Here is a 57671-nt window from a genome sequence, read left to right on the forward strand (position 1 = left end):
TCATTTTTTCTTTTTTAATTAAACTTATATATAACTAATAGGCAATGCCCGGATTGTTTTCTTATTCACTGACAACGGTTATGGGCCAATTCGTGCTGAATGGACTAAAAGTTCCGAAAAATGCTGTCGGATAGTATTGTCCAGGAGGTACACTGTTGGGTACGCGAATCACGGCTTCGGTACGCGTATAGCTTTCGATTGGTAGTAATACCTTTTTGCCATTTACGATAATGCTAAATTCCCGAAAATCGTGGAAGACATTGGAAGTCGTTTTTATGGTGAAATTATCCCCACCCCTTACAGTAATGGTATGATGATCTATAACGGGTTGCTGGTACGTCAACCGTACGGGATACTGGCTTTCCGCTGATAAGGCCTGCACCTTAACCTTAACCTTATATAAACCCGTATCTAATGTTTGCGGTATTTGTAAGTTACCGAATGTATAAAGCTTTTCGTTGCCAATTATTGAGACCGTTACGTTGGCAGGACCGATGCCGGTATTGGCAGAAAGTGCGGTTTCTTGTCCTGCTTCGTTCACTAGGTACGCTGAAATCTTGGCTGGATCATTGGTGTTAAAATTGCCACGAAGTACAATGTTAGAAGCTCCTACGCCCCATGCTGTAATAGTCGTTTCACTCGAAAGTTCTTGAATAACTAAGGGAGCAATTTGTTGTAACACAATGATAAGTTTATACGTAGCCGTGCTCTGATCAGCCCCTTTTACGGTATAAGTGATAGAACTGTCCAATACAGCAACAGGCTTTACTTCCTCTTGCAAGCGGGCACCATCGGCTACGGTTATTTCGGGATCGATAACATCTAATTGATAATAAAATGGTAAGTAAACAGTAATCGTTTTATCGCTCTCATCAATTGCTCCTAAAATAGTACCATCTGCTACAGGTACTTTATAGGCTACAATTTTACTGTTGGAAAGTGGAGGAAGATCCGCTGTTTTTGTACAGGCACTGAGGCTTAGAAAAACGATAATAATGAAAAATAGGTTTGCTGACTTTCGTTTCATTTCAAATATATAGATTAGGATTTAATTTCAAAGGTGGTGCTGCCTTTGGGGACAAGAACATACTCAAAGGTGAAAAACATATGGGGAGTGTTTCTAAACCATTTATCAGACGTGAAAGCATCCTGATAACAGCTGATCATTCTGATTTTGGCATAATTACCCTTTGCTGTGCGAATTACGATGGTTCTGGCTTTTACGACTGTTCCATTCGTTAACGTTAAAGGATTACTAAGTGCGTAGGCCACGTGTTGTTTGTCGTAACTTCCATCTCCTACTATTGTTCCACTGAAATCATATAAATACCAGCCTATCCCCTCGCCAAAGTCCCCGGCAATATCGGTGCCCACGATTCCGCTTCCGGTTTTAAATAGATTGTCTGCCGGAATGGTTGTTACTTCGTCAAAGGCTTGTTCAAGTACCAGAATCCCTCCTTGACCGGCACCACCATATCCATTACTAGTGCTGTTTTGACCATTATTAGCACCTAAGAAGCTGTTATACAGGTGGGTGAATGAAACATCCCAACGCTGTGTTTTTGCATAGGTCAGCTGCACTTCTTTCTTATCCTCCAAAGAGAAAAGTACGGCTGTTTTTGCCGAGGTGGGGTTCTCATCGTCTGTTTCCATCGCTAGGTTTTCCACTCGTTGCAAAGTATAAAATGGGACTGTTTCACCAGGCTCCTCTTCTTTCGGTTCTTCCACGGGGCTTGTATTGTCCTTCGAGCAAGATGTGTTTACTAAAGCGATCGTAAATAGAAGACAAAAAATCATGTAGACTATCTGTGATTTACGGTTTAAAGAATATGGTACTTGTATCATACTTTTCTATGTTTTGAAAGTGACTAATTAGTTGTAAGATTTTTACTCCCATCCTCTTGAACAAAATAGCGGAAGGTATAATAAGGTGCCGGCCAGTTCAGATCAGTTACTGATGGCGGATTACCTTTGTATACATTAATAAGCTCAAGCTTGGCGTATTTACCACTGGCAAGACGAATGACATATACCCTGTTCTTAATGGGTACTACCAAATGCGTGTTAAGGCTATAATTGAACCAACCATTCGAATTTTCTCCTGATGCCCAACCGATTTTACCGACCTTACTTTGATTAAATACCTCATCGGATGGGGCTTCGGTTACGGAAGCATAAGGTCGGTCGTACTTTACAACAGCGGTCTGTGTTGCCGGACCTTCAAATCCCGGATTAAATTCGTCACCGGCATTATTGACATAAATCTCGCTATTGTAAGGCCCTGTGAAGGCCAGATCCCATTCGGCTGTTTTAAAATAGCGGGCCGAGTCGGCCGCATCACGTATCCAAATTTGTCTCCTATCCCTTAGACGATAAAGAAAAGTATAAAACGGTCGTTTTTCTTTACCATCCACACCATTCGACATGGATGCATCTGTATCTCCTGCCAGGTCATATATGATTGTACTTTTCCCATCTTCGTAACCTGGAGTTACTGCTTCATCTGTTTTACTGCAGCCACTTATTAACGATAGGCCGATAGCAACACTTAAAAATAATCTTCTATCGGCATCGAATAGCCAGTTTAGGTATCGGAACCACCGGCATCTTGATTTTATTGTTTTCATGTTGTTATTAGTTATTAGTATTCGTTTTAGCCTTTAGTTATTGGCTGTTTGTTATTGGTTAATGATTATCCATATTCATCATTCCTCGTTCATAGTTTATCATCCCTCTTTAAAAAATCGATAAGTTACTCCCGCTAACACGACACGGCCTAATTGTCCGGGCATCAGATAATCGGTGTAATTAGCGATGTTTTCGGCTGTGACTTGCAGAGTCAGGTGTTTTTTAAATATCTTTTTCTCAATTGATGCATTGAAGAGCAAAAAACCATTAACAAAAATGTCAAATCGATCGATGTAGTAATTTCCGTTAGCATCTTCAAAAGGATATTTACCTCGATAGTTCAACCTAAAAGTAAGTCCAAGGTCCCAAGGCTGATAGTTATAAAAGACACGGAGATTGGCCATATGTCGTGAGCGATTTTCCAATCCCCAGTAGTCCGAAGTCTCCGAGCGAAAAGTTTCTCCGGTTGTAGGATTGCGAAGAGTGTAATATGGCCAATTTCCCGTTAAAATGCTATCCTTCACGCTTAGGTCTTTGGAAACCAGGTATTGGTAACCTATTGAAAGATCCAAATCCGGTAAAGGTCTATAAGAAAATGAAGCCTCGAAGCCTTTATTGTTAACCTTTGGAAGATTTAAATAGGAATAGATCATTTGTCCATCGCCTGCCGTGGCTACCTGAAAACTGTTGATTTGGTTCTTTATGTGATGGTAAAAACCACTCAGCTCTACCTGCCACGTACTTGAAGGAGCAATTGTCGCAGTCAGGTTGAAAGTATTGCTTTGTTCAGCCTGTAGGCCATCTTGTTGTAATTTATTGAACGTATAATTTCGCAGTTCACTCAGCTGCCCAGCCTCTTGCATGGCCGTTAATTGTGTTCTGGCAATGTCTGCTCCCAATACCGTGTAGCCAACGAGCGGATTAGTGAAAATTTGAAAACGTTGACGAAAATCGGGTGTTTTAAAGCCGGTACCAAAGGCCGCTTTGAGTGTTACAAAGTGAGCAGGAGTATAAGTAATCCCCAGATTAGGATTGAAGCGACCACCATAGTATGCATGATAGTCATAACGACCACCCCCTAAGATTTGTAGATGATTCGTTAACCGCCATTCCGCCTGACCATATACAAACCCATTTTTCATAGAAGGAACATCACCAAGTAATTGATCTTCCATCGTTTCCAGTGTACCGCCAAAGCCACTGGTTAATGATAAATCGGTAATTCTATTATAAGCGAATTGCTGTTCTAAGCGGAAGATGGATTGTGAAAAATTGCTCTGCTCACCCAGTGCGCCGGTATCCCATATGATTTTCGAATGCCAGGTATAATGCGTGAAATAAAAACGGCTGAGGGATTGCAAGCCATTTTGGTAAGAAGTATTTAAATAGGTTGAGGCGTTGATATCGCCCTCATTCATATCATCTTTATAGGTATCACTTCCATATCCACGTGTCATCACCGATTCCCGCAATCCATAACGCCCGCTTGCACCAATGCTCGTGTTCTTACTTAAACGATAACGCACTCGGCCTTGTAAGGTATAATTGTCTGACGGCGGCACGGTAGTACCCCTAGTTTGATACCGACTGTTTACATTGAATCCATCGCTGTGATAGAAATTGGCGGATAAGCTGGCTTCCCCTCGATTGGATGCAAAAGGTGTTTCGCCTTCTAAGGTGGCATCTAGCATATTAAGCGATCCATAACGTAAGGATGCCGCTCCTTGCGTTTGTAGGGCGCCATGGCGAGTCACAATATTGATGGCACCTCCCATTGCCTCACTTCCGAAAAGACAGGATGCGGCTCCTTTGATGATTTCAACACGTTCAATGTTCATTACGCTGATCCGCGACAAATCAAAACTTCCTCCATTACGGCCAACCATAGGCTGTCCATCTATTAAAATCATGACATATTCTGAAGAAAAACCTTGTAACTGAACGCCTACCGAACGGTTTCCCCTGGCAATGTTATTGACGATGGCAATGCCCGTTTGTTCCTTTAATATTTCATCCAATCGTCGACTTCCCATCAATTCAATTTGTCTACGTGTTATAACGGTTACCGGCATGGCCGAATTAATCGTCGAGATAAGGTTATCCTCTTGAATATGCTTATCGGTAACGGCTACTTCATTTAAAGCATGTTCGTCTTTTATTAGTATTATTCTTATATGTGTAGTCTCATTCTCTTTGATGTCTATAGATTGCGTATAGCTTTTATAGCCTATACGGGTAATTGCTAAGGTGTAGGTTCCAGTATATAAATCATTGATTTTAAAGGAACCATCACTCTCTATCGCTATTAAATGATTATCGGGGTTTAAAGTTAAAGTAGCAGCAATAGTTTGTCCCTCTTCGTTAGAAACCGAACCAATTAGCCCCCCTTTGACTTGGCCATATACAACTGAAGGAAACAAGCAAAACATAAACATGTAGAATCTGAGCATTTTTGCCTCAATATTATTTTTAATCATTCTAAATAATGATACAAATGTTGAGATAATCCATTAAAAAGGTTGTATGAGAAACGCCTTATTTTGTATGAATTCCGCCATAAACGGAAGAATGCATTGAATATGAAGCTTTCGTATTTTGTAATTGTTCTAAATAACATTTGTTTTGCGTTGTAATTTTTGCGTGTATTCAATAACATATATGAAAAGAGAATTATTTCTTACTTTTTTAATGGGTTGCATTATTTCTTCCTGTTATGCAATTCCAAACAGGATTATAACACTTAGTGGTGCGCTGACGGAGACTGTAGATGCCTTAGGGCTTGGCGCCAAGCTTGTCGCGACGGATGTGACGAGTATTTATCCAGCTTATGTCAAACAGTTGCCACGGGTCAGTCGGAATCGATCGGTTTCTACGGAGGGTTTATTGTCTTTTGCGCCCGACTTAATACTAGCGCCAAAAGGTCATGTTAGCAAAGAAATACAGCATCAACTGAAAGCCACCGGCATACGTTTAGTTATTTTTGATCAACAGTACAGTTCTCGGGGAGCTATCGAATTTATCCAATCCGTCGCAGACGCACTTGGTATACCTGAAAAGGGAAAGATACTTGCCCAAAAAACTGAAAGGCGACTTCAAGCTGCAATAGCGGCAGTCAAAGCGTCTAAACAAGTGAAAAAGAAAGTGTTATTTATATATGCACGAGGTACGGGTACAATGAGCGTGGCAGGTAAAGGCAGTAGTATTGATGCAATTATCAGATTAGCAGGTGCAGAAAATGCCATTCAAGAATTTTCAGATTTTAAACCTTATACCACAGAAGCTATGGTAAGGGCTAATCCCGATATCATACTGATGTTTGACTTCGGTTTGAGTAGCCTCGGCGGAAAGGCTTCCGTTTTAAAGATGCCAGGCATCAAATTAACCAAGGCCGGTAAGAACGAGCGCATTATTGATATGGATGGTCAACTTCTTACAAACTTTACGGTTCGTTTACCTGATGCGATTTTAGCACTACATAAGGAATTGGTAAAGTGAACATGAGAAAGTCAGTTATATATGCTTTACTGATCAGCGGTCTAGTGTTGATTGTTTTTTTTCGTTAACACTTGGAGCTTTTCAGATTTCCATGCGTGAAGTGATGACAATTTTGGCTAAGCTGTTAGGTTTTTTCAAAGGACAAGTGGATGCGACCAGTGAAGGCGTTATTTATATTGTCCGACTTCCGCGTTTACTATTGGGACTACTTGTAGGAGCTGCACTTGGTATATCCGGTGCTGCCATTCAGGGGATATTCCGTAATCCACTTGCAGAACCTGGCTTGATAGGCATCTCCGCGGGTGCTTCTCTTATGGCGGTTATTGTCATCACATTGGAATTAAGTTTACTTGCGGGATTAAGTAGTCTGTTTGGATATTATTTATTATCATTCGGAGCCTTTATCGGAGCTGGTGTCGTCGCTTTCATGGTATATAATATAGCACGGACCAACGGTCGTGCCAATGTAGCCACCATGTTACTTGCCGGCATCGCGATTAATGCCTTTGCTACGGCGTTGACTGGGCTAATGACCTATTTGGCGAACGAACAACAATTACGTACCATTACATTTTGGATGCTGGGTAGTTTGGGTGGAGCCACTTGGCAGACAGTGGGGAGTGCTGCTCCTTTCATTCTAATTCCTTTAATTATCTTACCGTTTTTAGGAAAATCATTGAATGCCTTTTCTTTGGGCGAGACACAGGCTAGCATTTTGGGATTAAACCCTAACCGGGTGAAGATGCAAGTGGTGGTGTTGGCCACGATGGCTGTTGGCGCTTCGGTAGCTGTATCCGGAATTATCAGTTTTGTTGGCTTACTCGTGCCGCATATTATTCGTTTAGTGGGGGGAGTTGATCATAAGTTTGTATTACCTGCATCTGCAATATTTGGCGCACTTACTTTGGCCGTAGCGGATGTACTGGCGCGCATTTTAGCGGCTCCGATTGAATTGCCGATTGGCGTAATTACCGCCCTTTTGGGTTCACCTGTTTTCTTGTTTATACTTATTAAAGAGAAGAAAAAACTCTTTAGCTAACATAAATTCATTATGCTTACAGCCACTGCCTTGAACTATAAGGTTGGAAAACATTATTTGCTGCGTGACATCAGCTTTCAGATCCGACCAGGAGAATTACTGGCCGTTCTTGGTGCGAATGGCGCCGGAAAATCGACCTTAATAAATATCCTGAGTGGAGAAAAAAAGCCAACATCAGGTAAGGTCTTACTTTTTGATAAGGAATTGTCATCCTATTTACCGCAAGAACTGGCCAAGAAAAGGACAATTCTCCAGCAACACAATAGTGTACATTTAAACTTCTCAGTTAATGAAGTTCTTCTTATGGGAAGGTATCCACATTTTAGGTTTCGCCCGGATATAAAAGATCTCATTGCTGTGGAGGAAGCGATGGAGGTATGTGGTATCAGCCATCTTGTAGATCGGTCTTATCTATCGCTTTCGGGTGGCGAGCAGCAACGCGTCCAATATGCCCGAGTGCTGTGTCAAATTTGGGATCAACCCGAAAGCCTTTTATTGATGGATGAGCCTGTTGCTGCTTTAGACCCTCAATACCAGCAACAGACAATGGCAATTGCCAGAGCATTTAGCCAACGGGGTTATATGGTTATTGCTGTATTGCATGAAATCAATTTGGCAGCACAATACGCTGATCGTATCCTCATGCTAAAGGGTGGCAGAAAATGGCTGGATGGTACGCCGGTTGAGGTTTTGACACCTAGCCATATTTACACTATTTTTAGCACAGAAGTTGATGTGATGGTTAATAAAAGAACCTTGCAGCCAATAGTTATTCCAAAACAAATAAATCTTGATATTAACCGTTTCAACTCGCTATTTTATCCAGTTGCGATTGATCATACGGAGGTTACTACCTAATATCACTCGGTGCGATCCCAAAATATTTTTTAAAGGCGGCACTGAAATTCTGTTGATGGTTATATCCGGTTGCATTGGCTACTTCGGCTATACTTTTGCCTTCATCCAGTAAAAATGACCGGGCTTTTTCCATCCGAACCCTCGTTAAGTAATCATATATGGTAATTGAAAAATAATCTTTAAATGACTGGCGCAGTTTGGATTCACTCATGCCAATCTCTTCAGCTAAGGTCTTTTGCGTTGGAGCTTGTGCGTAGCGTTCGTCTAGAATAGCCCTCGCTTTAAGCAATTTAACAACGTCGTCACTAGCTAATGGTTCTCTTTCTTCTATAAAGCTGTCATTTAGCTGCTCTAGTTGATATACAAGCAGCTCAGATATTTTGGACTCCGTATGGATGCGGCGTAATTCACCGGTACGTTTATTGTCTTTCAGTTCGGATATAACTTTGAGCATTTCATGCGTAACAAACATGTCGTCGTGAGCAAAAGATGTGTATTGCCCCTTATTGATCTTTTGTACAAAATCTTCATGTAAAACGGATTCAGGTGCAATCAGCCTGAAATAAAAATCTTTTGATAAAACAACCAGGAAGTAATCGTATTCAGTACCCGATTGTAGCTCGTAATCTTCTACGAAGGAAGGTATGTAGCGTACATTATGCCGCCCCCTGCCATGAAAAGATGTCTTGATTTTTCTGTTATCCTGATGCCGATAGAATACAAATTGGCTTGTAACGGTTTCGCCTTGAACTTCTGTATGTATGCGAACCGGCCCTTTGAAACTCATTTCGGAATAAAGAATGAATAGACCGCCGGTAGAAAGCTGATAGTTGGCCATATGAATAGGATGGCGTTCTATGACGGTCTTTTTTTCGTTCAGGGGGCTATTTGGAAGACAGGTGTCGGGTATGTCTTCTATAAATAACCAATCCTGTAAGCCTTCAATTCTACTTTTTACAATCATGATTTGGCTATTATTTTCACAAATATAAGCTATTACTTTAATTTATACTTATTCTAAATAATATATTTCATGATTGGTCTTGCCACTAATAAATGCTCTTTGTCGGTTACGACGAGGCTATAGGTCTTGTTTATAAACTGTTTAAAAGGCTATTATTGGTTTTCATTAACTTTTTTCCACCAATGTTGCAGTCTTTTATCCTCAAGATCTTCTTTTTCAGATAAATCGATGCTTTTATTTACCATGTATAGGTTGTTTTCCTGTAGCGTATCGGGTTCCGGAAAAGGAGAACTATAATTTTTGCTTATTTTTATTTTTCCGGTTAGTGACTCAACAGATTGTCCCTGATCATGATCATAAGCAGCTATTCTAAAGGTTGACGGCGCCATTACCTCCAATTTCATTAAGCTTGTATAGATATAAACGGGATACTTTTCTCGATCGATCTGAAAGAACATATCCCCATTTGCTCTCCAGCATTGTACGTTGTCTATAAGGGTATCCTTTAATGTACTCTCTTTATCAATAATATAGAGTATATCGGTGCCGTTTAATTTTTTAATTTGAGCGGGTAATGAGATATCGCCATTTAAACTCGAAATTTTCTCCTGATTGTCATTGGTTGACTGAGTGCATCCATGGGTCAAAATGACTAACAAAAGCAAAAAAATAGAGAAACTCGCATACTTAATTTGGTTGAATAGTATGCAAAATAGGCAATCAAAATTTGATTGTCAATTTATTTATATTCTTCCTTACAAAAAACTTAAAAGTGTAAAACTATTTGACATCAGGAACTGTCCACAAATAAATAGTTGAGTTACCCACTACCATTTGTTTATCGGGCTTCCAGTCACCCATATCGAAAGCATGTGAAACAACGCGTGTTCCAGGTTTTAACTGGAGTAATTTTGGACGCAACTTTATATTAACAGAAGGCAATAGATAAAGCGAAACCACCGAAGCCTTACTGAAATCGGCTTTGAACAGATCTTGTTGTAAAAAGGCAACCTTATTCTCCACAGCTGCTTTTTGTGCATTTTCGCGTGCTTCTTGAATACGTTCCGGATCTATATCAATTCCCACAGCTTTGGCGCCGAATTTCTTTGCGGCTGTTACTACTATACGACCGTCCCCACAACCCAAATCATATAACATATCGTTTGGCCCTACATTGGCCAAGGTCAACATCGCTTCCACCACCTCCTGTTTAGTAGGTACGTAGGGAACATCCTTGTCGATCATTTGCTGGGCTTGCATGGTAATTGGAACCATGAATGCCAGCATCAACATACCGTAAAGAACTGTAATTGCCTTCATCTTATTGAATTTTAGTTAACAACTTGATTTTCTTAACGTTTTGAAAAAACAATAGTTTTTATTTTTTCAAAATTGTTACCTTCGAAAAAGACTGAAAACGATAAATCCAATAAATAATACGAATACGCCGAACATAGCCCCCACACCGGTATAGGCTAAGCTGCTATAAAGGAGCAGGGAGCTACTTATACAGAAGATGGCGGGGAGCACCGGATAAAGTGGAACTTTGAATGGGCGTGTTATTTGAGGGTCTTTTTTTCTTAGAATAAATACTGCCACGCCGACTAACAAAAAGAAGAACCAAAAGACGGGTGCCGTGTAGTCAACTATCGTTTCAAAACCTTTCCGAGTCATTAATCCTAACAACACTAAAATAGTAGCGATTATTCCTTGTATTATTAAGGCTTTAACAGGGGTAGACGTTCGATGATTCCACTGGCTCAAACTCTTAAAAAAGGGAAAATCCTGACCGAGTGCATAATTTGAACGAGCTCCTGTAATGATGGTAGCGTTTGCAGAAGTCAATGCGGAGATGGCAACAAGCAGGCCTATAAATTTTGCTGCATTTTCTCCCCATGTAAACCGCATTAAATCGGCTGCGACCGCATCGGAAGAAGCCATTCGTTCGTGTCCTAAGACATAAATAAAGGTGTAATTGACAAGAAGGTAGACAATTGTAATGATCAAAATACTCCAAACCAACGCTTTAGCCATGCCTTTAGCCCCCGTTTTCAATTCAGCCGAAATATAGGCGGCTTCATTCCATCCACCAAAGGTTAATAGTACGAACACCATTGCCATCCCTAAAGAAGAAGAGGTAGATATATCGGATTTAATCGGCAGAGACGACGCTTCTATTGTAGGGGTAACGAACAAACCGACAATGATAATCAATACAATGCCGCCTACTTCCAACAGCGTAAAAAGCTTTTGTGCGATAGCACCAAAAGTGAGCCCCAGTATATTTAGAATGGTTAGTGTTATAACGATCGCAAGGGCATACATTCCTTCAGAATAGGGGCCGATTGTGTAAAATTGCGTTGCATAGTCACCGAAAATAAAAGCAAGTAACGCAATGGATCCTGTTTGAATGACTACCATTCTTGTCCATGCAAATAAAAAGGCAAGAGGTTTTCCGTATGCACGGTATAAAAAATGATAATCGCCCCCTGTATGCGGATAGGTAGCACACAATTCTGCATAGCTCAATGCTCCTATAAGGGAAACCGCTCCTCCTACTAACCAGGTAAGAAGAAATAAGGTGTCATTGCTTGTATTGAGTGCCACCAACGAAGGTGTTTTAAATACGCCGGCTCCGATCACAATTCCCACGATGAGCGCGACCGCGTCTACCGTGCCGAGCGTTTTCCGGGGCTTGTCATTTAAGCTGGCATTTTCTATTGATTTCCAGGGCACGTATTAGACAAATTAAAGAGTATAAACCATATAAGCCTCTGCTTTAATACAAACTTTGCTTGCCAATTGTTTTTAGAAGTAAAGAAAGCCTCTATTGACCTTTTATTTCCGTACCGGATTTTTGTATTAGCGAATTCAGTTTATGGGTACTCCAAAAAGTGTAGTAAACGGCTATCAGACAAGCAAAAACTGCATTAAAACAAGCCAGTAGCGCACCGTCAAAGGTATACTTTGGAGGGACGATATAGTGGATAAACAGTAATCCAATAAAGGTAATTGCTAATGACGTTAAACCATTGTAAAGTCCTAATCGTAAAAACAAAGAGGTGTTTAAGCTATCTAATTTTCCTTCCAGGCCCAAGGGAGTAGCTACTATAAATTCAGTCGCCTTTTTCAGAAAATCAACGGTAATCGCCAACGGAATAAATAAAGCCATGGGTAATATAAATCGAGCGAAGCAGAACTCTCCTTTAAAAAGTGCAACAGAAGCAGGATTCTCAAAACTATAATAAGGAATGAAACCGTTGAATACTAAATTAGGTAACATATACCAAATAAGCTTTTTGCGAATGAATATTCGGATTGCTTTATATTCACTTATTTTTTTTGCTGGATGCGTCGTCATGAATTAACCGTATTAATTGGTGTAGGGATCGTCTCTTCTTCTATTAGACTGCTGAGTTTTTGTATTGCCCGTTCTAAAAATTGATTCGCATCCTTTTGGGGTAACACTGCGTCATTTGAAGTAAATGTTATATCTAAAACGTTGTTATATGTGCTCATTACCATCGTGTTCGGGTTTTTCCATGGGAATGCTACAGTCGGACTGTAGATTTGTTCAACCGTGAACTTGTCAAAATGTGAGGGGATCGCTAGATTGCCCATGTTAGAGAAGGTAAAATCATGTGAGCCTTCGTTTACTCGTAAATGATTTAATAGTTTGAGAACGATGGATTGAAAATGTGCATTTATGTAGGCAACTTCATTAGCATTGATTTTGGTTAAACCGACTTGTAACTGTTGCTTTAGATCTTTAGCATGCTCCCAAACGGATGTATTTTTGCTACTTTTAAGGTCAACAATTGGCGCAAAAGCAAAAAGCTGGTCCTCTTTTAAACTAGTTATATATTTTCTGATGTCTACAGGGCATATTAATTTCCCTTTTGGTTTGGGAAAAGCGTGCGCTCCAACATCAAAAAATACCGCCGACATTAATGTATATAAAGAAACCTGGTTCTTTTTACAACAAGTAAGGAGCTTTCGGGTATCAACTGATGAAAAGCGGTGGCGCACCATATAGGTGTTATTCAAGTCAATTGTTTTGCTCTTATCCAGCTGCTTTGGTAAAAATAGATGGGCAGCGCACTTTCCTATCAAAGCTTTCAAATTTAGTTGGACTCTTCTGATAGTGGATAATTTATGCGACACCAAATCATTTCCAACCAAGGCTTGTGATTCACCGATATCCTTGCTAACGTCATCCAGCAAAAGAAGGAACTCTCGTAAAACGGCCGTAATGCTAACACCATCCGCTATGCAGTGTGGACAAATAAGTATAAAATCCGACGTCGGATTGCCGCGTATCCATATTAATTTAGCAAGTGGGCCTTGACTTACATTGAAATAGTCTTGCCAGCTTTTCTTAATTAAATTTAACCATTGAGTTTCATTGAACCGATCATATATCGTGATCGGAATAACCGGTGCATTTTCCGGTAAAATAAACGATGGATACCCATTTACCTGTTTAATGACGGCACGTAAAAGTGGATGCTTTTGTTGAAGTTTATTGAGTGCCGCTTGGATTTGGTCCTGATTGAACAAACCGTTTAAGCTAAATGGAAAAATGCAATTGATGGCTTCTGTTTCGGCCACATACATGATCCGCTCTCCAACAGATAATCTACGTTGTGTTATCATGGTTTTTCTTTGCTGAGGTTATTAATAAAATCATCTCATTTCGTACAAATTCAATAATGCTTTTTGCTTTTTCTTGAGGTAAAAAGCCTTCATTTGATACGAAGGAAAAGTCCAATTCATCATTAAAGGTTGAGCAGATAATGGTAGAAGGATTAGCAAAAGGACCAATTACCATAGGGCTAAACACTGTTTCCAACGAGAAATTTTGATATTCATTTTGTAATGGTATTCTTCCAATATTTGAAAACATAAGGTCATTTCCAACCTTTCCGTAAGTCAGCATTTTTATCATGCGGGGCAGAGCGCTATGTAATTTTTCGAAGGTCATTAGAAACTCGTAAGGTTTTAATGCCTTTATTTGTTTATCCACCACGGTCTGAAGTATTTGTGCTTCAGGCCAGAATGATTTATGGTTCGCCTTTTTATTGGTTAATGTCAGTACCATCCCGAAAGAGAAGAGCTGATTTTCTCTTATTTGTTTAGCAAACTTCCTGATATCTACGGGACAGGAAATTTTGTTTTTTGACTCTGGTCCAGCCACTTTTTCATAAGCTTTAAGCAGGAGCAAGCCAATTGCAGTATTTACCGTAACGCCGTGTTTTTTACATATGGAAACCCAGATTGAGGTGCTTTCACGATCTAATTTTGAATGGAGCAAATAATCCCGGCTTCTGGTTAAGGTGCCACTGTTCTTGGTAGAAGTAAAGATAGCCGATATAGATAAAGCGGTTTTCAGAAGGCCGGACAAACAGGAGGTTTTTACTTGATTGATCTTACTTTTACGAACTTCTATAGGGATGATATCATCGATTCGCAGCAATCGGTTTTGCTTGTCAATATTTGATTCTTTGCCATCGAGAAAAGTCAGCAATTCACGTATTAAAAGTACGCCTCCTCCGCCATCGCATATGCAATGATGGAAAGACAGAATAAGATCTGAAGTTACATGGTTCGACAAACAGCTAACATGAAACATAGGCCCTTTCACGACGTCAAATTTAAGTCTAAGTCCCGCCAACGCTTCCTCCTGCCATTGATTGGCATGTTGCCACTCTTTTACAGTCAATGGAATAGGACTAATGGTGTCAGGGATGAAAAATAGGGTTTTGGTGATGTAATCTCTGCGATTGCCATTTGAAGCTGAAGGTATTTAGCTTGCAATTTGGCTAAGGCTGCGGCCAAAGATTCATGTTCTATTTTACCTTTCAACCTAATAGCGAATACGCCATTAAATGGTTCAGTTCCATCTCCAACCAGCGTTCGTTCTAAAAAAAGAAGCGGTCGTTCTTTCCTATATACGTTAATATCCGGCATGGTAGCTAACTATAAATCAAATCCTCCGCTTGAGCTGTTTGCTCTAATAAAATTACTGCGCTATCATTACTTCCCGCGGCGAGAAAAGTCTGTTTAACGTGGCCGGCCTGTTTTTTATAATCGGGTTGCTCGATGAGCTCCCATACTGCGTTCCGAAGATCTGCAATCCGCATGCGTTTGTAACGAATTTTTTTTCCGCAACCGGCTTTTTCAACGAGATCAGCAGTATGAAAATGATCATAGGCAATAGGCGTTATTAATAGGGGCAATTCGTTCAAAATAGCATCGTTAACGGTATTAAATCCTCCATGGCAAATAACCAAATCCATTTTTTTCATCACTTCGGATTGTGGAACAAAACCCTGAACAATAAAGTTTTCGGGCCAATCTTCTATGATCTCCGGTTTTGTCGCGGCAACGATGGTTAAAGGTTCATCTCTAAAAGCTTCAATGACTTTTAAAAAAAACTCCTTTCTAATATCTTCCAATAAAGTTCCCAAAGAAACGAAAACTTTAGGCCCCCTACTTTTTTCCAGTCGATCCCAGTCGAACGCAACTTTGTTTGGACGTCCTGCAACCGGGCCTACGAATCGCATATGGGGTTCGGGCTTTGTTATGGAAGCAAAGTATTGTGAGGTGAAAACAAGATTAAGTTTTCGGGAATGAAAAATTAATTCATTTCGCTCAACTCCGAGTTCTCTTTGCAAACTGAACATTAGATTTTGTTGCCATTCCCATATCTTTGGACTATTCATGGCATTTGCACCTAAATCTGGGGGTACCGGTGTTGTCGTAACATAGGGTATTCCATGTTGATAAGCACAAATACCACCGGCAAAGGTAATGCAATCACTTACGACGACATCTGGCTTAAATGTGCTTATTACATCATTCAAGCCCTGATACATAATCTTACAAAATGGAATGTAAGTATCTTCCAGCGCCAATTTCCAAGTTTCAACACCGGAAAGTAGCGGTCCTTGATCCTGCATTATTAAAATCCGCTCGATTTCTTCACCGTGCTTATCCCAATAAATTGCCGGAACAGTAAAAACCCCTCCTTCCGGAACTTGTTCTGCTTTTATATTGACCAGAGATACCCATTGCACTTCATGGCCTCTCTTTAAGAGGCTAGCCCCAACACTTAAGGTTGGGCTGACATGTCCAAAAAACGGGGGGACCACAAAAAGGAATTTCGACATAGCTGTTATTTAAATTGTAACCTAATCGGCTATTATGGAATTGTAAGCAAAGTCTTCCAGAAGCTGCGCAGCATACGAAACGCCACCGGCTAATTGAAATGAAGAGCAAAGCTTCTGTGCTTCTGTTTTAAAGCTAGGCTCTGTTAAAACACGTTCAAGTGCGTCTTTGAGATGTTCCGATTTGAATCGTTTATAATTAAGCCGCAAACCACTCCCTGTGGCAACCACCCTTCCGGCAACATAAGATTGGTCGTAAGCGATAGGCACTACAACCAGGGGAATCCCCTGCATAAGGGTCTCACAAACCGTATTGTGGCCTCCGTGGCAAACAACGGCGTCCATTAAGCGGAGTAGTGAAAGTTGGGGTACCTTGGCGCCACAATAAAATTCGAAGGCCATTTGTCAAATAAAGCCGGATCGGAAACAACCACCACCGATATATCTCGATTGCCCAAGGCTTCGATAACCTTTGCAAAAAAATCTCGTTTAAAACTGTGATCAAATGTCGTTCCTATTGAAACTAATACTTTTCGCTGATGGTTCATGGCCTCCAGGGCTTTCCAATCAAAATTGAAATTCACTGGTCTGTCGAGAACTGAAAGGCCGACAAACCGATAGCCCTTCGCTAATTCCATATCACCGAAGAAATCACGCGATGTATAAATGATCGTTAGATCTTCTGAACAAGCTATGGATCGATTCAGGTTGAGTCCTAACTCTTGTTGAAGGGAAATAATCTGATTGTCTTCCCATTGTGAGATGCCCGGTAGGTCCTGTTGCATTTTAACGGCTGCAGGTGCGGTAACAGATGTGACATATTTGACATCCGATTGTATAGCAACTATCGCTGCACTGAAAAGTTGATGATCATTAACGATTAAATCCGGTTGATAAACCTTAACCCAATCGCGAATTCCATGATACATAAATCGATTAAGAGGAATAAGTACATCTTCGTACAAAAATTTCACGCTTTCTATGCCTGTTACGTTTTTTTCGGAAATTTTAGTTAAAAAAACATGCTGTTGCGCACGTTCTGCCTCGGAAGTATTGTATTTTAGTGGCAAAAACTCACCGCCTGGAGGCAACATGGCCTCAAGTTTCTCATCAACACTTAACCAAGCCACTTTAAAGCCTTTTTCCAGCAACGCTTTACCTAAACTTAATGTCGGGTTTACATGCCCCATCAGGGGAGGTACAACAAATAGTATTTTTTTCATGGAGCTGTTTTTTTAGTCGACGCCCTATTTATTCATTCGTGTGCTACTATGCCAACACCGCTTGTTTGGACAGAAATCCAAGTAGTTTGTTCGCGATCAACTCAGGTGCCTGCATCGGTAAGTTATGATCTCCCGGTAAGGTTACGAATTCTGCGTTGACAATATGTTTTGCTAGAAACTTACCTGATTCAAGGCAATTAGACTGCTTGCCGTAGATTAGTAAAGTGTTTTGTGTTATACTACTTATTGGGGCGCTTGAGAAATAAGCTATCTCCTTCTCCATATCATCCTTAATACTGGTATGATCAAATAAGTATTGATACATTCGATGATTTTTCTCGAGCTGGCGTTTTCCCATTTTGACTTTCGTCGTATCCGTAAAGTTTTGTATATAATGTTCAAGAAATTCTTTGCTATAGATATCGATAATATCCATCGTTTTCCGATCGCCTGGGTCGGGAGCTTCGATTACACCTAACCTATCAATCCTACTTGGATATTTTAAACAGGTATTTAATGCAACCAGGCCTCCGAAACTATATCCAACGAGATGTACCTTTTCAAGCATTAACGTATCCATGAGGTCGATTAAATCGTATGACATATCATCAAAACGGTATCCATGATCAACTCGGGAAGAGAGACCATGACTTTTTAAATCGTACATAATGACATGGAAATATTTGGCTAAAAGAGGCGCTATTCGAAAATAGTATACAGAAAGATTGCTGAACATACCATGTATTAATACGATTGTTTGAGGGGCATCTTTGTTCAGTTCCTGAATATGTATTTCTCTATTTTGAATCTGTATATGTGGCATCGGCTACAACTTTTAAATCTCGCTTTTTGCTAAAATACATGGTATATGATTTAATTGAGTACAAAGAGCCTAAAGCATTTTGTTCACTTTTTTGCTATCTTGAAAACAACTTCAATATGTAACAAATTGGAGTGAACATTATCTATAGAAATATAAAAATGACGAATTGGACTTATGAATCTTATCGGTAACTTAATTTGGCTTATTTGTGGAGGTTTTTTAGCGGCGCTAGGTTACTTAATCGGCGGGTTGGTGTTATGTGTGACCATTATAGGAATTCCTTTTGGCATCCAGTGTTTTAAATTAGCAGCTATTGTTTTATTTCCATTCGGGAAGCGCGTGGTTAACACGCCAACTTCGTCCGGCTGCTTAAATTTGGTTGCCAATTTGATTTGGATTCTATGCGGTGGCTTATATACGGCGCTCAATCATCTCTTTTGGGCAGTTTTGTTGGCTATTACCATTATAGGCCTCCCTTTTGCTAAACAACATCTTAAGCTTTTGGAAATTTCGCTAATCCCTTTCGGAAAAAAGGTGGTAGAAAATTAGTGAATGGCGTTTTACAAAGTCAGACGGTGAATGAACGATGTCATTGGATCATTTTTTTTCAATTACGTTATGGTCATCCGTTACCCCACGCAGCAACTGTTGTGCATAAGCCCTTAATTGGAAAATATGGTTATTTAAGCCATAGTAAAGAATAAAAATAACAAGTGCCCATGCAGCCAGAATACTTGTGATAGAAATGATCTGTATTCCGAATAAATAAAATATATAGAAGGCCAGAACTAATAAAAACAGAGCAATGGATGTTATTCCTTTTATAATAGTAGATTTACTGCATGGTTGTACATCGTAAATGATTTTTGTCCCGCTTTCCAAAGGATGCAGCTTAAAAGAAACTTCACCGGCTCCTCTAAAGCTTTCGTATAATGAAGGCTCGCGTTTTATCTGTATCCGGTCATCATAAACCTTCATGTAAGAATGTATCGCAATTTGCTGATTATCATAATTGGTTATACGAATGCTACATAGACGTTCTATGATATCTTTTTTTGATAATTCGGTGTATATCTCTTTCACCGGAAGAACCTTTTTCAATAGTTTCATGGTCGATTCACAAGATGCTAATATTCAAACCGAAGTTCAATATCATTGTATATACTAAGGTACGCATTTGTGATAATTTCACAATATTTATGTGAATATTTGTTTTATTTAGAGAAATATTGATGTAGGTTGTGCTGTGGAGCTTAGGAGTGCTCCAATATAGCTAACCGTTTTATGGGCGTAATGTTTTGAGGGTATATTAATGAATTAGTTTTAGCGCTTCTTTAATATATTCATGCCCATCGGGGGAATAAGGCAAGGAAAGCGCGAAGCTATGGCCGTGGGCATCCATTTTTAGCAGGGACTTTTTTAAGATATTTACAATTTTATCGCGATGCTTGGGATAGAATTCTTCGTACTGATAAGCAAGAAATACAAGGCAAAGCGCATTTTCCATTGTTTGGACAGCTGAATTTACCTTTATTTTCTTTTTAAGGATAATATTTTGGACTGCATTAATTTGATCGGTTGAGTAGCCGACCTCTTTTAGAATTTCGCTTGCTTTCTTTGCGTGATAAATAGCCAGTTCTTTCCGCCATTTTAAATAACCTTCTCTATCGGGTGCATAGCTTTCACGTGGGATTTCCCAGCGACCGATATGCTGACACCTTGACGCAAGAAGCAGTGTCTCTTCTGCCTGAGGATCCAGCTTTTTTATCCAATCATGTAATTTGATTGCCAAGAAGTATTCTTGGGGGAAGGATTGCCCCTCCCAAATAATTCGGTTTGGATCTCTTTTATTATAAGCGTCAAATAAATCGAACGCTTGTTGCAGTTTGTCATTCATACACGATGTCGATAAGCTTTGGTAAAAATAACATATTGTATGAAATATAAGCAATTTTTTATCAGTATTAGTCGAGCTGGAAAACAATAGAGTACCTCCTTAACTTTTGTCTTCGACAATAAGGAGGTACTCATGTTTTTTTGATTCGCTTACGGAACGCTGATTTCTTTACTTTGTATGTTATGAGCGCTAAAGTATCCCAAGGCATTTCCTTGTATGTTGCTCACGGGGTTAGAAGGCGTGGCTGATTGGTTTTCTCCCGTTGCACTATTATCCAAACTAAAGAAATATTTGTAGACGGCTTGATCGATACCTAACATTTCTACCCGTACAAGATCGCCGCTTCTGATGCGTCTGTTTTCCGGATTGTCTTCATCTTCGCCCACATCTGCATATAACCTAATCGAATTTGCCTTCCCGTTAGACAACTCATCGTTTATAACAAAAATCTGTTTCTTTTTTACTCCATTTACATATAATAAAAAACGGTAGCTATTCACTACGTTGGCCGGGTCCTGAAAATCAATCGTTGGCAGTTTATAATTATCTCCGAATATCAGGTCATCAACAATATAAAGACTATCCATCTTAACCAATGCGGGCATGGTAGAACTTGAAGTAAATATTTCAGTACCAATCTGTACTCGTAAGTTATAGGTATGTCCTTCTAAGCCTCTCAAAGTAGGTGCAGTATAAGTTCCGACTTCGGTTTCCTGCAGCTCATGCGTTTCGGCCCCCTCACTAATAAAGACCTGCGCTCCTGTAACAGTTACTCTGCTATTATCGTCATTAAAATCTTTTGTCTTGCTTATCAATACTTTGCATCCCCCCTCTTGATCCGTTATAACCCCTTCTATTACATAGCGTTGATCAGCTCCTTTGAGTTCGATATCAATTTCTTTCTCGCAGGAAGAACTTAATAGAACGCCTACAGTTAAGCATATGATGCTAAACAACCTATTCCAATATTTCTTAAAGACTGTATAGGCTATAAAGTTTGAACGATCGTTCATTATAGGATGTATATTATTCAAATGCATGGTAATAATTTATTTAAACTTAAAATTGTATGAAACTGAGGGGATGAACTTAAAAAGAGCGATTTGATTAGCAACTGTTTTATTGGGATCATTCTTACTATCCATAAATTCAATGGTGTAAGCATTCTCTCTACCATAAGCGTTGTATAGGCTAAAGCTAAGTTCAGAACTCCATCTTTTTTTCTGCTTTAGCTGCATGGTTGCACCTAGGTCTAATCGATGGTAATTAGGCATGCGATAACTGTTACGTGCTGTGTAATAATAAACTGTGCGATCGTCAATTATGTATTTTCCGGCGGGGAAAGTAACAGCGTCACCGGTATAAAATACCCAGTTGGCTGATAATGTCCACTTCTTGTTTAGTTGGTACATGGCTACAATAGCTATATCATGTGTTCGATCTTGTCGGGCATTATACCATTCATTATTATTAATCCCATCGATTTTACGTTCTGTTTTTGATAACGTATAACTTATCCATCCCGTTAATCTGCCTGTACTCTTTTTTAATAACCATTCGATCCCATATGCCCTGCCTTTTCCATACAGCAGCTCGGTTTCAATAGCGTTGTTGCTATTGTAAACGTCGGCACCATCCCGATAATCGATTTGGTTTTGGAGTGTCTTATAATAAGATTCAACGCTAAGTTCGTAGCGATTGTCTGCAAGGTTTCTGTAATAACCTATTGAAAACTGATCTGATAATTCGGGCTTTATAATATTTGTACTTGCAATCCATTTATCTGTGGGGCTCGTGCTGGTACTATTAGAAATTAAATGGAGATATTGCGCATTGCGAACATAAGAAGCTTTAACTGAATTGGCACTGTTCCATTGATAACTGGCAGCGAGGCGAGGTTCAAGATTTACATACGTTTTTACAAAATCACCTTTGCCATAATGCGTGGTGTCTATAACTTTACCTTCACTGTTAACATTGTAGAAGTCCCCTTCGCCAAGTATACTAAAAGTACTTAACCTCAGACCGTAGGTTAGGTTAAACTTATCTGACACGCTCCAAGTATTACTTGCATAAATCCCATTTTCCCATGAATAGCGGTTCTGCATGCGTATATCATTAATCGATGACTCTTCATTTTTGCTTCTTACCTCACCTGGTTTGATATTATGGTATATGGAATTAAGTCCCATTCTTATACTATTGCGGTTATTAGGATACCATTGAAACTCTTGCTTAAAGTTATAATCGCGTATGTTTGATCGGATATCAAAATTATTAGTTCCACTGTTAATAGATATATTGTAATCGTAATTGCTGTATATCAATGATGTATTTGAAAAAAGTTTGCTGTTGAAAACATGATTCCAACGCATAGTTGCAGTTTTATTTCCCCAATCAAGTCCGAACAAGTCGCCAACACCAAGATGATCTTTTCCTAAATATCCTGAAAAGTAAATGCGATCTTTCTCGCCCAATTGATAATTCAATTTTGCATTTAAGTCATAGAAATACAGCGAGTTACTATTTATACTTGAATCGTTTGATAATTTTAGAAACATATCTGCATATGTTCTGCGTCCTGTTAAAAGAAAAGAAGATTTTCCGGTTTGTATGGGGCCTTCCACGTTCAGTTTAGCTGATATAAGTCCCACACCTCCACTTACATTGAAATCCTGATTATTTCCGTCGTTCATTTTGATATCCAGAACGGATGATAACCTTCCACCGTATTGCGCAGGCATACCTGACTTATAAACAGAGACATCTTTTATTGCATCTGAATTAAAAGTTGAAAAAAAGCCAAGTAAATGCGAAGCGTTATATACGTTAGCTTCGTCTAGCAGTACTAAATTTTGATCAGCGGCTCCTCCTCTCACGTACATCCCACTACTGCCGTCTCCTGCTGATTTAATACCTGGTAATAATTGCAGCACTTTGACAACATCCTTTTCGCCCATTAAAACGGGAACTTTTGCAATTTCATTGGGAGTGACTCTTTCTAGTCCCATCTGAGGGCTACTTAAGCTTCTACCCCTACTTGAAGATATCACAACTTCATCCAAGGTTTGGGCATCATCTATTAATTCTACATGCAGGGTGATATCCTTATTTACGATGATTTGCTGGCTATAAGGTGCAAACGACACATTGGAAATTGTCAGCTCGTATGTACCGGTCGGTACTGTGAGCGAATAAAAACCATATTCATTGGTCTGCGTTACATATCTACCCCCAGCACTTATTGTGGCACCAATAACAGTTTCTCCTTTACTGGCTGATTTAACAGTGCCGCTAACGGTAAACTTGTTTTGGGAAAAACATGGAAGAGCGAATAGCGCTCCAATAATAAAGAATAGAAAAGCTTTCATCATGCATCTTATTTTAATGCATGACAACATACTCTCTATACACCCCTATTCGTTCGCTAAAGTTTTGGATTTTTTTTAAATGGAATATTACCTTGTGAAGATAAAAAAGCATTTACCTCGTCTTTGTTATAGACAATTTTACCTTTTTTTGTTCCATAATTGATGACGGCAGAAGTAACGTGGGAAGGATCGACCTGATTTCCGTATTTTTTTGGGTAATGCTCTTCGATACCTATCCACGGTTTATCCTTATGTATATAATATCTTATAACAATATAGTCGAAATTATCGCTTGATACCGGACCTTCTGAATCTTCAAAACCTAGTTTTAAAAGATCGTCACGATTTATAGTTGCCATTATTTCTAGATTAAATCGTACTGCCTATCTCCTTTTTCAGAATAAGGCAACTGTAAGGTAAACAATATACAGCAACTTTTGTTTCCCTGCAGGAGCGACTAGTCTTGTCTTTGCGATTTAGTTAAGGTTATCAAAATCCACTCTTCTTACCCAGTCGGGAGTGTAACTGTTTTCTTTACAAGGGATTTCGCTGATCAACTGCCCCGTCACTTCACAGTAGCCTAATCCATTTTTCTGACAATACAATGTCGCCGCTTCCATAGTCGGAGCTGTGATATAAGGCCCCAACCATTTTTTAAGTTCCCTGGTATGTGGATCTATTGCCGTGATTTCTGTTACCCATTTTTTCATATCTCCTATTGCGCCAGCTTTAAAATTTCACTCAACTATTATCACTATGGATACCGAACCTTAGCTTTTGACCATTTTTACGATGTATATTCATTTCATTCTTTGAAATAAATAGCAAACGCCACAAGTGATCCTAAAAATAAAAAAGTAGCACCGCATATGATTATTACCACGCTAAAGTCATTGTGTACAATGGCAATTGCGAAACGAAACAACATGGCGGCCGCAATAACTAGTGCGAATGCCACCCACATCTTATTCCTGCGTTGCCTCATATATTAGAACGCCCAATAGCCTTGCCAAAAACTGATTCAATATGCCGGTGTCGGTGTTTAAATTGCGACGAAGGAAGAAATTATAATATTACATACACGAAATTCTTGATTTAGGACATGTTAAAAACCGTTCCATTTTTTTTCCATTCTATAAAAACACTAGGGCGTTTGGGCTGTTACCTTAATGTAGCAATAGCATAGAAGACATGACAGAAGACAAAGCAAATAGTTCGAAAACGAAGATGGAAACCGATTACGGAAAACATGAAGAAAATCCTGGGCCACCGAAAGCAGCACTTGAGGAAAAGGATGATAAAAAAGTAGGTTTTACGATCCATTGGGCGATCATTGTTGCAATAGTAGCGCTTGCTATTGCTTATTTTTTCTTTATGTAACTTAATTAAGGATTCTTTTCAACTTTTTCCTTTCTTATAAGGAAAGTGGATATGAATCTTTGTTCCGTTTCCTTTCGTTGACTTTATGTCAACAGTACCATTTAATAATTTGACTTTGTTTTGGATTGTGCCTAGGCCTATTCCGCGTTTTGGAGATACTTCTCGGAAACCCACGCCATTATCTTCAATAGAAATGGAGATTATGTCGCCATTAAGTGTTATTAAAATAGATGCTCGAGTAGCTCGCGCATGTTTAATAATATTGATGATGAGCTCTTGAACCATTCGATATACGGCTATTTCGATATGTTTGTCAAGCTTTCTATCCAGCCCCTGAAATTGGCAGTTAAAATCGATAGTCTTATTGAACTGCTCACATATATCTTCGATAGCGGCTTGCAAACCAAAGTCCTCTAAAATAGCAGGCATCAGCTCGTGTGATATCCTCCTGCTTTCTCTAATAGCTTCCGTTAACAGCCGTTCAGCTTGTTTTAGTGAGTTGAAATGAATTGCAGGATCATTTTCCAATTTAGGATTCAATTGCTCCAAGTTAAGCTTTACACTGTACAATAACTGTCCTAAACCGTTATGTAAGTTTTCGGCGATCCGCCGCCTCTCTTCCTCCTGAGCATTCAGCGTTGCCATAAAAATCTCCCGTTGCTGTTTCTTTTCCAGTTCATTTCGTTCCAGCCTTAATTGAAGGTTCTTCTTTTGTAAATATACCTGCTCGGTAATATCCAGCGAGATACCTATGATATGAGTTGGTCGGCCATCACTATCTCGTTTAAATACCGTTCTCCGTGTCTGAATCCAATGCAATCTGCCATAACCATCTACTAGTCGATATACAAGCTCTTTTATTTCGTCGTCCTTCGTTGTTTGCCTGAGCGCATCAATGTTATTATCAAATTTTGCGCGGTCGTCCGCGTAAATTATTCGATCGAAAAGCTCGGCGCCCATTTCTTTGATGTCGTTCAATGACCTATTGAGAAGTTTAGCTAGTTTATTGTTCCCATATACCATCTGCATCGAACGGATGTCAATTACATATACCATATCAGGTGCAGCTTCAGCGATACCTCGTAAAAGCGCATCGTCCTCCTTTATCTTTTCTTCAGCGATCTTCCGTTCGGTTATATCAAGATTAGTGGCCACCAAGCTATCGTCCATTTTAACAAACATACAAGAGAACCACTTATGAAAGCCATCGTATGTATATAGATATTCCATCTGCTCCGGCTTACCACTTTCGATTACACGGAGCATCATGTCAAAAATACCCACCTTTTTTATTCCGGGATATTCTTGTAAGTAAAGCTTCCCTTCCAAGTCTGAGCGCTTAGTTTCCCGTTCAAGTTCTTTACTGACGATCTTTATGCGGAAATCGGTTACGCGGCCGCTGTCATCGCGTATCGCCTCCAACACAGACATGCCAATTAAACTTGTGTCAAAAATGGATTGGAGTAACTGGTTGCTTTTTCTCAGATTAATTTCGGCTTCTTTTCTTTCGGTAATATCCAAGCCTTTTACCACTAAACCGTCATTTAGCTTAATTAGCGTCATATCATACCACCTCAGTGTTCCATTTATAGAAAGAGGTTGTTCAAATGTACTATCCTTGCCGGTTTCAACTATCCGTGAATAACGATCGAACAGATCGAGGTGATTAGCATACGACGATATGTTCGTGCCGGCAATATGCCCAAAAATTCGCTCCCCCAACTTATTTGAAAAGACGTATCGAAAGTCGACAATCATGCCCTCTTCATCTCGAATGGCCTGCAATACTTGCGTTATATTTTTGAACTGTTCAATGTTGCCCGCAAAAGATCTTGACTTTCTTTTAAGGCTGCTGTCTGTTCCTTAACCTCTCGTTCTAATTGTAATGTAAATTCTTTTGTAAGTTTTTCTGCTCTTTTTCTTTCTGAAATGTCGTTAAATAATATAGCTACTTTATTGGTATCATGTTCCATCGGAAAGGCGTCCACTTCATACCAACCGCCGATAAGAAGCTCGGCTTGCGCTTCAAAATGTCGCGCTTTGCGGCTTTTCGCTATTTCCCCATAAATTTGAAACCAGTGCTCCTCATGTGATGGTTCTATTTCTTTCATTGTACGACCAACGGCGTTCTTAATGCCCGTTTGTCGTTCGAATGCTTTATTTACCTGTATAAACCGATAATCGATAGGGACTTCCCGGTCGTTCCAGATTAGCTCTATAATACAGAAGCCTTGATTAATATTGTCGAGAAGGAAAAAATACTTCTCTTCTGTGAGTTGTTTTTGTTGAGTCAACAAGGCAAGATTATGCTCATCGTGATCGATTCTATAATTATTTTTATGGTGGTTGTCGCCGGGTTTCATGTTTTTTTGACAGGATCTATGTTCGCAATAAGAACGTTATAGTATCTGTTTTGTTTAACACATACAATAACTAAATCTGTCTTCCGTTGAATTTGCTTCGTATCATTATGCCTTGGTTATCTTAAAAGAAAAAAATTATAGCATACCGGAGAATCTTTACTCATGAGACTTTTAGGAATAATAGTTGGACTAATATTCAAAAAATCTGTACTCTCATGAAGCTAACGCCTAAAGAAGTATTAACAGAAGAGGAAATTCGCCATGGACTTAATATGGTTATATGGGACGGACTCGCTGCTGAAATCATGACCTCTTTTACAAGCGGAGCGTTTTTAGTTGCCTTAGCGATTTTGATAGGTGCTAATAATGTTCAGATCGGTTTGCTTGCCGCATTACCCATGATTACCAATCTCTCCCAGCTCATATCAATATGGCTTGTGCGTAAATATAATAATCGAAGGGCTGTAGCCGTTTTCTGTGCTTTTTTAGCAAGGACACCCTTGGTTCTTATAGGTCTTACCGTATGGTGGACAACAGACATTTCGGTAAATATATTGATCTTCTTTCTTTTTTTCTATTATTTTTTTGGCTCTATCGCAGGGCCCAGTTGGAACTCGTGGATGAAAGATATGGTTCCTGAGAATATGCTGGGAAGTTATTTTTCTAAACGCAGCAGGTATACGCAAACAGTAAATGTTATTTTAAGCATAATATTGGCGCTTTTACTCGATTTTGTAAAAAATCGTTATCCGCAATACGAATTATATACGTATGCAACCTTTTTTATAATTGCAGGTGGCATAGGGATTTTAGGAGGATATTTATTGTCTAGAGCACCGGAACCTCAGTCTTACTTGACGAGTGCCAATATTTTTTCTTTGTTCACACTTCCGTTAAAAGACGACAACTTCAGGCGATTACTTGTTTTCAACTCAGCTTGGGTATTTGCATTAAACATCGCTACGCCATTCTTCACTGTTTTTTTAATAAAAAGCTTAGGCTTACCGCTGTCGTATATTATTGTTTTGGGAATTATAAGTCAACTATTCAGTATATTGACACTACGTATATGGGGCATATTTTCTGATCGATATAGCAATAAAAGTATTATTAGATTAAGTGCACCACTCTATATCGCCTGTATTATTGGATGGTGTTTCGTAGGGATTTATTCACATTTATATGCCAACCTCGCGCTATTGGTAATCATATATATTTTGAGTGGGATCGCTACGGCAGGTATTAACTTATCATTAACGAATGTTGGCTTAAAATTAGCGCCAAAGGGCGACGCTATTGTTTATTTATCGGTAAAGAATATTGTCACGGCCGTTTTTTCATCGCTTGCACCATTAATCGGTGGCTTTTTGGCAGACTATTTTACCGATATAAAAATTTTGGTGACCGCCCAGTTGAGTAGCCCCTATTATAGCAAGCTGGTTAAACTCCTTTCTTTACATGAATGGAATTTTCTTTTTTTAATCGGGGCGCTACTTGCCTTGGTTGCACTTGAGTTCTTAGGTCGCGTGAAAGAGGTTGGCGAAGTTGAAAAAGACATTGTCAAACGTATTATGCGAACGAGTATAAAAAATAACCTACGTGAATATTTTGTAATTGGAAATATTATCAATTGGCATGAGCAGCTGGTTGCCATACTGAAACGAAGAACAAAAAAAACACCTTAGCTTCATTTGCGCATAAGCTAATATTACCTGATAGCAAAATTAGACCAAATTTCTATACGCTTTTTCTTTGCTTTACTAATGGTGTCTTTGTATGAGAAAGAATAGATTACCCTTTGGTATTAGTGACCAAACAATATGAAAATAACAAAAAACGACTTCAGCTATTTTGTGAAAAAAGTGATCGCTTATTTAAATCTCTCCGTGTTTAGTACTTTGTTTAGGCCGAAATGGGAAATTAAGGCCTTTCCAATGTTATCGACGCTTTGTTGATCGGCCACTCCATTGACTAAACGCCATGTGCCTTCACCATTGCTAATAATCGACAACTGCTCACCTCCCCCCCTGTTAATAACGAAAACATCTCCTTGCCGTAATACATCTACGGTCTCTATTTTACCTGCTCCATTGATATCGATATTTATTTTGTTATTCTTGTTTGGTATCATGTTACATCTATATGTGAGTCGTATACCATCGGGTACAATATTCCTGCCATCGACCAATTTTGCTCATGCCTAATATTGACTGCTTAAAAAATGCACAGATTTTCAGGATATGAATTTATTTATGTTAAAAAGAGTTACAGCGGTATACAAATTTTAGTACACCGAAAAAATCGGTCCAAATGAAAAGACTGCCTCGCCAAATATAAATGTTGTTGGACCGACTCGCTAAAAATAGAAATTTGGGATAAATACCGGCTGCAATCAAAAGACTATCATCGAAAGCGTATATTTAAGTCAAATGGAATAAAAATTGATCTATCTATTAAAAAAACACTATGAAAAGCTCCAAATTGCTCTTTTTTATTTTCTTCGTTGTCTTTTTTATAAATGGTTGTGGCTGTGACAGTCAATCACCTGATGATGTAGAAGAACAGTTCGATCCGGACACGATTGAAAAGCAGCAGCCTTCAGATTCAACTTTAAGTGAAAAAATGTATCCAATGAACACCGATAGCGCTGCTCAAAGGGACAGTTCAAGAAAATAAAAGCAGCTAATAGAGATGATTTATTCAGACAGTTGACGTTTTCTTGCAATTCCTTTTACCTTCCTAGATAATAGCGGTGCTACTAACAACAGAGCCGTTAATCCGAGGATTCCTAAGGCACCTTTCGCTAAAGTAGGTCTGATCTTCTCTTTCGTAGCGTATCGCCACCCACCTATTATACCTACATTATAGGCGAGCGGAAGAAAAACATTACCATCAGTTTTCACCGATAAATCTGCGCGTTTCAGGTATGATGAAATTATCCTATAAGAAAAGTACGAAGTTAGCTTTGGGAAAAGCCGGTAAGCAAGAGAAAGCGCGGCGGCAGACAGATGAACCCAGTTAAAGCTTGCAGGATTATCAGCTAATTTCAATATACTTTTTGCAAATCTGACAGGGTCATGTACAGGAGGCATCGGTTGAATCACTTTTCCGGTATAGTTGGCCGCATGCGACATACCCGGTGTATCAAGAAAAGCAGGATATACATCGCAAATATGAATATGAGGCCATTTCCTTAATTCCGCCTTTAATGCATCTGAGAAGCCTCTAATACCAAACTTACTGGCGGAATAACTTACGCCATAAGGTACTGGTAAAAAGCCGCCAACCGAGATATTATTAATGAGCGTTCCTCTGCCCTGCTTCTTAAAATAGGGTATTACTGTATACGCACCATGTAAATAACCCATTAGGTTAGTCTGAATAAGTTGATCATGTACTTCTATAGGCATATCTTCGAAATTACCTACCGCCAGAACACCGGCATTGTTAATCCATATATCAATTCTTTTTTTAAAAGAGGCTGCCATATCAGCCAAGTGAATAACTTCTAAAGGCTTGGAGACATCGGTTTGCTGGACGAGAACCTCAGCTCCAAGAGATCGGCAATCGGATGCCAGCTCTTCTAGTGCTTCTATGTTTCTAGCCGCTAATACCAAGGTTGCTCCTGCTAGAGCGAACTGTTCTGCCATTGCTTTACCTGATCCACTAGACGCGCCGGTTATGACGATGACTTTATCACTGAAATTTTTCCTATATCTTCTTTTCATATCCCTTTCTTCTCTAGTGGTCTCAAGCATCAGATAGTCGCGCCACATCACAAGAACTGTTTAAGGGTGCCGCAGTACCGTAGGTTGAGAATGATAGCTATAAGCTATGCTATATTAATTTTACAGAGGGTTCGGTTTGCTGGCCTTTAATCCAGGTATATACATAATCCGCCACCTCTTCCCATCCTGGTTCTCCACAGATGAAATGGCTTCGTTGGGGAAAAGATTTAAAATTGACAATGCTCTCACTATCTGTATAAGCCCTTGCATTTTTTTGCGCTAAAGCCACGGGGATAATTTTGTCTTCTTCCCCTATTATAAAAAGTAATGGGATATGTGGTTTATTTAAATCGACTTGGCCTACCGGTCCCATACAATCGCGTAAAATATTACGACTATCATAAACAGCGTAGTCCTCCCAAGCTATGTCGGAAGTGCTTTTATCTAATGTGTTGGCAAAAAATTGATGGAAAGAAGTTTCGTCCATCACAAAAGGCTTATTGCCCTTTAGCGGATTTGTTATCAGCGCACTGTTTTTAATAAAGTTCCAATCGAATTCAAGCATAGCATTCGGTGCAACGGAACTAATGGTTACAGCAAGGCTAACTAAGTCTTTATTGGCAAGTAACTGGGCTATTAAACCGCCAACTGAATGACCGATAACGACTGGCTTGTCATGCTTCAAAATTTCATGCGTCATACTCGCTACCACCTCGTCTAAATGTAGATCGCCAAGATTAGCAGGTGGATTGCTCCTAAGAATAGCAGGTTCGTCCTCATGTAAAGGCCAAAAAAGCGAACGGCAATTATAACCACGCGCTCCGAAGAATTTTTCCCACGGTTTCCAACTTTTGGCAGTTAAGAACATGCCATGAATAAAAATTATATCTTTCATTCTTACATAATTGCTTTTGCTTACTATTGAGTTCCCTGGTATATTTAAAAACCAGCCTTCGTTTATTATAAGATGGAGCTAATTCTATCAGAATACAACATCACTATTTGGATTGTTCGCCCTTTCTCGAAGACCATTAACGATTACCGACAATATTTCCGGATTAAAATCCTCTTCATCGACAACTTTCCAATCCTCACCCTCCTTTACAATCACAAACGATTCTTTATCCGGATAAAGAATCCGCCAGCCCTGTTGTCCGTTATAGTCCTCAGGTTCAGCACTCAAACGTACCACAGTGTCGGTAACAGGTTCTTTTATTGTAAATTCCATAACTCAACCTTTGTTTATTTCTTAATCTTTGATTCCCCGTCCATTTTATCAGTTTTATTAGCTTTACTCCCTTTGCTTGTCCCCGTAGGTGATTTAGTCCCTTTAGCTCCCTGTTTTGCAACATTAGTCTCCCGTTCTTCTTTCAGCGGTGCTTTTGACGATTTCTTTCGGCCGCTTACACTTATCGGTGTTGGCTCATCTGACAATTCACGCTTAGCGGCTTTATTCAGCTGTTCTTCCGCCAGTTTAGTCAATTTAGCGTCTGTCGCTTTTTCTTCTTCTAAACTTTGTTTAAGCAACCCTACTATCGAATTGTATCCGAGTAATGTTGCCAGATTGATAAGACTGCCATAGCAGGCAATTTCATAGTGCTCAACCTTTTGCGCTGCAATTACCAAGGCTACATCTCGCTGGAAAGATCCTTCCTCTGTTTCGTCAATAACTCGCCAGCCTTCATCAAATAATCCCTGCATACCGAGACTGCTTCTTTCATTGATTGGTTTTCCTAACTGATCAAATATTTGCTCTATTCGTCTCAATTGTTCATGCGTCTCGCTCATATGCATATCGAAAGCCTTCTTAAGTTCATCGGTCGTTGCCGTGCTTTTCATGGTGTGTAGCACATTTCCGAGATGTTTTTCCGACCAATATATTTCGCTGATCATAGTATGGAAAAAAATAGATAGTGTAGAGTTTTCGTTGCTCAATTCTTGTATGTTGTTCATAATGCTGAAGTAAATCGTTTATTGTTTAAATTACTTAACATTCCTATACAATATCTCTACCTAATTGCCTAAAAAAATACATTCTTAAAAATAAATGGATAAGGTGTTCAAAACGGCATTTTCAACTATATTCTTCAAACATATTAACATTGATTTTTTTTTGGCTTCATTTTAATAGTGTACTAAAATACATAATAGAGTGTCTTACATCTTAGATAACAATTGGAATGGAGTGGTACTGCTTTAGTAAATGGTTTACTTAATATCTTCCTTAGAAAGCGTATCCTCAAAAACATGGCATCTTAATTGGAACATAATGAAACTAACTAATATCGACTCTATGAGAACACTAGTGCCCATCGTTTCCGTTGTTTTTATTTTTGCTTGTGGAGGAAATAACACGCAAACATATGTGAATGAGCAGGGAAAAGATAAAACAATCAAAGACAAAGCATTAAACACGGGTGCTGATATACTACAGAATAAAGCTCCTTTAAGTGCATTTAACGTCTATCTAAACGGCTTTCACTTTTACAATGGTAATATGAATGCTCAAATGGAAGCGCATCATTATGTTAGCCAATTAAATGAAGATTTCTATCAAGCAATTATTTTTGATGGCAATTCGAAAGACTCGAAAATAATGGGTATTGAATATATAGTCACTGAAAAACTGTTTAATACCTTGCCTAAGGAAGAAAAAAAACTATGGCACTCGCATCATTACGAAGTCAAATCAGGTACGCTGGTTGCACCTGGCATTCCGGAAGCAGTGGAAAAGGAACTCATGGAAAAATTAATTTCCACTTACGGTAAGACCATACATACATGGCATACCGATCAGCAACATACCTTACCCATAGGCAGTCCCATGCTTATGATGGGATTTACACGCGATGGACAATTAAAAAATGATCTACTACGAGATAGGGATCACAGATTGGGCGTTTCATCTAGAGAAAGAAAAAAACAACGAAGTGAAATTCCTTTCCCAACGGTGGATCCGATGGCTAATGCTTGGGAGAAAGGTGAGTTACGCCAATTTATCGTTTCTGATCAAGTTGATAGTGCGCAAGATAAACATCAGGGATTATTGCCCCAAAGAACGAAGTAATCTTTAACAGCTACAGAACAAAATAAAATTAGGATGGTTATTTCTATAGTAATGATATAATTATGATAGAAACAGATTCAGTAGCCATTGAGCAATGTGCTAAATTACTTAAAGACAACCGTTTAACTATCGCCTTTGCTGAAAGCGCTACCGGGGGTAGTTTGACATCAACCTTCGCGAAACTGCCAGAGGCAGGGAGCTTCCTAAAAGGTGGCATAGTTTGTTATGATGCGAAGCTTAAAGAAAAACTCCTAGGTGTACCTAAAAGCTTGGTAGATCAGTATTCCCCCGAATCAAAAGAGGTAACACAAGAAATGGCCGTTCGGCTGAAAAATTTAATAGATGCTGACGTGTTAGTGGCGGTAACCGGATTGCCAAGTGCCGGAGGTAGCGAAAGTGCTGAAAAGCCTGTTGGAACCATGTTTTACAGTATTGTTCTTGGAAAGAAAGTGATGAACTGTCGAGAATTGTTTACGGGAACACCTGACGCCATTATTAGCCAGACAATCGAACAAATTGGTAAAACGATTACCAAAGCACTGATAAACCATCATCGTTTAGCAAATACTGCAGTTTAAAAGAAATAATAGAGAAGATAATGTCGGAAAATAACTCCCGGGAGACCGAAAAAAATGATTTAAAGCATTATACAAGAAAGTTGTGGATAACTGTTGGCATCATCTCTCTCCTGGTTATTGTTATTTTTATCTTAAAGGCTGCGTTTAATGTCTTGCTTATGGTTTTTGCCGGTTCACTGATGGCAATATATTTTCATGGGCTGGCCAACCTTTTAGAAAGAAAAATTAAACTTAGTCATGGATGGTGCCTGTTAACAGGCATCTTTATAACGCTTGCGTTGGTGGGTGTTCTGTTTTGGTTTCTTGGAGCGAAAATTTCTATGCAGGTAGGTGAAATGACACAGGATATACCAGAAATTTTGAGGGATGTAAGGGAACGTTTAGGCCGTTCTGACATAGGCAGGAAATTACTTTTTTATCTGTCTGACGGAAATGGCGAAAAGATGATGAAATCTTTTCAGGATGTGTTTCGAACGAGTTTTGGAGTGGTGGGCGATATGTATATCATTCTTTTTATCGGGATTTTCTTTACGGTTAACCCTAAACTATATCGTGAAGGAATTATAAAACTGATCCCCCCCGGAAATAAAAAGCAAGCAAGGGATGTAATCCGAAGGCTGGACTTCACATTGAAGGATGGTTAAAGGGGATGCTAATTGCGATGTTTTTCATCGCCTCGTTATCCTTTATCGGATTGTCCCTTATCGGTGTTCCTATGGGACTCGCCTTGGCTTTTCTAGCCGGTTTTCTGAATTTTATTCCAAATTTTGGGCCTTTAATCGCTATGATTCCTGCCGTTTTGATCGGATTTACCGTAAGTGCCAATACCGCGCTATTAATCGCCCTGCTTTATGTGGTCATTCAAGCAATAGAAAGCAACGTTGTTACTCCAATGATCCAAAATGTAATGATAAAGATTCCTCCCGCGCTCATAATAATCAGCCAAGTATTGTTCGGAACGCTAACGGGAGGTTTGGGAATTATATTGGCCACCCCGTTGTTAGTGGTTATTATTGTTTTGGTTGACGAATTATATGTCAAAAAACAACGTCCCATGACGGATCAATTGGATTGATTGGGTTATCCATGGTTAAATCCTTTTTTTATTTTAAAAACGTGTAAAATAGCTGGGAACAACGCATCTATACTTTCCTCAACCCCTCTTGTGGAGCCCGGCAACGTAATGATTAGCATTTCTCCGATAAAACCTGCGATGCCTCGCGATAGCATTGACAAAGGCGTGCGCTGTTGCCCATATGCGCGGGCGGCTTCCATAATTCCGGGGATCTCTTGATCTAATAAGGGCCGTATGGCGTCAGGGGTTACATCACGTGATGAAAGGCCCGTACCTCCGGTATAGAGCACCAGTTGATAACCATTTTCTTTAAAATAATTTGCCTTTTCCCGGATAATATCTTTCTCGTCGGGGATAATGATGTATTCGCTAATCTGAATATCATATTTTTTCAGCTTACTTGCTATGATTTTCCCCGAACGATCTTCTTTTACACCTTGTGCAATGCTATCCGAGCAGACTATAACGGCGCATTTAAACGGTATCGGTACGGCTTCCCGAAGGTTCGATTTTCCTCCTTTTTTACTCTCTAGCCTGACGCCTCTTATCTCTATTGCCTTATCAATCGGTTTTAGCATATCATATATGGTAAGAGCAACGTTCATCGCACCATGCATGGCTTCCACTTCAACCCCTGTTTTGTAAATTGTGTGTACTTCCACTCGAATAACGATCGATAGCTCTACTATTTCAAAACTGATATGTGCATATTCAATGGGAACGGGATGGCAGTCGGGAACCAAATCAGCTGTTTTCTTGATAGCTAATAGGCCGGACGCCCTTGAAAATTCGAAAATGTCTCCTTTCGGAACGGCCTTATTACGAATGGCATGTATTGTCTCTTCTGATGATACTTGTACAGTAGCGATAGCAATCGCTTGTCGTAATGTGTTAAATTTATAAGTAATATCAACCATTTTACTTCTCTGTTTTTTTCAATAAGCTTTTTTTATTAGGTAACATCACGAGATTAAACCGGACATGCCAATGAGCTTACCCCTCCTTTCAAACTATAAACTCTCTTCTGCTGCACCTCTACGATTTCTTTATACTGTTCGGCAGCAAATAAGCTGCGCTTTCCGCTCTGACAGACAAACACAACAGTATCTTTTTGAATCAATTTGACCTGGTCCTTTAAAGTAGACAACGGGATTCTTAGATGATTGTATTTAGTGATTTTTGGTTTCTCGGAAATCTCGCGCACATCTACAATATCTACTTGGTCGTTCATGTATAATGCAGCCAATTGATCGGAATTGATTTCTTCTACGCTTGCAATTGGCGCAGAACACAAATATCCGTAGTCAATTTTTCGAAAATCTTCTTGGCTTTTTGGTTTTAATTGACTGCTCAACTCAGTGCTGTCAATTTCTATCGTATAACTTTGGTTATTTAGCGCGTTATAGGTTAAAAGTTTTCCTATAAGTGGCTCACCGATCCCGGTTACCAGCTTAATACACTCATTTGCTTGAAAATTGCCGATAATGCCGGGTAATATGTTTAAAACGCCAGCTTCACTACAGTTCATAATCTCCCCATTTCGCGGAGGAGAGGGGAAGATATCACGGTAATGTATACCATTTGCAAAAATAGCGACTTGACCCTCGTATTTAGATACAGCTCCGTAAATCAGTGGTTTTTCCAGAATAGCGCAGGCGTCATTGATCATATAGCGAGTTTCAAAGTTATCGGTACCGTCAATTACAATGTCATAATCTGCTATAATATCCAGCGCATTCACAGAGGTGATCCTTTCGTCGAATAAATCAATCTCAACTCCCGGGTTTACCTGTAGAAGCACACTTTTAGCGCAATCAACTTTCTTCTTCCCAATATCTTGCGTTCCGTATAATATTTGCCTATGGAGGTTACTCAACTCAATTAATCCATCGTCTACGATACCGATTCTCCCAAGACCTGCGGCAGTTAAATAAAGTAAAGCAGGACATCCCAGTCCGCCAGCTCCGATCATAAGTACTGACGATTGCAAAAGTTTCTTCTGTCCTGCAACGCCAAACTCGTTTAAAATAATTTGTCGGTGATAACGCTCGATTATGTCTTTTTCCATTTTCTCACCTTTTTATCCTCCCGAGAACGGTGGAAGTAAAGCTACTTCTACTTCGTGGGATAGTGCTACTTTCGTTCTAATGATTTTCTTGTTGATTGCAATTACATACTTGGTCTGTGCAAGCAAAGGATATTGGTCCGTTAAAACGGCGTTCAGTTGATCTGTGTCTTCGACATGATCCATTTTCAATTGCGAACAACCTGTAATATCGGTTAATTGACCAAAGAATAATATTGAAATAGACATTTTATATCAAATTAGGTAAAAATAATTTGAAGGACGCGACCATCAGAACTAAGGCCAGTAATAACTTGATTGCTGATTGTTGAAAACGCAAGGCACCAAAATAGGAGCCAAATAATCCTCCTGTAAAGGCAACAAGCACATAACTGACCATATCCGGGCTAAACGTTATACCCTTTGTTATTTGACCGAACAAACCTGATAACGAATTTACAAAAATAAATAAGGCACTGATGGCCGCCGTTTGTTTTTGATTTGTCCAGGCTAGCAATAATAAGATGGGTGAGAGTATGACCCCACCTCCTATTCCCAGCAATCCCGACAAGAAACCTATACTTCCTCCAATCAAGAGCAACCAACCTATAGCCGGCTTTTTTGTTTCATCTACTTCTATATCTTTAAAAAATAAAAAACGAATGATCGGGATGAGTAGAAATATACCTAATAGCTTTTTATAAAGATCGGCATGAACCACCATACTTCCTCCCACGAAAGCCATTGGTATAGAAGCTAATGCGAGCGGCCAGAATAATCTACTATTAAAATATTTTCCCTTATAATAATATGTGAATGAAGTAAGTGCTACGAAGAGATTAAGCATGAGGGCGGTTGGTTTCATTACGGCAGGCGTAATCCCGAACAAAGCCATAAGGGCAAGGTAGCCACTAGCTCCGCCGTGTCCGACGGAAGAATATAAAAAAGCAACTGCAAACAGTACTATGTAAAATACCAATAAATTATCCATAAGTGGGAATTAAATGTATTTCAACCAACTCCTCTTCTAAATAGGTTTTCATTTCCTCATTCAGTACAACAAGGCAATTGGCCATAGCGAACGAGCGTAGCCTATAAGATTCCTGCGCATGGAGTATGGTGACTTTATCATTATCGTAATATCCTTTCAAGAAGTGTATTAATTGATTATTTTTTGTATACGATATTCGTAAGGGTACCTTTAATGTCTTCAATTGCTTTTCGTGTCCTCCAAAGGAGCGTAGTGCCGGCCAAACGTACTCGTAAAAACAGGTTAAAACAGATGAGGGATTTCCGGGCAGTCCAAAGACCATTTGTTCTGACTTCCTTCCGAAAAATAACGGCTTTCCGGGGCGCTGTTTAATCTTATGAAAAAGCTTTTCTACTTCACATGCTTCAGCTGCCCTTACCACAAAATCGTAATCTCCAACGCTTACACCACCTGTAAGAATTATCACGTCTGCAAATGCCAATGCGTTTTGTAGCTGGATAATTGTGTCATCTAAGTTATCTTTCACATAATATGTTTTAACTCTGTTTATTCCCATTTGCAGCAAGGCAGCTGATAACATAGCAGAAGATGCCTCATATACTTCACCATGAGCAAGGGGCGTACCCGGCTGTTTAAGTTCATCGCCTGTAACAATAACAGCGACGGAAGGTGACGCGAATATATCAACCTCGGACAGACCAATTCCACATAAAAAGCCAATGGTAGCCGGGCCAAGCACGGTACCGGCGGCCACAGCTTGCTCTCCCTCTTTGATTTCCGAGCCTTTTAATCTCACGTTATCGCCTAAGGAAATAGACGGATCTTTGATTACAATCTGATTATCTTTTAGTTCAATTAATTCTTGCTTGACAACCGTATCTACGCCTAAAGGAAGTGCAGCACCGGTAAAAATACGTGCCGCATTGGTTTCCGGTACCCGAAGCGGCCCCTTACTTCCTGCAGGAATCTCATGGGTTACAGAAAGTGATTGTTCTTGTTTCCAATACTTAAAGGAAAAAGCGTAGCCATCCATCGAAGATTGATGAAATGCAGGAATATCAATCGGAGCATATAAATCAGTTGCCAAGACTTTTCCCAAGGCGTCTTGAACAGGCACACGAAGAATTTTCTTCTTAATTTGCTGCTCATTAATTATGTTTTTTGCTTCCTCAACGCTAATCAATCGATCCATATATCTGTATTTATTTGTCTATTAGCCTCCGATACTAATCATGCTTCTATTTTTGAGGCTCTCCTGCTTAAGCTTGCTGAAATCTACGCTAAATTGTCCGCCTAATTTTTCTGCTTTTGTTGATATGTTTTGTAAAATTAACGGTTCGAGCGGTAAACCATCTCTCAGGGCGCTCAATAAATCACTCTCATTTTTTGAGAATAAACAATTCTTCATTTTTCCATCGGCGGTTAATCGTAAGCGATTACACCCTTCACAAAACGGCGCACTCATTGTACTAATAACTGAAAACCGCCCCTTATGCCCACTGATTTTATAATGTTTGGCCGTGTCGTGTAATGATCCTTCAATCACTTGAATTTTGTGTTTTGATTCAACGAGACTTACGATTTCTTTGAGGCTGAATACTTGATTGCTTGTCCATTTATTACCTTCAAAAGGCATAAATTCAATAAATCGTACATCCAAACTTTCCTCTTTTGTCCATGCCACAAAATCCAATATTTCATCTTCATTAAAATCCCTCATCACCACCATATTGATTTTGACCTGAAAACCTTGTTGTAGCGCCATATGAATATTTCGCATAGTTAAATCGAATTTATCTCTTCGGGTTAACCTTTTGAACTTTTCGGCTGATAGGGTGTCCAAGCTAATATTAAGTGTGCCAATACGCGCCTTTCGTAAAACATCAAAATAACGATCTAATAGAATGGCATTGGTTGTAATATGCAAGCTTACAGGCAGCTTCGCCAGTCGCAAAATGATGTCGCCAAAATCACTTCTAACCATCGGCTCTCCTCCCGTAAGTCGAATTTTATTTACACCTAATCGGACAAAATGACCAGCTATGATTTCTAACTCGGTTGCGGACATTAAATGTTTCATCGGCGTAAAGTCGTAACTCTCTTCGGGCATACAGTAAAAGCAGCGCAGGTTGCATCTATCAGTTAACGATATCCGCAAATAATCATGTACCCTATTGTATCTATCAACTATCATTTTTTCGCTGTTTTAATTGCTTTTTTTCAATCGTTGAGGCAATTAGACGTGTGTAAGCCTCTTCTGTATCCACATCTATTTCACCGTACGACAGCGGAATGGCTATTGCTTCTGCTCTGTGTTTTTGGATGAGTTTTTTTGCTCCTATATCTCCTGTTAAGAGAGTCAGCTCGTTGAACAATGTTTTATTGAACAGAGCAGGCACGCCCAGTTGATCCGCGTATGAGCTCGCAACTATTTTTGCATCTGTTTTTCGCTGCTCTTCCATCAGTCTGTTTATATGTTTCTTGCTTACATAAGGCTGATCACATACCATAATAATTATGTTCTCGATTGCCGCATAATGTTTTAAGAGATAATCAACTCCACACCGGATGGAGGAGGCAATTCCGTTTTTAAAATCGGGATTATAAACAAGGTTAATCTTTTGTCCTCGTATTTCGTCTTTTACGAGATCTGCAGCTGCACCCAACACGACGACTAATGCAGCAGGATTCGTTGCTTCTGCAATCTGAACACTCCGGCGAACCAAAGTACTCCCACGATAAGATAGCAGTTGTTTCGGCCTACCAATGCGTTGAGAGGAACCGGCCGCTAATAAAATAATTCCATTCTGTATATTTTTCACCTTTGATTACTATCCTATAAATTGCTTGTTATCCGATATGACAATCTCATCGTTTCGGTTATGGATTTTTCCGGGATAATCCCGTAAAGACCCGCCATCTCTCCTAGCAAAAATAGCTTTTATTTCGGCAATTACAGACAGCGCTATCTCCTCCGGTGTTTCTGCGCCTATATTCAACCCCATAGGGCTATACAAATGAATTAAAGCCTCTTCTTGCCAATGGGCACCGGCTTCACGTAATTCCGTTAACATGCTGTGCTTTTTCTTTTTTGGACCCAGCATGCCGATATAGGGTACTCTGTTTTCTGATAGTAAGGAGTTTAGCAAGCTTTTGTCATATTGATAGTTATGAGTTATTAAGACGACAGCTGTCCTGTCATCTAATAAAACCTCATGCAATGCCTTATCGGCATCAGCAACAATTAGATGACAGGATGGAAAACGTGATGCTGTTGCATAAGCCGGTCGGCCGTCGATTAATGTAATCTGCCAACCTAACACTTCAGCCATGTCTATTAACGGAAAAACATCATTTCCCGCCCCCGCGATCACTAAGGAAATATCGGGAGCTAAATATTCAAAAATTGCCGTGAGTTCTTTGTGGTTTGAAGACGTCGTCGAAATGTTGTATTTTACAAGATACGTATGCTTATGTTCAAGTGTTTTATTGATATCATGTAAGAAAATATCAATTGATAGGGGTAGTGCGCCGGACTTAACAACCATCTTATTGTTTTTCATCAGCAAATAGGTTCCTTGTAAGGGATTCCATTTGTCGTCTAAGGAGAAAAAAGTAACGATCACGCTTGGTTCTCGCGTGTCTGCGGCTTTTCTCAGAAGTTCAATTGGGTTCGCATCATCATTTGTATTGATAGGTTCAATCAATATGCGGATAATACCATTACAGCCTAGCCCCATACCAAAAATAGCATCCTCGTCGTCGCTCGTATCATAGGTTGCCAATAGCGGTCTTTGTTCCGCAATAGCCATAAGCGCCTTTCGTAGAGCGTCTCCTTCTAAGCAACCGCCACTAATGGCGCCGGTAAGGGTGCCATCTTCACTCACCAGCATCCTCGCACCTGGCCCTCTGTAAGAGGATCCGTCGACGTGTACAACCGTCGCCAAGGCTACACGCTGTCCCTTTTGACAAGCTATATCATATGCTCTTAAGATTTGCCTTATTTCTTTCATGAAATTTATAAAGTTAGCGGTTTTAATACGCTTAATCCATTTCCCGATAATGCTTCTTCTACAGCATCGGTTAATACGTTAATAGCATATACCACGTCTTCCATTTTTGTAAACCTACCCAAACTTATGCGAATCGCTTGGCCGGCTTCTTCCCTACTTAAACCCATCGCCTTTAACACATGCGATTCTTTCTGCATTAGCCCCGAACAGGCGCTGCCACGACTTAGAGCTAAATATTTGGAAACTTTCAGTAATAATCTTTCTGCATCCACCCCGGGGAACCGTATATTGCTTATATGAGGTAACCTGTTTATTCTTCCATTGACAGTGGAGCCTGCTACCTTTTCCAGGAGTGATTCCTCAAAACGATTTCGAAGCGATTGTAGGCGAGCTCCCTCGTCATTCATCTCCTCTTTACATATAGCTGCAGCCTGACCAAAGCCAACGATGCCTGGTATATTCAATGTGCCACCGCGATGACCCCGTTCCTGAGATCCTCCGTGCTGTTGCTTAAAAACAAGTGGCTTTTGTGATTTCTCGTTAATGAAAAGTGCTCCTACTCCTTTAGGTCCATATATTTTGTGTGCCGAAAAACATAACAGATCGATTTCATCCGCTTGAACATCAACGGGGATTTTCCCTACGGCTTGTGTAGCGTCACATACGAACTTAACTTGATGTTTCCGTGCAATAGCGCCTATTTCTTTTACCGGATTAACCACGCCTGTTTCATTGTTTGCGTACATAATTGAAATGGCAAGCGTTTCGGGCGTAATGGCGTGTTCCAATGCTTCAAGCGAAAGCCCCCCCTCTTTATCAACGTCGAGATATGTAATCGTATTTCCTTGCTGCTCGAGGTACCTACACGAATCTAACACGGCCTCATGCTCGACTTTTGTTGTTATGATATGGCTGCGCTTTCGGTTAGTTCCTTCCATCAGTCCTTTTAATGCCAAATTAACAGATTCCGTAGCACCGGAAGTAAATATCACTTGATTTGGTTTTGAACCAATTAGATCAGCTACTTGTTCTCTTGCTAATTCGACCGCATCTTTTGCCATCCATCCGTAATGGTGGTCTTTACTAGCAGCATTGCCGAAATAGTCAGTAAAATAAGGCAGCATCCTTTCCAAAACTCTTGGATCACAGGGTGTCGTTGCGCAATAATCTAAATATATCGGTAATTCTTTCATGCAAAAAATATTTTTAAATGGCTGCACGTCAAGGCAATTCAACATCACTGTATACTCTTTTTCAGTTAGTTTTCCGTTAGCTTTTCTCCAATTTGGCTACATCGACAAGTTGGATTTGAACCGAAAGTGAACTGCAAAATATTTCAACAGCTTGCCGGACCGCCGCCACAAAACCTATGAGATTGTTATTATTTTGCCTATAGCACAGGAAGCCTCTATCAAAAATAATTTTTTTTAGCACAAATTTTTACAACCGGTTAAGAATGTTACATATCATTAATTAAGCATAACAGGATGAATAATCAAGGGCAGCTAGGTCCTTTATATTCTGAACCGTTTATAATAGAGTTTACTTAATTCAATAAGCAAGGCTGGTAAAATTTCCTTACCCACTAATTTTGCGTAACTGTAATAGATGGTACTGTTGGGGTTAAAGCCCTTGGCATATAACACATTGTATGCTGCCAAATGATGGCTGCTTAATATATTGTCTTTTTGTATGACAATACTTGTAAACCATCTTTTGTCTTCAGCCGTTTCAATGGTAAATGTAAGACCATGGGTGCAGATGTCCTGTTGGTCAAGCTCTTGAACCAGGTATCGCTTTAATAGTAACGCTTCTTCATCTAGTACCGGAATGTGCCAATTTAACTCTAAACTGGAATGTCGCATATTAATCCCCATTTGTCCCATTAACTTTTCCCATTTTAACTGATGCGTAGACTTTATTCCCTTAATCACAAAAGATTTCCATGGACTGATATAAATAAACGGAATACCACTTTCAATACATAATGTGCAGGATTTTTTTAGAAATTCGATATCAAATCTATTGTTACGCCAATATAAGCCAAGCCATAGGTTGGTTTCGTCAACATTGTTAAGCCCTTCATAATAGGGAAAGAATGTGTCCGGCAATTTCAGTTCGTCATTGCTTACAATACTATCCAGTTTTAGATACTCCGCCAGACCTACGATTAAATCGGGCAGTAGTAATTTCGGATTTTTCTGCCATTTGCTCTCAATAAATTTACTAAGTTTAGGAAGGTCCGACGAATGAATTAATGTAGGCCATTTTTCGAGCTCGTGTCTATTTTGTTCGCTGCGTAGGTATAAATACCAATAATCCGTATATTCAGAAGCGACGAAATTTAAATGCCCTGTAAAGAGGGGAACCATAGCCTGTTTAGGATCCGATAAATTAATTTTAAGCCGGGGCACAAAATGGAAGCTTTCCAATATGAAACGATATTTTTCCAGATTTAACCAAGAGGTATTAGCCGTTATATCCAGCGCAATGGCACTGCTGACAATATTTTGAAACGCATCCCGCTTTCCGTATTCGAAATCTATTTGATGCATTGTTAAATGTTGTTCTACGATAGGCAGTCTACTCTGTTCGACCGGAAACAATATATCTTCCCTAGATCCGAAATGGATGAAATCGTTGTTCGCCAGTTCACTTGCACGTAGAACTGATAGTAGATAGTTGGGGGCAATCATGCCTCCCTTTACAAATACTCGAACTAAATGTGCCCGATCGTATACGGATAACAAGCTTTCGGCCATATTATATATTTAGTGTTGTGCATCCTGAAAAAGTGTCGGTTTGAATGTGATCATTAACCACGCCCATGATGATTGTCCATGTAGGCTGCCTGCCTGCTTAATAATCGCCATACTCGAGGTGTAAAATAGGTGCGAATAACCACCTTTTAAGTTAACCTCCTTTGCCAAACTATAGGAAAAGGTCCAATCCAGTTCGGTGCCTAAATCGCGTGATCTAGGGATTCCTTCTTCATCCGTTATGGCGGAGGCCGCCGAAAAATGATGCCCATCCATAGATATTGTCCAATTTTTCTTGATCCAGTTTACTTTCAAAAATAAGTCATTTAGCCCTTTATTGCCATGGCCGCTCCCCACATAGAAATAATCCATATAGCCGTAAAATTTATGATGGGTTCCATAGAGCGGATCAAAGGCTTCATTTGTCTTAGAGCTTTGTTTGTCGCCACTAAGATAATCGTTTCCAAGTTCTATCTTATAAGTGCCCGTAGGTTTAAAAGACAGTTGTAAGGAAGCTAAAAAAGCGCGTTTTGAAAAACCGTCTTTATTTTTTCCGGTTTGATAGTACCCCTCTCCATAAAATACAAAAGGAGCGAATGATGCTTGCATATTGAAACCCGCAGTTTGCATAAAGTAACCGGTGTCCGGTGCATGTTGCCGCCCCTCATTTAAAGCAATAATAGAGGTGCTTATTTGCTTGAAGTCGTGATGAAACCAGGCGAATTGAAGTGATTTGTAGTTGTTTAATCCCTGATAATAGGTTTCACTTAATTTGGTGGGTTCGGGATTATTTGCGTCCTGGTTAAAGGCTAAGCCAATGTGGAGGCGATTTTTGCTTCCATTATATTCATATTTAAGCAAGTCATGACTTCTGCCCTGCTGAGCCCAGTCAAGATTTCCTAGAATACGTGCGTTATCATAGTCTAATTCCATTCGCCCAACTAAAAAGCGCTGCGCGCCATTAAATTTAAATCCGGCCCAAGCCTGCTGAAAATTTGTCAACGACGGATCAGTCTTACCCGCTTGATCCGTATTGCCCCAAATGCGCACATCTTGTGGAACCAGTACGAGATCCATTTTCTCGTTACTATAACTCAGGTAAATTCTGGAACGTTGTTCTATAAAAAAGGCAGGACGCTCAGTTTGATTTAGGGGTCTTTTAAAGCCATCCCGAAACTCTGCTCGTGGCCGAATTTCCGCGCTTACCGTGATTTGCGCTTGCGTATCTAAAACTAGAAACAGAAAAACAAATAAAGGGAATACAACTCGCATAAGATTTTATATATTACGTAAATATACGTAATATATAAAACAAATCAAGTAAAATTACGTGTTTATATTAGGTTTTCCTTCATAGCCTTATTAATCATGTCGACGGCATTGTTTACCCCTAATTTTTTCATGATATTAAAACGATGTGTTTCAATTGTGCGCACACTTTTCCCAAGTACTTCAGCTATATCTTTATTATGTTTACCGTTTATGACCATACCAAGTATTTGTTTTTCACGTTTAGAGAGGCCGTAAATATCGGTGTTACTTTCAACCGCTTCGTTCACCCGTATGCTACTACTTCCAGCTCCTCCCAACAATTGATTGGCCAATACATTGGATACAGAACCGCTGTAATACCGGATACCATTGTTGATTTGTTTTAGTGCTTTTATGAACTCATTCTTATCAGTATCCTTAAGCAAATACCCCCATGCGCCAACCCGTAAAGATTCGAGTACGTAATCTTCGGTATCATGCATAGACAACATAACGACTTTCGTGTTTTCCTTGTTTTGGGTAATAGCCTCACATGCTTCCAGACCGTTCATTTCAGGCATACGAATATCCATAATAGCTAAATCAGGCTGAAGCTCCTGTACACGTTGAATCGCTTGCATACCATTATCCGCTTCGCCTATAACCATTATATCGTCATCTGCCTCCAACATTGCTTTGATTCCATTACGCACTAAAATGTGATCGTCGGCTAAAAGCACCGTAATTTTACTCATATAGCTATATTTCCTGGTTTATTTTTCAAAGGTACAAAAAGCTTTATAATTGTCCCTAATCCAGGTTTTGATTCGATCAATAGCTTCCCATTAATATAAGTGGCCCGTTCTTGCATATTTAGGAAGCCGTGTCCATAATCTGCGTGAAATAGATCGGTGGATTTACTTTCGAAACCCACACCGGTATCTTTTATTGTAAGAACAAGCTCATCTGTGTTATGCTCTAAAGACACGAGCACTGTCGGTGAGTTCGCGTATTTAATAGCATTGTTCACAGCCTCTTGCACAATCCTATATATGTTGTTTTCTACTTTTGGCGAAAGCCTTTGTTGGAAATCAGTTATATTTTCAAAAATTAAGCGATTATTGCTGAGTTTATCTATTTCCTGAACCAGGTTTTTCAATCCGGCAACCAAACCATAATCACTCAACACAGGCGGCTTTAAGTTGAATGTAACGATACGTACTTCTTGAATGATATCTTTTATAAGTTTATTTATATCCAGTAATTTCTGCTCAGTTTCTTTTGTTTTGGAAAGGTCGATCGAAGCAGTTTGAAACTTAAGCGAAGTAAGCATTTGTCCGATGCCATCATGTATATTCATGGCGATACGTTTTCGCTCTTCTTCTTGTCCTTCTAATACCAGGATAGATCTGAATTTCTGTTCATTAACTTTCCGCTCTATTTCTGCCCTGTCCTTTTTATACATGTCTTGTTCGGCTAATCGTCTCGGCGTCATATCAGCAGCAAAAACCTGTAGCACATCTACTTCGCCTTCTTGATTATATATCGGTATAATATGTATATCCATATGCCGTTTCTCGCCTGACTTATCGCTGTAAACCAGTTCTTTATGCCAGTTTTTTAAATTTGATACCACATCGATCAATTGGTCATTAAAGTCATCTGCGGCTTCTCCTGCTAAACCGAATAAATTGGCAATAGTTTTATATCGTTGCTCTTCATGAGAGAAGCTGCGTAAATAATAATCGCTTACATAGTAAAGGTTTCCGCCTTTATCTGATTTGGCAATCAGACGGGGGGGCGCAACGGGTAAGGTAATGCCTGATATGCGTTCATAAGATTCCTCCAGTGAAGCATAAAGAGCCCCGATTTCCTTGCTCATTTGCTGGGCATCACTTTCAGATTTGATTAGTTTGATGAGTGTTTCATTTACTTTTCGTGTTGTAGGTATAAAAATCAACAGTACTTCCAATATGATTATAAGGAGAGAAATACCAAAGAGAATATACTCCGTTCGTTTCAATTTCACGATCTTTCCCGACGCAAGTTTTTCATAGGTGTTCACGATTGAATCCATATGCCGAAGAAAGATGGGCTCATGTTTCAAAACAGTTCGCATATCATTTTCAAGAAGTGGATAGCTAGATTTATCGCCATTTTTCAACTGAGAATAAATACGGTTGCTGGCAAAATAAATGCTATCAAAAACGGGTTGATTTTCAAGAAAAAGTCTGTTGATCGCTTTGCTTTTACTGATTGGTATGGCTGCCGCTTCATTTCCGTAGCGTAGGCTGGTGTTGTTCTCGATCCATTCCGCGTTAACGGAAGCGAGCTCTTTTAGAAGGCTGTCACGTTCTTTTGTGTTTAACCTATTTGTTAGTAAAATGAGTTTGCTTATCTTTTGGCTCAACATCCGCTGCCTACCCGCCATGTTGACGATATGTGCATCACTTTCCTGCTCCCTTAAGTGCCTTTGTACTAAAAATTGCCCTATGATAATACTTAAGGCTATAATGCTAAGCGCTAGAAGATAATACGCTCTTAGTCTGCTGAATTGATTATGCTGTGTATATATTCGCACGATGTTTTGGCATTCGTTTGTATTATCCAAAGCTACGAATATTGCGTTATTATCATACACCACGCTGCTTTATGAAAATTGTTCTTCCTTTACCTCTGTTTGTATTCGCTTGGAGGATGGGTATCTTTTTTCAATGTCGCTGGTTTGTTTTGTTTTTTTATGAAATGAGTAATACAGTGGAAGTGCCGTAAATAGGATGCCGCCTATGAAATTGCCGAATGTAACCGGGAGTTGATTGAATAACCACCAGTCAGCAAAAGAAACGTTCGCGCCCAATATAATGCCGGCTGGAATTAAGAACATATTTACAACTGCATGCTCAAAACCTTGTCCGAAGAATATAAAAATAGGCAACCATGATGCGACGATCTTTCCGGTAGAAGATGTTGAGCTCATGCCCAATACGATACCGGTTGTAACCATCCAATTGCAGAGGACACCTTTAGTGAAGGCGCTGAAGAGGCCGTCAAAACCGTAAGAAGCATAAGTTAAGGTTTTCGTTTCAGCAAGTTTTACAATGAGTAGTGCCACCGCATTCTTTTCCTCGTGCCCAAATTGGGTGGTTGATAGGCAAAAGAGAAAGGCGTAGAGAAGTCCACCAAGTAAGTTGCCGATAAAAACCAACAGTAGGTTTTTGAGTACCGATAGCGCATCTGTTTTCTTGTCCATGTAAGCCATGGGAAGCACGGCAAAGCTACCGGTGACAAGTTCTAACCCCATTAAGACGATGATTATAAAACAAGCCGGAAATAATGCTGCACCTACGATGGCGAGTCCGGTTTGTGTCGTAGCCGTTAGTGCTAAGGTTGTACCAAAGCCTAAAATGGCACCGGACAACACACCCCTGATTAGCAAGTCTCTACTCGCTAACATAAGCTTATCAACGCCTGCCTGAATCATACTTGCAGCGATTTGTGTTGGTTTATTATAATCCATAATCCGGAATTATGTTGCTATACTTTCAGGTCCTGCTGAATTGCATGTTCTGCTCTTTCTATTAACCCAACATATATTTCCCCGTTGATCTCTTTGACAGGAAAGGTGGTTATATGGCACTCGTCTCCGTTTAGACATTCGCCTGTTTTCAATGAAAAGGTTTTTTTATGAAAGGGACAAGCCACTTTAGGTTCTCCTTGCTGCGAGCCGATCATGCCTCTCGATAAAATCATCTGCATTTTATGGGGGCAAAGGTTTTGGCACGCATACCATTCATTCCGATTAGTGAAATTAAATACGGCAATCTGGAGCTCTCTGTGCTTGAAGCACAGCCCGCCGTTTTCCGGAAACTCATCACTGGTACCAACCTTCAACCAATGATCTACATGTTGTTCGTCGGATGGTTTATAACTCAAATAATCTATTTTTTGCATTTTTATTCATTTAAAACGTTACACAATAACATTCCAGTTAGTAGGAATTCGTTGTCCACGAAGCTCCTCAAATTGCAGGAAAGGATCGCCTTCGTCACTATTAGCAAAATGTTTGAATCGTCTCCTTATTGATTCGTTTTCGACAGCATGCTTCCATTCGCATTCATAGTTCGCAATTAAGCTTTCCATCTCAACTTCCAGTTCAGCTCCTATACCCAGCACATCATTAACGACCACATCATATAAATAAGGTAGTCCGCCTTCTAACTTGTTCAACCAAGTAGCCGTACGTGTGAGCGGTTCAGCCGTTTTAATGTAGTACATCAGGAAGCGGTCTAAATAGCGTATACAACTATCTTTATCAATATCTCCAATCAGCAATTGCGCATGCTGCGGTCTTGCTCCACCATTGCCGCAGACATATAAATTCCATCCTTTCTCTGTTGCAATAATTCCAAAATCTTTGGATTGAGCTTCTGCACACTCGCGTATACAACCGGAAACCGCTCCTTTTAACTTGTGAGGCGCTCGTAAACCCTTATAGCGATTTTCTATTTCTATGGCAAAACCAACTGAATCCTGCACGCCGAATCGGCACCAAGTTGATCCGACACAGCTTTTTATGGTTCTTAGCGACTTTCCATAAGCATGACCGCTTTCAAAACCGGCTGCAATAAGCTCTTCCCAAATGGCGGGAAGCTCGTGCAATTGGGCGCCAAATAGGTCTATACGTTGCCCACCGGTAATCTTCGTGTAGAGGTTATACTTCTTTGCTACCTGCGCAATTACTAGTAGTTTATCCGGCGTAATCTCCCCTGCAGGTATTCTTGGTACTACCGAATAAGAGCCACCCTTCTGGATATTGGCTAAGAAACGATCGTTCGTATCTTGTATGGTACTTTGTTTAAGAATAACTTCGTTCCATATGCTGGCAAGCAACGATGCTACTGCCGGTTTGCAGACCTCGCATCCGTCACCTTCGCCATAACGACCCAAAAGCTCGCTATAGCTCTTTATATTTTGAATTTTAATGAGGTCGTATAGTTCTTGTCTTGTATAGGCAAAGTGCTCGCATAGTGTTTTCTTGACAACCTTACCTTGAGATTCCAAAACAGATTTTAAAAGATCAGCCACCAGGGGTGTGCATCCGCCACATCCTGTGCAGGCCTTCGTGGCTTTCTTTATTCCTGCTAAATCAGTCAATTCATCTTTTGCAATCGCCTCACAAATGTTCCCTTTGCTAATTCCCTCGCAGGAGCAGATTTGAGCGGTATCGGGCAAGGAATCGACGCCCTGTCCACTGCTTTGTCCCGCACTGCGACTTCCCAGAATCAAATCAGCAGGATCTTCCGGTAAAGGCAAACCGTTTTGTGCAATTTGTAAAAGCATGTTATAAGAATCCGCCTCGCCTACCAGAATTCCTCCTTTAAGGTACTTACCATCTCTTGTTACATTAATTCTTTTGTAGACACCCTTCGCTTTATTTTCAAAAACAATGGGAACACACTCCTCTTCTGGATCCAGTGCGTCTCCAAAACTTGCAACATCAACACCTATTAATTTAAGTTTAGTTGACATGTCAAAGCCGGTAAATGATTTGTCATAGTCCCCACATAGCCTGGAAGCCACGACTTCGGCCATTTCGTAACCTGGGGCTACTAATCCATAGATCATTTCATTATGTAATGCCACCTCTCCGATCGCATAGATATCCGGGAAATTGGTTTGCAAATGGTTATCTACCAAAATTCCACCCCTGCTGCCCGTTTGTATCCCACTTTTAGAAGCCAATTCATCCCGGGGTCTTATCCCGGCGGAAATAACCAACATATCACAATCCAATATACTTCCATCTGCAAAGGCAAGTCCAGCGATTTTGTCAGTTCCTAATATTTCCTTGGTGCTTTTTGACGTATGTATGTGTAAGCCGAGCGCTGATAACTTATTGCGCAATATGAAGGCTCCCCTTACATCTAATTGACGTGGCATTAAGCGGTCTGCAAATTCCACAATATGCGTTTCCAGTCCCATATCCAGCAAGGCTTTAGCTGCCTCTAATCCCAACAGGCCACCACCTATGACAACTGCTTTTTTTGCTGTTTTGCCGTAGATCTCCATCTGTTGTAAATCCTCGATAGTTCGGTAGGCAAAAACGCCCGTTTTATCGATTCCATGCAAAGGGGGGATAAAAGGAGATGAACCGGTTGCCAGTATAAGTTTATCGTAACTATCGCTTGTTCCTTTATGAGTGGTTATTTTCTTTTTTGTCGGATCAATTTCGGTAACCAACTCCCCAGTCACCAATTTAATATGATGTTCATTGTACCAGCCGGTAGGTGCCAACAGCAAATCGTCGGCTGATTTTCCCGAAAAATATTCACTCAGATGAACTCTATCGTACGCAGGACGATGTTCTTCTCCATAAACGGTAATTTCGATGTGGTTACTGTTTGATTTTTTACGTATTTTTTCGCAAAACTTGTAACTAACCATGCCATTTCCAACGATAATAATTTTCATATCAGAGGTGTTTTACGTATATAAACTTAATTTTTATCAAAAAAAGGAATATATTTTTAAAATAGCAAATGAAAAGCAAAATATTTTACGTATTTTTACTTAAAAATAAGATGTTATGAAATACACACTCATAAAGGATGCCGAAGACCTTCGCTTTCTTACCGTAAAAGCGGCGAAATGTATTGCCGAAGCACAATTTTTGGTGGTCGATTCAGCTATTTCGGATGAAATCAATGAGCTGGTACCTGTAAACAGTATTAAACTCCATATAAATGAACTTCGTAGCTATTTGTCAGCCCGTCCGGATAGACTGCCAAGCAACATTGTACACATTAGTGGTAATGATACCGACATCAGTGAGGAGGAAGGGTCGATAGTCTGCTATCTAAAAGGGATCGGATATCAGCTATCGATTATTCCCGGTGTGAACGTGGTTAATAGAATTGCAGGACAGAACCATTTCCCTTTAACCATTCGAAACCGTAATGAAAGCTTTTGGGTATGTGATGCCCGTTTTTTTTATCCATCTGTAAAAGAAATGGTTGAAAAAATTCATGCGGTAGCTTCTTCAAATGCTGCAATGGCAATTAAACACATAAATATAGATGCCTTAAAATTCATGGCAACTATTATTAGTATCTATCGGCATCAAGAGACACCTGTCCTTGTAAACGATTTTGGCGGCGGTGTTGATTGTTATACGTTAATGGAAATACAAGACAGATTAGCGGAAGATCAATACAAGCTTGTTGTCATAAATCCCTGCGTACGGATGTTGAAGGCTGCGGCCTTTTCGGTGGAAGAAGTTTTAGAGAGTCGATTAGCAACGGGTTAACACCGCTCGATTGCCGCCGATTTCCCGATAACAAGAATTGCCGGTGTTAGAACTTGCTTATCAGCAATCTCGTGTAGAACCGTTTCAATAGTAGAAAATACCATGCGCTGATTATCCAGTGAGCCATTTTGGATAATCGCTATGGGTAAACTGCCCCTGCCCTCCATTTTATAAAGCTCAACAATCTTTTCTATATGCTGGATTCCCATTAATATTACAACGGTTTGATCTAATTTGGCGGCAAGATATAAATCCCTTGATAAGCCCCCATCCTTTGTTGAACCGGTAATTACCCAGAAGTCAGAAGAACCGTTTTTATTTATAAGCGAAATGCCTGCTAATTCCGCAACTGCGATAGCACTGGAAACTCCCGGTATAACGGAAGTTTCAATATTTTTCGATTTGGCGAATTGAAGCTCCTCGCTTCCACGTCCAAAAATATAAGGATCGCCACCTTTTAAACGTACTACATGTCCATAGCTATTGGCAAAATCAACTAACATTTTATTAATATTGTCTTGAACATAGGAATGACACCCTGCTCTCTTTCCAACAAATATTTTTTTTATATTTTTTTTTGCGTATGCTAAGATTGCGGGATTAACCAGCGCATCGTACAAAACAACATCCGCTGTTTCGAGTGCGCGAGCACCCGCAAGACTTAGTAATTCCGGATCTCCGGGACCCGCACCCACCAATGTAATCTTCGGTCTTTTCATCCTACTTCTTTATTTATTTTGAACCCCTTAATTGTCAACTGTAGTGCTTTACTTTCAATTGACTTATCAAAAATAAGTATATTTACTTAATATAAAACAATAATTTACGTAAAAATTTGCGTATATAGATTTTTTTATGCTAAATTTGATCACGATAAACCTCTCTTTACGTATAAAATCGTAGAACAAGGGTTTGCGAAAATCAAAAGTTATTAAACGCGACGAGAAGCCATGATTTCATACGAAGACGCCTTACGGCTTATTTCCTCAAGCACAAAAAAACTCCATCAGATGACAATCTGTCTTTCTGATGCCTTGGGTTATCGCTTGGCTCAAGAGGTAAGAGCTGACAGGCCCTATCCTCCCTATAATCGGGCAGCCATGGATGGTATTGCTATTCGTTTTCAAGATTATTTAGACGGTGTGCAAAATTTTAACATTCAGGAGGTTATTTATGCAGGGAGTGCTAGTGATGGGGTATTAACCCATGGAAATTGCTATAAAATTATGACAGGGGCTGCAGTGCCATCTTCTGCTGATACGATCGTGCGTAACGAAGATTTGCTATATGTCGCAAACAAGGCGTCAATTGTTCATCATGAAAAGATCAAAAGCCATGCAAATATTGCTTTACGCGGACAAGATTTGCAAAGTGGCGAAGTGGTTATCCCATACAATACTTACATAACGCCTTCTATAATAAGTTTATTGGCGACACTTGGTGTAACTAATCCCGTGGTTTTCCGTAAGCCGAAGGTCAGCGTTTTTACAACGGGCGACGAAATTGTAGGACTGGAAGAAAGTCCAAATGAAGTGCAAATACGAAATAGTAACCAATATCTCTTAACGGCTTTATTGGCTAAAGACGGCATTATACCTGAATCCATTCGGCATATTAAAGATACTGAAGCCGATCTGTATAAAGGTTTTATGGAACGCATGGATAGTGACATCATGCTCGTTAACGGTGGGGTTTCTGCCGGTGATCGCGACCTGGTGCCAACCGTTATGAAAACACTCGGAGCAGAATTGCTCTTTCATCATGTAGCGATAAAGCCCGGAAAGCCATTATGGTGCGGAAAACTTCCCAGTGGCTGTTTGGTGTTTGGTATACCCGGGAATCCATTTTCGTGTTTGACAACCTATATATTGTTTATTAGATCTTTCTTAAATTCCAAACCAACTAGCTCAGTTAAGTTTCCGTTGGCATGTGATCGGATTGGAAAGTCAACCTTCGACGATTTTTTTCCTGTTCAATTTTCTGAGGAACATAAGTTAGCGCCTATCCCAATCAATGGTTCCGGTGATGTACGACTTGGTCTATTTGCCGATGGTATAGCACGTCATCATCGTGCGAATCGAATACTTAAAAAAAACGATTTAATTTCATTTTACGCTTTTTAGTCAACAATCAATTTAACATTATGCTTATGAAAGCCTCGACTCTCCAACCTTTAAAAAAACTGCCCTTGTTCAGTCTAAAAGGACTACAGATGCGCACCTTCCACATAACTTGGCTTATGTTCTTTATTTGCTTTTTTGGATGGTTTGGTCTTGCTCCACTAATGCCCACTATCAGGGATGAAATGGGGCTTACAAAAGAACAGGTCGGAAATATCATTATTGCTTCCGTATCATCTACAATCATAGCACGCTTAATTATTGGCCGATTATGCGATATCCTAGGGCCTCGGAAAACTGCCGTCTGGCTTCTTATAATCGGTTCCGTGCCGGTGTTTTCGGTTGGATTAGCGCGTTCTTATGAGACCTTTCTTCTATTTCGTTTAGCTATCGGGGTTATCGGCGCATCCTTTGTCATCACTCAATACCATACCAGTATGATGTTCGCAGCGAATATTAAAGGAACTGCAAATGCCATTACAGGCGGTTGGGGTAACTTAGGTGGAGGGGTAACCAATATGGTTATGCCATTGATATTTGCCGGTATTGTTGGGTTTGGTTACGGGCCGGCGTATGCATGGCGTTACGCGATGATTGTTCCCGGTATACTGATGTTGATCGTCGCTTTTCTCTATTGGCGATACACCAAAGATACGCCTGCCGGTAACTTTGATGAAATTGATCGACATACAAAACAAAATCATAAAACGGATTGGAAAGTTTTAAAAGATTGGCGCATATGGGCATTAACACTTGCTTATGCGATGTGTTTTGGTATGGAGATAACTTTTGATAACGTTGCGGCACTTCATTTTGTGGACGCGTTTTCTCTTTCTCAAAGTAGTGCAGGATTCTGGGCAGGCATCTTTGGTTTTATGAATTTATTTGCACGCGCCTTAGGAGGGATAGCGGCGGATAAAGTGGGATTATCTTACGGAATTAGAGGTAAAGGGGTGCTGCTTGGCCTCGTACTGCTATTGGAAGGTCTTGGTGTTCTGTTGTTTGCTCAGGCAGGATCATTTCTTTTTGCTATCGTCTCCATGTTGACCTTTGCGCTATTCTTAAAAATGGCAAACGGAGTTACATATGCCATCACACCGTTTGTAAACAAGAAGAATGTTGGACTTATCAGTGGCATTGTAGGGGCCGGTGGTAATGCGGGCGGAATGTTTTTCGGCTTCCTTTTTAAGTCAAACCAGATCACCTATACCGAAGCTTTCCAATATATAGGCTTTATTATTCTCGGTGTGGCTTTCGTGATTTTCGCTACCCCATTTAAAAAATCGAAATCAGGTTTGGTGGAAGACACAGAATTGATTATACAGGCTTAATCAATCTTACATGAAAGATGCTAAGAACAGTTCAAAAGAATTAAAAAGCACCTGCTGCTATTGTGGGGTGGGATGTGGTGTTGTTATTGAAAAACAATCTGATGGAACTATTCGTGTAAGAGGCGACGAGAGCCATCCTTCAAATAAAGGTTTACTTTGTAGCAAAGGTATGAATCT

General features: G+C 39.8%; 60 protein-coding genes and 1 pseudogene (2 of these 61 running past the window's edge). 14 read left to right on the top strand and 47 right to left on the bottom strand.

What is annotated here, in order from left to right; genetic code table 11:
- The 5 genes from QT327_RS13975 to QT327_RS13995 all read right to left on the bottom strand — a co-directional run.
- Window positions 1-4, bottom strand: partial view of a hypothetical protein gene (locus QT327_RS13975; protein ID WP_013666949.1) — the beginning only. It extends 593 nt beyond the left edge of the window; the window shows 4 of its 597 coding nt (coding positions 1-4); its start codon is at window positions 2-4; the stop codon falls past the left edge of the window.
- 57 nt (window positions 5-61) lie between these two features.
- A complete protein-coding gene (locus QT327_RS13980) occupies window positions 62-1027 on the bottom strand; it encodes an SGBP N-terminal domain-containing protein (protein WP_289553113.1) in 966 nt (321 codons plus the stop codon).
- 14 nt (window positions 1028-1041) lie between these two features.
- Window positions 1042-1845 carry an HmuY family protein gene (locus QT327_RS13985; RefSeq protein WP_149105706.1) on the bottom strand — a complete coding sequence of 268 codons (804 nt, stop codon included), beginning with the start codon at window positions 1843-1845 and terminating at the stop codon, window positions 1042-1044.
- Window positions 1846-1868: 23 nt separating this feature from the next.
- Window positions 1869-2627, bottom strand: coding sequence for an HmuY family protein (locus QT327_RS13990; protein ID WP_130855974.1), 759 nt, complete (start codon window positions 2625-2627; stop codon window positions 1869-1871).
- 99 nt (window positions 2628-2726) lie between these two features.
- Complete coding sequence (locus QT327_RS13995) at window positions 2727-5078, bottom strand: TonB-dependent receptor (RefSeq protein ID WP_289553114.1); 2352 nt, start codon at window positions 5076-5078, stop codon at window positions 2727-2729.
- A gap of 208 nt (window positions 5079-5286) precedes the next feature.
- On the opposite strand from QT327_RS13995, the gene QT327_RS14000 reads away from it, so the two are divergent.
- The 3 genes from QT327_RS14000 to QT327_RS14010 all read left to right on the top strand — a co-directional run bounded on the left by QT327_RS14000 (window position 5287) and on the right by QT327_RS14010 (window position 8020).
- On the top strand, window positions 5287-6123 hold the full coding sequence (locus QT327_RS14000) for a heme/hemin ABC transporter substrate-binding protein (RefSeq protein WP_013666954.1): 837 nt from the start codon (window positions 5287-5289) through the stop codon (window positions 6121-6123).
- A 103-nt stretch (window positions 6124-6226) separates the two neighbouring features.
- Window positions 6227-7162 (top strand): FecCD family ABC transporter permease, encoded by a 936-nt coding sequence (locus QT327_RS14005; protein WP_289553115.1) that lies wholly within the window; start codon window positions 6227-6229, stop codon window positions 7160-7162.
- A gap of 9 nt (window positions 7163-7171) precedes the next feature.
- The gene (locus QT327_RS14010; RefSeq protein WP_455566123.1) at window positions 7172-8020 is read left to right on the top strand and encodes a heme ABC transporter ATP-binding protein; all 849 of its coding nucleotides are present in this window, start codon (window positions 7172-7174) and stop codon (window positions 8018-8020) included.
- On the opposite strand, the gene QT327_RS14015 is transcribed toward QT327_RS14010, so the two are convergent.
- The 12 genes from QT327_RS14015 to QT327_RS14070 form a co-directional block, all read right to left on the bottom strand.
- Window positions 8013-8984 carry a helix-turn-helix transcriptional regulator gene (locus QT327_RS14015; RefSeq protein ID WP_289553117.1) on the bottom strand — a complete coding sequence of 324 codons (972 nt, stop codon included), beginning with the start codon at window positions 8982-8984 and terminating at the stop codon, window positions 8013-8015. The genes QT327_RS14010 and QT327_RS14015 overlap by 8 nt on opposite strands.
- A gap of 152 nt (window positions 8985-9136) precedes the next feature.
- Entirely contained in the window at window positions 9137-9643 is a 507-nt protein-coding gene (locus tag QT327_RS14020; protein WP_289553118.1) for a hypothetical protein, read from the bottom strand.
- Window positions 9644-9764: 121 nt separating this feature from the next.
- Window positions 9765-10304, bottom strand: coding sequence for an SAM-dependent methyltransferase (locus QT327_RS14025; protein ID WP_289553119.1), 540 nt, complete (start codon window positions 10302-10304; stop codon window positions 9765-9767).
- A 75-nt stretch (window positions 10305-10379) separates the two neighbouring features.
- A complete protein-coding gene (locus tag QT327_RS14030) occupies window positions 10380-11720 on the bottom strand; it encodes an APC family permease (protein WP_130855967.1) in 1341 nt (446 codons plus the stop codon).
- Between the two features lie 91 nt (window positions 11721-11811).
- Window positions 11812-12267: a hypothetical protein gene (locus tag QT327_RS14035; RefSeq protein WP_157622258.1), complete on the bottom strand. Its 456-nt coding sequence runs from the start codon at window positions 12265-12267 to the stop codon at window positions 11812-11814.
- Window positions 12268-12341: 74 nt separating this feature from the next.
- The gene (locus tag QT327_RS14040) at window positions 12342-13640 is read right to left on the bottom strand and encodes a condensation domain-containing protein (RefSeq protein WP_130855965.1); all 1299 of its coding nucleotides are present in this window, start codon (window positions 13638-13640) and stop codon (window positions 12342-12344) included.
- Window positions 13624-14706 carry a hypothetical protein gene (locus QT327_RS14045; protein WP_289553121.1) on the bottom strand — a complete coding sequence of 361 codons (1083 nt, stop codon included), beginning with the start codon at window positions 14704-14706 and terminating at the stop codon, window positions 13624-13626. Before QT327_RS14045 ends, QT327_RS14040 begins: the two co-directional genes overlap by 17 nt.
- Window positions 14703-14954 carry a hypothetical protein gene (locus QT327_RS14050; RefSeq protein WP_289553122.1) on the bottom strand — a complete coding sequence of 84 codons (252 nt, stop codon included), beginning with the start codon at window positions 14952-14954 and terminating at the stop codon, window positions 14703-14705. The genes QT327_RS14045 and QT327_RS14050 overlap by 4 nt, the downstream gene beginning before the upstream one ends.
- Before the next feature lie 5 nt (window positions 14955-14959).
- A complete protein-coding gene (locus QT327_RS14055) occupies window positions 14960-16156 on the bottom strand; it encodes a glycosyltransferase (RefSeq protein ID WP_289553123.1) in 1197 nt (398 codons plus the stop codon).
- Window positions 16157-16177: 21 nt separating this feature from the next.
- A complete protein-coding gene (locus QT327_RS14060) occupies window positions 16178-16498 on the bottom strand; it encodes a glycosyltransferase (RefSeq protein WP_289553124.1) in 321 nt (106 codons plus the stop codon).
- Entirely contained in the window at window positions 16498-17376 is an 879-nt protein-coding gene (locus tag QT327_RS14065; RefSeq protein ID WP_289553125.1) for a glycosyltransferase, read from the bottom strand. The genes QT327_RS14060 and QT327_RS14065 overlap by 1 nt, the downstream gene beginning before the upstream one ends.
- A gap of 46 nt (window positions 17377-17422) precedes the next feature.
- On the bottom strand, window positions 17423-18199 hold the full coding sequence (locus tag QT327_RS14070; protein WP_289553126.1) for an alpha/beta fold hydrolase: 777 nt from the start codon (window positions 18197-18199) through the stop codon (window positions 17423-17425).
- Window positions 18200-18373: 174 nt separating this feature from the next.
- Between QT327_RS14070 and QT327_RS14075 the strand changes: the two genes are divergently transcribed.
- A complete protein-coding gene (locus QT327_RS14075) occupies window positions 18374-18748 on the top strand; it encodes a YccF domain-containing protein (RefSeq protein WP_013666967.1) in 375 nt (124 codons plus the stop codon).
- A gap of 48 nt (window positions 18749-18796) precedes the next feature.
- Here QT327_RS14075 and QT327_RS14080 read toward each other — a convergent pair whose 3' ends face one another.
- From QT327_RS14080 to QT327_RS14105, 6 genes are all read right to left on the bottom strand, one after another.
- Complete coding sequence (locus tag QT327_RS14080; protein ID WP_130855960.1) at window positions 18797-19309, bottom strand: hypothetical protein; 513 nt, start codon at window positions 19307-19309, stop codon at window positions 18797-18799.
- Window positions 19310-19508: 199 nt separating this feature from the next.
- Window positions 19509-20096 (bottom strand): DUF4202 domain-containing protein, encoded by a 588-nt coding sequence (locus QT327_RS14085; protein ID WP_130855959.1) that lies wholly within the window; start codon window positions 20094-20096, stop codon window positions 19509-19511.
- Window positions 20097-20245: 149 nt separating this feature from the next.
- Window positions 20246-21109 (bottom strand): DUF4249 domain-containing protein, encoded by an 864-nt coding sequence (locus QT327_RS14090; RefSeq protein ID WP_083812314.1) that lies wholly within the window; start codon window positions 21107-21109, stop codon window positions 20246-20248.
- 36 nt (window positions 21110-21145) lie between these two features.
- Window positions 21146-23470 carry a TonB-dependent receptor gene (locus QT327_RS14095; protein WP_130855958.1) on the bottom strand — a complete coding sequence of 775 codons (2325 nt, stop codon included), beginning with the start codon at window positions 23468-23470 and terminating at the stop codon, window positions 21146-21148.
- A gap of 53 nt (window positions 23471-23523) precedes the next feature.
- Complete coding sequence (locus QT327_RS14100; RefSeq protein ID WP_013666972.1) at window positions 23524-23826, bottom strand: hypothetical protein; 303 nt, start codon at window positions 23824-23826, stop codon at window positions 23524-23526.
- A gap of 117 nt (window positions 23827-23943) precedes the next feature.
- A complete protein-coding gene (locus tag QT327_RS14105; RefSeq protein ID WP_013666973.1) occupies window positions 23944-24177 on the bottom strand; it encodes a hypothetical protein in 234 nt (77 codons plus the stop codon).
- A gap of 481 nt (window positions 24178-24658) precedes the next feature.
- Here QT327_RS14105 and QT327_RS14110 point away from each other — a divergent pair, with 481 nt between their 5' ends.
- A complete protein-coding gene (locus QT327_RS14110; RefSeq protein WP_013666975.1) occupies window positions 24659-24847 on the top strand; it encodes a hypothetical protein in 189 nt (62 codons plus the stop codon).
- Between the two features lie 18 nt (window positions 24848-24865).
- Here QT327_RS14110 and QT327_RS14115 read toward each other — a convergent pair whose 3' ends face one another.
- Window positions 24866-26632 carry a PAS domain-containing sensor histidine kinase gene (locus QT327_RS14115; protein ID WP_289553130.1) on the bottom strand — a complete coding sequence of 589 codons (1767 nt, stop codon included), beginning with the start codon at window positions 26630-26632 and terminating at the stop codon, window positions 24866-24868.
- A gap of 8 nt (window positions 26633-26640) precedes the next feature.
- Complete coding sequence (locus QT327_RS14120; RefSeq protein WP_289553132.1) at window positions 26641-27210, bottom strand: nitrogen regulation protein NR(II); 570 nt, start codon at window positions 27208-27210, stop codon at window positions 26641-26643.
- 215 nt (window positions 27211-27425) lie between these two features.
- Here QT327_RS14120 and QT327_RS14125 point away from each other — a divergent pair, with 215 nt between their 5' ends.
- Complete coding sequence (locus QT327_RS14125) at window positions 27426-28895, top strand: MFS transporter (RefSeq protein WP_013666977.1); 1470 nt, start codon at window positions 27426-27428, stop codon at window positions 28893-28895.
- 185 nt (window positions 28896-29080) lie between these two features.
- Here QT327_RS14125 and QT327_RS14130 read toward each other — a convergent pair whose 3' ends face one another.
- Window positions 29081-29341, bottom strand: coding sequence for a hypothetical protein (locus tag QT327_RS14130; RefSeq protein ID WP_130855956.1), 261 nt, complete (start codon window positions 29339-29341; stop codon window positions 29081-29083).
- Between the two features lie 335 nt (window positions 29342-29676).
- On the opposite strand from QT327_RS14130, the gene QT327_RS14135 reads away from it, so the two are divergent.
- Entirely contained in the window at window positions 29677-29886 is a 210-nt protein-coding gene (locus tag QT327_RS14135; RefSeq protein WP_130855955.1) for a hypothetical protein, read from the top strand.
- Between the two features lie 20 nt (window positions 29887-29906).
- Here the strand turns inward: QT327_RS14135 and QT327_RS14140 are convergent, their stop codons facing one another.
- The 4 genes from QT327_RS14140 to QT327_RS14155 form a co-directional block, all read right to left on the bottom strand.
- Window positions 29907-30986 carry an SDR family oxidoreductase gene (locus QT327_RS14140; RefSeq protein ID WP_289553135.1) on the bottom strand — a complete coding sequence of 360 codons (1080 nt, stop codon included), beginning with the start codon at window positions 30984-30986 and terminating at the stop codon, window positions 29907-29909.
- A 61-nt stretch (window positions 30987-31047) separates the two neighbouring features.
- Window positions 31048-31833, bottom strand: a complete 786-nt coding sequence (locus tag QT327_RS14145) for an alpha/beta hydrolase (protein ID WP_130855953.1) — start codon at window positions 31831-31833, stop codon at window positions 31048-31050.
- A gap of 87 nt (window positions 31834-31920) precedes the next feature.
- Window positions 31921-32166, bottom strand: a complete 246-nt coding sequence (locus QT327_RS14150; RefSeq protein ID WP_013666981.1) for a hypothetical protein — start codon at window positions 32164-32166, stop codon at window positions 31921-31923.
- Window positions 32167-32180: 14 nt separating this feature from the next.
- On the bottom strand, window positions 32181-32891 hold the full coding sequence (locus tag QT327_RS14155) for a YciE/YciF ferroxidase family protein (protein WP_130855952.1): 711 nt from the start codon (window positions 32889-32891) through the stop codon (window positions 32181-32183).
- A gap of 340 nt (window positions 32892-33231) precedes the next feature.
- Here QT327_RS14155 and QT327_RS14160 point away from each other — a divergent pair, with 340 nt between their 5' ends.
- From QT327_RS14160 to QT327_RS14170, 3 genes and pseudogenes are all read left to right on the top strand, one after another.
- Complete coding sequence (locus QT327_RS14160) at window positions 33232-34005, top strand: OBAP family protein (protein WP_242627183.1); 774 nt, start codon at window positions 33232-33234, stop codon at window positions 34003-34005.
- A 62-nt stretch (window positions 34006-34067) separates the two neighbouring features.
- Window positions 34068-34583: a CinA family protein gene (locus tag QT327_RS14165; RefSeq protein WP_013666984.1), complete on the top strand. Its 516-nt coding sequence runs from the start codon at window positions 34068-34070 to the stop codon at window positions 34581-34583.
- A 158-nt stretch (window positions 34584-34741) separates the two neighbouring features.
- Window positions 34742-35658, top strand: a pseudogene (locus tag QT327_RS14170) (AI-2E family transporter).
- A 5-nt stretch (window positions 35659-35663) separates the two neighbouring features.
- Here QT327_RS14170 and moaCB read toward each other — a convergent pair.
- The 16 genes from moaCB to nirB all read right to left on the bottom strand — a co-directional run bounded on the left by moaCB (window position 35664) and on the right by nirB (window position 53208).
- Complete coding sequence (gene moaCB, locus QT327_RS14175; RefSeq protein ID WP_130855950.1) at window positions 35664-36575, bottom strand: bifunctional molybdenum cofactor biosynthesis protein MoaC/MoaB; 912 nt, start codon at window positions 36573-36575, stop codon at window positions 35664-35666.
- Between the two features lie 53 nt (window positions 36576-36628).
- A complete protein-coding gene (locus tag QT327_RS14180) occupies window positions 36629-37726 on the bottom strand; it encodes a HesA/MoeB/ThiF family protein (RefSeq protein WP_130855949.1) in 1098 nt (365 codons plus the stop codon).
- A 12-nt stretch (window positions 37727-37738) separates the two neighbouring features.
- Window positions 37739-37972, bottom strand: coding sequence for a MoaD/ThiS family protein (locus QT327_RS14185; protein WP_130855948.1), 234 nt, complete (start codon window positions 37970-37972; stop codon window positions 37739-37741).
- Window position 37973: 1 nt separating this feature from the next.
- Window positions 37974-38714, bottom strand: coding sequence for a sulfite exporter TauE/SafE family protein (locus tag QT327_RS14190; RefSeq protein WP_013666989.1), 741 nt, complete (start codon window positions 38712-38714; stop codon window positions 37974-37976).
- Window positions 38707-39906 carry a molybdopterin molybdotransferase MoeA gene (locus tag QT327_RS14195; protein WP_130855947.1) on the bottom strand — a complete coding sequence of 400 codons (1200 nt, stop codon included), beginning with the start codon at window positions 39904-39906 and terminating at the stop codon, window positions 38707-38709. Before QT327_RS14195 ends, QT327_RS14190 begins: the two co-directional genes overlap by 8 nt.
- Window positions 39907-39927: 21 nt before the next feature.
- Entirely contained in the window at window positions 39928-40908 is a 981-nt protein-coding gene (moaA, locus tag QT327_RS14200; RefSeq protein WP_130855946.1) for a GTP 3',8-cyclase MoaA, read from the bottom strand.
- Complete coding sequence (locus tag QT327_RS14205; protein ID WP_130855945.1) at window positions 40898-41536, bottom strand: nucleotidyltransferase family protein; 639 nt, start codon at window positions 41534-41536, stop codon at window positions 40898-40900. The genes moaA and QT327_RS14205 overlap by 11 nt, the downstream gene beginning before the upstream one ends.
- A 9-nt stretch (window positions 41537-41545) precedes the next feature.
- Window positions 41546-42727 carry an XdhC family protein gene (locus QT327_RS14210; RefSeq protein ID WP_289553137.1) on the bottom strand — a complete coding sequence of 394 codons (1182 nt, stop codon included), beginning with the start codon at window positions 42725-42727 and terminating at the stop codon, window positions 41546-41548.
- 5 nt (window positions 42728-42732) lie between these two features.
- Window positions 42733-43920: a cysteine desulfurase family protein gene (locus tag QT327_RS14215; RefSeq protein WP_130855943.1), complete on the bottom strand. Its 1188-nt coding sequence runs from the start codon at window positions 43918-43920 to the stop codon at window positions 42733-42735.
- Window positions 43921-44241: 321 nt separating this feature from the next.
- On the bottom strand, window positions 44242-45489 hold the full coding sequence (locus tag QT327_RS14220) for a rubredoxin domain-containing protein (protein ID WP_130855942.1): 1248 nt from the start codon (window positions 45487-45489) through the stop codon (window positions 44242-44244).
- Window positions 45490-45498: 9 nt separating this feature from the next.
- Window positions 45499-46758, bottom strand: coding sequence for an alginate export family protein (locus QT327_RS14225; RefSeq protein WP_289553139.1), 1260 nt, complete (start codon window positions 46756-46758; stop codon window positions 45499-45501).
- Window positions 46759-46820: 62 nt separating this feature from the next.
- Window positions 46821-47492: a response regulator transcription factor gene (locus QT327_RS14230; RefSeq protein WP_013666997.1), complete on the bottom strand. Its 672-nt coding sequence runs from the start codon at window positions 47490-47492 to the stop codon at window positions 46821-46823.
- Window positions 47489-49318, bottom strand: coding sequence for a sensor histidine kinase (locus tag QT327_RS14235; protein WP_130855940.1), 1830 nt, complete (start codon window positions 49316-49318; stop codon window positions 47489-47491). Before QT327_RS14235 ends, QT327_RS14230 begins: the two co-directional genes overlap by 4 nt.
- A gap of 69 nt (window positions 49319-49387) precedes the next feature.
- A complete protein-coding gene (locus QT327_RS14240; protein ID WP_130855939.1) occupies window positions 49388-50254 on the bottom strand; it encodes a formate/nitrite transporter family protein in 867 nt (288 codons plus the stop codon).
- Between the two features lie 17 nt (window positions 50255-50271).
- Window positions 50272-50688, bottom strand: a complete 417-nt coding sequence (gene nirD / locus QT327_RS14245) for a nitrite reductase small subunit NirD (RefSeq protein WP_013667000.1) — start codon at window positions 50686-50688, stop codon at window positions 50272-50274.
- 18 nt (window positions 50689-50706) lie between these two features.
- The gene (gene nirB, locus QT327_RS14250; protein ID WP_013667001.1) at window positions 50707-53208 is read right to left on the bottom strand and encodes a nitrite reductase large subunit NirB; all 2502 of its coding nucleotides are present in this window, start codon (window positions 53206-53208) and stop codon (window positions 50707-50709) included.
- Window positions 53209-53323: 115 nt separating this feature from the next.
- Between nirB and QT327_RS14255 the strand changes: the two genes are divergently transcribed.
- Complete coding sequence (locus QT327_RS14255; protein ID WP_130855938.1) at window positions 53324-54043, top strand: SAM-dependent methyltransferase; 720 nt, start codon at window positions 53324-53326, stop codon at window positions 54041-54043.
- On the opposite strand, the gene cobA is transcribed toward QT327_RS14255, so the two are convergent.
- On the bottom strand, window positions 54040-54762 hold the full coding sequence (cobA, locus tag QT327_RS14260) for a uroporphyrinogen-III C-methyltransferase (protein ID WP_130855937.1): 723 nt from the start codon (window positions 54760-54762) through the stop codon (window positions 54040-54042). The two genes, QT327_RS14255 and cobA, sit on opposite strands and share 4 nt — an antisense overlap.
- Before the next feature lie 231 nt (window positions 54763-54993).
- Between cobA and QT327_RS14265 the strand changes: the two genes are divergently transcribed.
- The 3 genes in view from QT327_RS14265 to QT327_RS14275 are tightly spaced (at most 26 nt apart) and all read left to right on the top strand, a layout consistent with a single transcriptional unit that may run on beyond the window.
- Window positions 54994-56166, top strand: coding sequence for a molybdopterin molybdotransferase MoeA (locus QT327_RS14265; protein WP_130855936.1), 1173 nt, complete (start codon window positions 54994-54996; stop codon window positions 56164-56166).
- Between the two features lie 26 nt (window positions 56167-56192).
- Complete coding sequence (locus tag QT327_RS14270) at window positions 56193-57494, top strand: MFS transporter (RefSeq protein WP_242627181.1); 1302 nt, start codon at window positions 56193-56195, stop codon at window positions 57492-57494.
- 10 nt (window positions 57495-57504) lie between these two features.
- A protein-coding gene (locus QT327_RS14275) for a nitrate reductase (protein WP_289553141.1) crosses the window boundary here: on the top strand, window positions 57505-57671 show its 5' end (the start). The gene runs 3343 nt beyond the window's last position; 167 of the gene's 3510 nt are visible here — the first part of the coding sequence; its start codon is at window positions 57505-57507; the stop codon falls past the right edge of the window.

Source organism: Olivibacter sp. 47, assembly GCF_030372825.1.
Taxonomy (GTDB): Bacteria; Bacteroidota; Bacteroidia; order Sphingobacteriales; family Sphingobacteriaceae; genus Olivibacter; species Olivibacter oleidegradans.

What these genes read in the sequence shown, in the direction of transcription:
- QT327_RS14025 (WP_289553119.1), bottom strand. Translation starts at nt 10,304, where the DNA reads ATGAAGGCAATTACAGTTCTTTACGGTATGTTGATGCTGGCATTCATG.
- QT327_RS14015 (WP_289553117.1), bottom strand. Translation starts at nt 8,984, where the DNA reads ATGATTGTAAAAAGTAGAATTGAAGGCTTACAGGATTGGTTATTTATA.
- QT327_RS14165 (WP_013666984.1), top strand. Translation starts at nt 34,068, where the DNA reads ATGATAGAAACAGATTCAGTAGCCATTGAGCAATGTGCTAAATTACTT.
- QT327_RS14125 (WP_013666977.1), top strand. Translation starts at nt 27,426, where the DNA reads ATGAAGCTAACGCCTAAAGAAGTATTAACAGAAGAGGAAATTCGCCAT.
- QT327_RS14085 (WP_130855959.1), bottom strand. Translation starts at nt 20,096, where the DNA reads ATGAATGACAAACTGCAACAAGCGTTCGATTTATTTGACGCTTATAAT.
- QT327_RS14155 (WP_130855952.1), bottom strand. Translation starts at nt 32,891, where the DNA reads ATGAACAACATACAAGAATTGAGCAACGAAAACTCTACACTATCTATT.
- QT327_RS14050 (WP_289553122.1), bottom strand. Translation starts at nt 14,954, where the DNA reads ATGCCGGATATTAACGTATATAGGAAAGAACGACCGCTTCTTTTTTTA.
- QT327_RS14145 (WP_130855953.1), bottom strand. Translation starts at nt 31,833, where the DNA reads ATGAAAGATATAATTTTTATTCATGGCATGTTCTTAACTGCCAAAAGT.
- QT327_RS14105 (WP_013666973.1), bottom strand. Translation starts at nt 24,177, where the DNA reads ATGAAAAAATGGGTAACAGAAATCACGGCAATAGATCCACATACCAGG.
- QT327_RS14225 (WP_289553139.1), bottom strand. Translation starts at nt 46,758, where the DNA reads ATGCGAGTTGTATTCCCTTTATTTGTTTTTCTGTTTCTAGTTTTAGAT.
- QT327_RS13980 (WP_289553113.1), bottom strand. Translation starts at nt 1,027, where the DNA reads ATGAAACGAAAGTCAGCAAACCTATTTTTCATTATTATCGTTTTTCTA.
- QT327_RS14070 (WP_289553126.1), bottom strand. Translation starts at nt 18,199, where the DNA reads ATGCCACATATACAGATTCAAAATAGAGAAATACATATTCAGGAACTG.
- QT327_RS14215 (WP_130855943.1), bottom strand. Translation starts at nt 43,920, where the DNA reads ATGAAAGAATTACCGATATATTTAGATTATTGCGCAACGACACCCTGT.
- QT327_RS14190 (WP_013666989.1), bottom strand. Translation starts at nt 38,714, where the DNA reads ATGGATAATTTATTGGTATTTTACATAGTACTGTTTGCAGTTGCTTTT.
- QT327_RS14000 (WP_013666954.1), top strand. Translation starts at nt 5,287, where the DNA reads ATGAAAAGAGAATTATTTCTTACTTTTTTAATGGGTTGCATTATTTCT.
- QT327_RS14210 (WP_289553137.1), bottom strand. Translation starts at nt 42,727, where the DNA reads ATGAAAGAAATAAGGCAAATCTTAAGAGCATATGATATAGCTTGTCAA.
- QT327_RS14195 (WP_130855947.1), bottom strand. Translation starts at nt 39,906, where the DNA reads ATGGATCGATTGATTAGCGTTGAGGAAGCAAAAAACATAATTAATGAG.
- QT327_RS14255 (WP_130855938.1), top strand. Translation starts at nt 53,324, where the DNA reads ATGAAATACACACTCATAAAGGATGCCGAAGACCTTCGCTTTCTTACC.
- QT327_RS13985 (WP_149105706.1), bottom strand. Translation starts at nt 1,845, where the DNA reads ATGATACAAGTACCATATTCTTTAAACCGTAAATCACAGATAGTCTAC.
- QT327_RS14040 (WP_130855965.1), bottom strand. Translation starts at nt 13,640, where the DNA reads ATGATAACACAACGTAGATTATCTGTTGGAGAGCGGATCATGTATGTG.
- QT327_RS14160 (WP_242627183.1), top strand. Translation starts at nt 33,232, where the DNA reads ATGAGAACACTAGTGCCCATCGTTTCCGTTGTTTTTATTTTTGCTTGT.
- QT327_RS14120 (WP_289553132.1), bottom strand. Translation starts at nt 27,210, where the DNA reads ATGAAACCCGGCGACAACCACCATAAAAATAATTATAGAATCGATCAC.
- QT327_RS14095 (WP_130855958.1), bottom strand. Translation starts at nt 23,470, where the DNA reads ATGATGAAAGCTTTTCTATTCTTTATTATTGGAGCGCTATTCGCTCTT.
- QT327_RS13995 (WP_289553114.1), bottom strand. Translation starts at nt 5,078, where the DNA reads ATGCTCAGATTCTACATGTTTATGTTTTGCTTGTTTCCTTCAGTTGTA.
- QT327_RS14080 (WP_130855960.1), bottom strand. Translation starts at nt 19,309, where the DNA reads ATGAAACTATTGAAAAAGGTTCTTCCGGTGAAAGAGATATACACCGAA.
- moaA (WP_130855946.1), bottom strand. Translation starts at nt 40,908, where the DNA reads ATGATAGTTGATAGATACAATAGGGTACATGATTATTTGCGGATATCG.
- QT327_RS14265 (WP_130855936.1), top strand. Translation starts at nt 54,994, where the DNA reads ATGATTTCATACGAAGACGCCTTACGGCTTATTTCCTCAAGCACAAAA.
- QT327_RS14240 (WP_130855939.1), bottom strand. Translation starts at nt 50,254, where the DNA reads ATGGATTATAATAAACCAACACAAATCGCTGCAAGTATGATTCAGGCA.
- QT327_RS14220 (WP_130855942.1), bottom strand. Translation starts at nt 45,489, where the DNA reads ATGGCCGAAAGCTTGTTATCCGTATACGATCGGGCACATTTAGTTCGA.
- nirB (WP_013667001.1), bottom strand. Translation starts at nt 53,208, where the DNA reads ATGAAAATTATTATCGTTGGAAATGGCATGGTTAGTTACAAGTTTTGC.
- QT327_RS14060 (WP_289553124.1), bottom strand. Translation starts at nt 16,498, where the DNA reads ATGGACGCCGTTGTTTGCCACGGAGGCCACAATACGGTTTGTGAGACC.
- QT327_RS14065 (WP_289553125.1), bottom strand. Translation starts at nt 17,376, where the DNA reads ATGAAAAAAATACTATTTGTTGTACCTCCCCTGATGGGGCATGTAAAC.
- nirD (WP_013667000.1), bottom strand. Translation starts at nt 50,688, where the DNA reads ATGCAAAAAATAGATTATTTGAGTTATAAACCATCCGACGAACAACAT.
- QT327_RS14110 (WP_013666975.1), top strand. Translation starts at nt 24,659, where the DNA reads ATGACAGAAGACAAAGCAAATAGTTCGAAAACGAAGATGGAAACCGAT.
- QT327_RS14140 (WP_289553135.1), bottom strand. Translation starts at nt 30,986, where the DNA reads ATGTGGCGCGACTATCTGATGCTTGAGACCACTAGAGAAGAAAGGGAT.
- QT327_RS14185 (WP_130855948.1), bottom strand. Translation starts at nt 37,972, where the DNA reads ATGTCTATTTCAATATTATTCTTTGGTCAATTAACCGATATTACAGGT.
- QT327_RS14270 (WP_242627181.1), top strand. Translation starts at nt 56,193, where the DNA reads ATGAAAGCCTCGACTCTCCAACCTTTAAAAAAACTGCCCTTGTTCAGT.
- moaCB (WP_130855950.1), bottom strand. Translation starts at nt 36,575, where the DNA reads ATGGTTGATATTACTTATAAATTTAACACATTACGACAAGCGATTGCT.
- QT327_RS14135 (WP_130855955.1), top strand. Translation starts at nt 29,677, where the DNA reads ATGAAAAGCTCCAAATTGCTCTTTTTTATTTTCTTCGTTGTCTTTTTT.
- QT327_RS14150 (WP_013666981.1), bottom strand. Translation starts at nt 32,166, where the DNA reads ATGGAATTTACAATAAAAGAACCTGTTACCGACACTGTGGTACGTTTG.
- cobA (WP_130855937.1), bottom strand. Translation starts at nt 54,762, where the DNA reads ATGAAAAGACCGAAGATTACATTGGTGGGTGCGGGTCCCGGAGATCCG.
- QT327_RS13990 (WP_130855974.1), bottom strand. Translation starts at nt 2,627, where the DNA reads ATGAAAACAATAAAATCAAGATGCCGGTGGTTCCGATACCTAAACTGG.
- QT327_RS14090 (WP_083812314.1), bottom strand. Translation starts at nt 21,109, where the DNA reads ATGAACGATCGTTCAAACTTTATAGCCTATACAGTCTTTAAGAAATAT.
- QT327_RS14005 (WP_289553115.1), top strand. Translation starts at nt 6,227, where the DNA reads ATGACAATTTTGGCTAAGCTGTTAGGTTTTTTCAAAGGACAAGTGGAT.
- QT327_RS14055 (WP_289553123.1), bottom strand. Translation starts at nt 16,156, where the DNA reads ATGTCGAAATTCCTTTTTGTGGTCCCCCCGTTTTTTGGACATGTCAGC.
- QT327_RS14035 (WP_157622258.1), bottom strand. Translation starts at nt 12,267, where the DNA reads ATGTTACCTAATTTAGTATTCAACGGTTTCATTCCTTATTATAGTTTT.
- QT327_RS14100 (WP_013666972.1), bottom strand. Translation starts at nt 23,826, where the DNA reads ATGGCAACTATAAATCGTGACGATCTTTTAAAACTAGGTTTTGAAGAT.
- QT327_RS14130 (WP_130855956.1), bottom strand. Translation starts at nt 29,341, where the DNA reads ATGATACCAAACAAGAATAACAAAATAAATATCGATATCAATGGAGCA.
- QT327_RS14230 (WP_013666997.1), bottom strand. Translation starts at nt 47,492, where the DNA reads ATGAGTAAAATTACGGTGCTTTTAGCCGACGATCACATTTTAGTGCGT.
- QT327_RS14075 (WP_013666967.1), top strand. Translation starts at nt 18,374, where the DNA reads ATGAATCTTATCGGTAACTTAATTTGGCTTATTTGTGGAGGTTTTTTA.
- QT327_RS14180 (WP_130855949.1), bottom strand. Translation starts at nt 37,726, where the DNA reads ATGGAAAAAGACATAATCGAGCGTTATCACCGACAAATTATTTTAAAC.